The sequence below is a fragment of the Streptomyces graminofaciens genome (assembly GCF_030294945.1).
In the GTDB taxonomy this organism is placed as follows: Bacteria; Actinomycetota; Actinomycetes; order Streptomycetales; family Streptomycetaceae; genus Streptomyces; species Streptomyces graminofaciens.
In genome coordinates this window covers 3,440,300-3,497,970 of sequence record NZ_AP018448.1, presented here as the reverse complement: position 1 = coordinate 3,497,970, position 57,671 = coordinate 3,440,300, and the positions used below count along the sequence as shown (strand labels likewise).

Below are 57,671 nucleotides of genomic sequence, written 5' to 3'. Positions count from 1 at the left end.
ACGACGCCGCCCTCCCGGGAGGCGCCCGGTTGGAGGACTTCGGCGACGACGTCCTGCTGCCCGGCCTCGTCGACACTCATGTGCACGTCAACGACCCCGGCCGCACCCACTGGGAGGGCTTCTGGACCGCCACGCGCGCGGCGGCGGCCGGCGGCATCACCACCCTCGTCGACATGCCCCTGAACTCCCTCCCGCCGACCACGACGGTCGACCACCTCCGTACGAAGCGGGACGTGGCCGCCGACAAGGCCCACATAGACGTCGGCTTCTGGGGCGGCGCCCTGCCCGACAACGTCAAGGACCTGCGGCCGCTGCACGACGCCGGGGTCTTCGGCTTCAAGGCGTTCCTGTCGCCGTCGGGCGTGGACGAGTTCCCGCACCTCGACCAGGACGGGCTCGCCGGCTCCCTGGCCGAGATCGCGGACTTCGGCGGACTGCTCATCGTGCACGCCGAGGACCCGCACCACCTCGACGCGGCCCCGCAGCAGGGCGGCCCCAAGTACGCCGACTTCCTGGCCTCCCGCCCGCGCGACGCCGAGGACACGGCGATCGCCGGCCTGATCGCCCAGGCGAAGCGACTGAACGCGCGCGTGCACGTCCTGCACCTGTCGTCGAGCGACGCGCTGCCCCTGATCGCCGCGGCCAAGGCCGAGGGCGTACGGATCACGGTCGAGACCTGCCCGCACTACCTCACCCTCACCGCGGAGGAAGTGCCCGACGGGGCCAGCGAGTTCAAGTGCTGCCCGCCCATCCGTGAGTCCGCCAACCAGGACCTCCTCTGGCAGGCCCTGGCGGACGGCACGATCGACTGCGTGGTCACCGACCACTCCCCGTCCACGGCCGACCTGAAGACGGACGACTTCGCCACCGCCTGGGGCGGCATCTCGGGCCTCCAGCTGAGCCTCGCCGCGGTCTGGACGGAGGCCCGCAGGCGCGGCCACGGCCTGGAGGACGTCGTCCGCTGGATGTCGTCGCGCACGGCCGACCTCGTGGGTCTGGACCGGAAGGGCGCCATCGAGGCGGGCCGCGACGCCGACTTCGCCGTCCTCGCCCCCGACGAGACCTTCACCGTCGACCCGGCCGCCCTCCAGCACCGCAACCGGGTGACGGCGTACGCCGGCAAGACCCTGTACGGCGTCGTCCGCTCCACCTGGCTCCGCGGCCAACGCATCGTCGCCGACGGCGAGTTCACCGAACCGAAGGGACGACTCCTCACCCGTACCACCTAGGGCCCCAGCCCCCGCACCCGCAGCGGCCGAACAACCGAAAGGCAGACCTGATCATCGTGACGGCGATCGTGAACTTCACCGGCGACGCAAACCCGTACGGCGGCGGTGACCCGTACGTGGACTACCGCACCGCCGACTTCCCCTTCACCCGGTACGCCGACCTCGCCGACCGCCGGCTCGGCGCCGGTGTCATCGCCGCCAACGACGAGTTCTTCGCCCAGCGAGAGAACCTGCTGCTGCCCGAGCGTGCCGAGTTCGACCCCGAGCACTTCGGCCACAAGGGCAAGATCATGGACGGCTGGGAGACGCGCCGCCGCCGTGGCGCCTCGGCCGAGCACCCGTGGCCGACGGCCGAGGACCACGACTGGGCGCTGGTCCGCCTCGGCGCGCCCGGTGTGATCCGCGGCATCGTCGTCGACACGGCCCACTTCCGCGGCAACTACCCGCAGGCCGTGTCCGTCGAGGCCACGTCGGTGCCCGGCTCCCCCTCCCCGGAGGAACTGCTCGCCGACGACGTCAAGTGGACGACGCTCGTCCCGCGCACCCCGGTCGGCGGCCACGCGGCGAACGGCTTCGCGGTCTCCGTCGAACAGCGCTTCACCCACCTCCGCGTCAACCAGCACCCCGACGGCGGCATCGCCCGTCTCAGGGTCCACGGCGAGGTCGTCCCCGACCCCGAGTGGCTCGCGGCCCTCGGCACCTTCGACGTGGTGGCCCTGGAGAACGGCGGCCAGGCCGAGGACGCCTCCAACCTCTTCTACTCACCCGCCACGAACACCATCCAGCCCGGCCGGGCCCGGGTGATGCACGAGTGCTGGGAGACCCGCCGGCGCCGTGACCAGGGCAACGACTGGATCCGCTACCGCCTGGCCGCCCAGTCCGAGATCCGGGCCCTGGAGATCGACACGGCGTATCTGAAGGGCAACGCGGCGGGCTGGGCCACGGTCTCGGTGAAAGACGGCGAGGACGGCGACTGGACGGAGATCCTCCCGCGCACCCGCCTCCAGCCCGACACCAACCACCGCTTCGTCCTGCCGGCCCCCGTGGTCGCCACCCACGCCCGCATCGACATCTACCCCGACGGCGGCATCTCCCGCCTCCGCCTCCACGGCACGTTGACGGAGGAGGGCCGGACGCGCCTGTCGGCCCGCCACCAGGAACTGGGCGCCTGAGGGCACCGGCACTCCCCGCGCCCCGCCCTTTGTCCTTCAGGGGCGCGGGGAACCGCGCGACCAGCCCCCACTCACCCGCAGCCGCGTACGAGGGCGGAGCGCCCCGGAACCTTCTGCGCACGGACCGAACCTTCTGCGCACGGACCGATGAGTTGCAGGCTTCCGCAGGGTCTGACCTGATGACAACAGACCCCGCACCAGGAAGCAGGCGATTCCCATGGGCAAGCTCGTCTCGACCGTCTTCGTCACTCTCGACGGCGTCTACCAGGCCCCCGGCGGCCCCCAGGAGGACACCCGTGGCGGCTTCGAACACGGCGGCTGGAGCTTCTGGTACGCCGACGACGACTTCGGCCGGTTCGTCGACGAGTCCTTCAGCCGGGTCGGCGCGTTCCTCCTCGGCCGCCGGACCTACGACATCTTCGCCTCGTACTGGCCGAAGGTGACCGACCCCGCCAACCTGATCGCCGGCAAGCTGAACGCCCTGCCGAAGTACGTCGCCTCGTCGACGCTCACCGATCCCGCCTGGCCAGGCACCACCGTCATCGGCGGCGATCTCGCCAAGGAGGTCACCGCCCTCAAGGAGCGCACCGACGGCGAACTCCAGGTGCACGGCAGCGGCGCCCTCGTCGGCTCCCTGCTGGCACTCGACCTCGTCGACACCCTCCACCTGCTGACCTTCCCGGTGGTGCTCGGCTCCGGCCACCGCCTCTTCACGGAGGGCGCCGTACCGACGGCCTTCCGGCACGCGGGCGGCCGTATCACCGGCAAGGGCGTCTCCATCCAGACGTACGAGCTGGCCGGACGCCCCAAGTACGGCAGCTTCGAACTGCCCGAGTGAAGATCTCTGCCGGATGAGAAGTGGGTTGGCGGTGGCGAGAGATCCGCACACATGCCGCAGGTAGGCGGCAGTGGGCGTAGATGCCGAGCCTGCGCAGCCGAGGCATCATATTTGTGCGGCAGATGATCAACATAAAAAGAATCGATTTCCCAGATCGAGCGGGGCGCGCCAGATTAGTCGCACCGCAATCTGGAGGAAACGCCCGTGCAATCCGCTGCCCCTTCCGCACCCTTCGCCGGCCCCTTTGCCATCGGTACCCTCTCGGCCACTGACCAGGAACTTTTCCCCGGTCTTGTGGTCCCCGAGGGGCGCGTGCTGGACCTTCGCACAGCGCTCGGGGAGCCCGCACTGACGACCCGGGGGCTCTTCGAGCGCTGGGACGAGGAGCTGCCTCGCCTGCGGGCCCTGGCGGCGGACGTGACCGGTGACGCCTGGCAGCCGCTCGACGGTCTGCGGGTACATGCCCCCGTCGCGCCCCGCCAGGTCTTCCAGTCCGGCGCCAACTACCGGCAGCACGTGATCGATCTGGAGGTCGCCCACCGCTCGCCCGACGACCCCCGTACGGTCGAGGAGGCGCGGGCGGAGATCGCCGCGGTCATGGACCGCCGGGCGGCCGAGGACCTGCCGTACGTCTTCATCGGTCTGCCGAGCGCGATCACCGGTCCGTACGACGATGTGGTGCTCCCGGCCTGGGCCGAACAGCCGGACTGGGAACTGGAGTTGGCGGCCGTGATCTCCCGGCCCGCGTACCGGGTGTCCGTGGCGGAGGCGCTGGAGTACGTCGCCGGGTACACGATCGCCAACGACCTCACCGACCGGGCCACCGTCTTCCGCCGGGACATGAAGGCCATCGGCACGGACTGGCTGCGCAGCAAGAACGCGCCGGGGTTCACCCCGCTCGGCCCGTGGATCGTGCCCGCCGAGTCGATCGCCGACCCCGGCGACCTGCGGGTCACGCTGAAGCTGAACGGCCGGACCATGCAGGACGAGTCCACCGAGGACATGCTCTTCGGCATCGCCCGGCTCGTGTCGTACGCCTCGCAGACCGCCCGACTCCTGCCCGGTGACCTGGTGCTGACCGGTTCCCCGGCCGGCAATGGCATGCACTGGGGACGGCTGCTGCGCGACGGCGACGTCATGGACGGCTCGATCACCGGGCTGGGCGCCCAGCGCACCCGCTGTGTCGCGGAGGGGGCCTCGTGATCCCGGACCGGCACGACCCCGAGGGTGCCATTGCCGAAGCCGCCAAGGCGTACTCGAACTGGGGGCGCTGGGGGGAGGACGATGTGCTCGGCACCCTCAACTTCCTCGACGAGGCCAAGCGCCGCGAGGGAGCCGCACTCGTCCGGCGGGGTGTCAGCTTCTCGCTCTCGCAGTCCTTCGACATGGACGGCCCGCAGAAGGGCTGGCGGCGCCGGACCAACCCGGTGCACACCATGCTGGACACCGGAACGGACGCGGCCCTCGGCAACCAGGGATTCCCGCACGGCATCGGCGGCGCCGACGACGTGATCGCGATGCCGTTGCAGTGCTCGACCCAGTGGGACGGCCTCGGGCACATCTTCGACCACGGCAAGGCCTGGAACGGGCGGCGGGCCGAGAAGGTCGTCACCTCCGACGGCGACCTCGTCACCGGCATCGAGCACATGGCACCGCACGTCGCCGGACGCGGGGTGCTGCTGGACGTGGGCCGGGTGGTCGGCACGGACGGGGAGCTGCCCGACGGGTTCGCCGTCACCGAGGAGCACCTGACCGCCACCGCCGAGGCCCACGGGGTGAGCGTCGGCCGCGGCGACATCGTCGTCGTACGGACCGGACGGCTGGCGCGCGCCCGCCGCGACGGCTGGGGCGACTACGCGGGCGGAGACTCGCCCGGGCTGTCGTTCACCACGGCAGGCTGGCTGCACCGCACCGAGATCGCGGCGATCGCCACCGACACCTGGGGCTTCGAGGTACGGCCCAACGAGTTCGACGGAGCCTTCCAGCCGCTCCACCAGGTCGCCATCCCCAACATGGGTCTGCTCATCGGCGAGATGTGGGACCCCGACGCGCTCGCGGACGACTGCGCGCACGACGGCGTGTACGAGTACTGGCTCACCGCCGCGCCTCTTCCCATCACCGGAGCCGTGGGCTCACCGGTCAACCCGATCGCCGTCAAGTGAGCGGCGTAACAAGGGAGTTCCCCATGACCAAGACGACCGAGACCCGAAGGGTCCTCGTGATCGGGGGCGGCGCCTCCGGCAACGCCGTGACCATCCTGCTTCGTGGAGCCGGTCTCACCGTCGACTTGATCGAGGCGAGGCCCGACTGGAACGCCACCACCGGCTCCGGCATCACCCTCCAGGGCAACGCCCTGCGCGTGCTGCGCGAACTCGGCGTCTGGGAGAAGGTGGAGGCGTCCGGGTTCGCCTTCGGCGCGCTCGGCGTGACCGCCCCTGACGGGACCCTGCTGCACGAGGCCGAGGATCTGAAAACCGGCGGCGACGACCTGCCCGCCACCCTCGGCCTGCAACGCCCGCAGCTGCAGCAGATCCTCATCGACGCGGTCCGCGCGTCCGGCGCCACCGTGCGCCTCGGCATCACCGCGGACATCCAGGAACAGGACGCCGACGGCGTCACGGTGCGCTTCAGCGACGACACGACCGGTCGTTACGACCTGGTGATCGCCGCCGACGGCCTCAACTCCGCCACCCGGGCCGCGATCGGCATCACCGACAGACCCGAGCCCACCGGCATGGCGATCTGGCGCACCCCCGCCCCGCGCCCCGAGGGCGTCACACGCACGGACCTCGCCTTCGGCGGCCCGGCCTACATCGCCGGCTACACCCCCACCAGCGAGAAGACCCTCTACGCGTACGTCGTCGAGGCCAGCCGAGGTGACCGCTCCTCGATCCCGCCGGAGTCGTACGCGGACGAGATGCGGCGCCTCGCGCAGCGTTACGGCGGCGCCTGGCCCGAGATCGCGGCCCACATCACCGACCCGGCGCGGGTCAACTACACCTGGTTCAACCGGCTGTTGGTCGAGGGGTCCTGGCACCGCGGCCGGGTGGTCGTGATCGGCGACGCCGCCCACTGCTGCCCGCCCACCCTGGCCCAGGGCGCGGCCATGTCCCTGGAGGACGCCTCCGTGCTCGCCGAGATGCTCACCGGCGGACGGGCCTGGGGCGACGAGCTGTTCCAGGCGTTCTACGAGCGGCGCATCACGCGCGTGCGGACCGTTGTCGAGGCGTCCGTGCAGCTCGGGCAGTGGCAGTTGGACGGCGTGCGCGACGCCGACGTGCCCGGCCTCATCGGCCGCACGATGACCATGCTGAAGGAACTGCCGTGACGACACCCACCGTCGACGTGCACGCTCACATCCTGCTGCCCGAGGTCGAGGCCCTGGTGGCCGACCACCCCGGCCTGGCCGAGGCCAGGGCGCTGGACGCCCGCCGCAACGGTCCCGCCGCCCTGGCCGTCAACGGCCCCATGGTGCGCGAACGCATCCCGAAGCTGACCGACGTCACCGTACGGCTGGCCGCGATGGACGCGCAGGGCGTGGACGTTCAGTTGGTCAGCCCGTCCCCCTCGCACTACCACTACTGGGCGGACGAGGAGACGGCCGAGAAGGTGTACCGGCTGGCCGACGAGGCGACGGCCGCGCACTGCGCCCAGGCGCCGCAACGGCTGCACGGGCTCGGCCTCGTCCCCCTCCAGCACCCGGAGCTGGCCGTGCACGCCCTCGAACACGCCCTGGAACAGGGCCTGTTGGGCGTCGAGATCTCGTCGCACACGCCGGGCCGGGAGCTGTCCGACCCGGCCTACGAACCCTTCTGGTCCCGGGCCGCCGCGACCGGCGCGCTCCTCTTCCTGCACCCCTTCGGCTGCACCCTCGACGAGCGCCTCGACCGGTGGTACCTGTCCAACACCGTCGGCCAGCCCACCGAGAACGCCGTCGCCCTGTCCCACCTCATCTTCTCCGGCGTCCTGGACCGCCATCCGGGGCTGAAGCTGATCGCGGCGCACGGGGGTGGCTACCTGCCCACCCACATCGGCCGCTCCGACCACGCCTGGCAGGCCCGCTCCGACGCGGGCGCGGGCTGCGCCCATCTGCCGAGCAGCTACCTGAAGCGGCTGTACTTCGACTCCCTCGTCCACGACCCCCACGTCCTGCGCGCGCTCATCGCCGCCGCGGGCGCGGACCGGGTCCTGCTCGGCTCCGACTTCCCCTTCGACATGGGCACCGAGGACCCGGTCGGCGCCCTGCGCGCGGCCCGCCTGCCCGATGCCGACTTCCACGCCGTACGCGGCGGCAACGCGGCCGCCCTGCTGCGGCTCACCTGACCCCCCACAGGAGGAACCCACCATGAGCGCACGCCTGCTCACCCACCTCCGGCACGTCGACCTCGCCGTGCCCGACTACGACAAGCAGCTCGACTTCTACGCCGGCGTCTGGGGCCTGACCAAGGTCGCCGAGGACTCCGGCATCTCCTTCCTGGCCGCCGAGGGCTCCCCCGAGCAGTACGTCGTCCGGCTCCGCAAGGCCGAGGAGAAGCGGCTCGACCTCGTCTCCTACGGCGCCGCTTCGGCGGCCGACGTGGACACACTCGCCGAGCAACTCCTCGCGGCGGAGGTGCAGTTGATATCCCAGCCGGGCAAGGCCGACACCCCCGGCGGCGGTTACGGCTTCCGTTTCTTCGACGTCGACGGGCGGACCATCGAGGTCTCGGCGGACGTCGACGTACGGCAGCACCGGAAGATCGAGGAGAAGGAGTCGATCCCGGTCAAGCTGTCCCACGTCGTCCTCAACTCCCCGGACCTGAACCGCACCCGGGAGTGGTACGAGCGGCACCTCGGCTTCCGCCTCTCCGACACCCTCATGCATCCCAGGATGGGTGAGGCGATGCACTTCATGCGGATCAGCAACCAGCATCACTCCATGGCCATCGCCCAGGGCCCGCACACGGCCCTGCACCACATCTCCTTCGAGATGCGCGGCATCGACGAGTACATGCGCGGCTCCGGCCGCGTCATCCGGTCGGGCGCCAAGAAGGTCTGGGGCCCCGGCCGGCACCTGGCCGGCGACAACACCTTCACCTACTTCCTGGACCCGCACGGCAACACGGTGGAGTACACGACCGAGCTGGAGGTCCTCGACGAGGACACCTGGCACCCGCACGTCTACGACTTCTCCCAGCCCGAGGTCGCCGACCAGTGGGGCACGGCGAACCCGATGAACGAGCTGGTCGCCAAGGAGTCGTTCAACGACGTCGACCGCGGCGTGTTCGTCGCCCCGCCGGTGTAAGGGGCGCCGACCATTGCGTATCGCCACTTACCTGTACCAGGGGCGGCGTCACTGCGGAGTCGTGGACGACACCGTCGTCCACGCGCTGCCGGACGAAACCTCGCCGCTCGACGCGGCGGCCGGGGTCCCGCCGGTCGGCCCCGCTGTGCCGCTGACCGACGTACGCCTGCTGCCACCGCTGGAGCCGCCCACCATCCGGGACTTCGTCACCTTCGAGGAACACGTCGAGGGCGTACGGCGGTCCGTGGACGGTGTCGGCGGGGTGCCCGATGCCTGGTACGACGCGCCCACCTTCTACTTCACCAACCCGTACGCGGTCGTCGGGCCGTACGACGACGTCCCCGTGCCCCCGGGCGCGCAGGTCCTCGACTTCGAGCTGGAGGTCGCCGCCGTCATCGGCCGCGAGGGACGTGACCTCACCCCCGAGCAGGCCCGCGACCACATCGTCGGCTACACGATCCTCAACGACTGGTCCGCGCGCGATCTCCAGTCCCGTGAGATGCAGGTCCGACTCGGCCCCTGCAAGGGCAAGGACACGGCCGCCACCCTCGGCCCGTACCTCGTCACCGCCGACGAACTGGAGCCCTACCGCGACCCGGACGGCTTCCTGCGCCTCGCGCTGACCGCCGAGGTCAACGGCGAGGTCGTCGGCAGGGACCTGCTGTCCAACATGAGCTGGACCTTCGAGGAGATGGTCGCCTACGCCTCGCGCGGCACCGTCGTACGCCCCGGTGACGTGCTCGGCTCGGGCACCTGCGGCAACGGTGGCTGCCTGGCGGAGCTGTGGGGCGTACGGGGTGAGCAGTCCCCGCCGCCGCTGAAGCCCGGCGACACCGTCACCCTCACCGTCGAGGGCATCGGCACCGTCTCCAACACCGTGGTCACGGGCGCCGCTCCGGTGCCGCTGCCGACCGCCCGCCGACGCACCCGGGAGCGGCCGTGAGCACACCGGGGAGGCTCAGCGGCAAGGTCGTGGTCGTCACCGGGGCGGCCCGCGGCCAAGGCGCCGCCGAGGCCGAGGCCCTGGCCCGGCAGGGCGCCCGGGTCATCGCCACCGACGCGACACCGGAGGGCGACTGCCGCCGCCTCGACGTCACCAGTGAGCAGGACTGGGCCGAACTGGCGGCGGAACTACGGGACTCGTACGGCCAGGTCCACGGCCTGGTCAACAACGCGGGCGTCACCTGGCGCGCCCGCGTCGGAGACGTACGCCCCGAGGACTTCGCCCGCGTCCACGCCGTCAACGTCACCGGCCCCTTGCTGGGAATCCAGCACCTCGCACCCCTCATGCCGCCCGGTGCGTCCATCGTCAACGTCGGCTCGTCCGCCGCGCTCACCGGCCATTACCCGGTCGCGTACACGGCCAGCAAATGGGCACTGCGGGGTCTGTCGAAGAGCGCCGCGACGGAGCTGGGCCCACGGGGCATCCGTGTGAACACGATCCACCCCGGCTTCATCGAGACCGACATGACCGCATCCGCCGCGCCCGCCTTCCGTGAGGCGAACGTCCGCGAGACACCGCTCGGCCGCACCGGCACCGTGCGCGAAGTGGCCCCGCTCGTGGTCTTCCTCCTCTCCGACGAGGCGTCCTTCATCACCGGCGCGGAGATCCCCGTCGACGGCGGGTTCACCGCCCACGGCGGCGCCAAGTCCATCTCCGACGCGCTGCGCACGGAGGCGACGTGAGAAGGCTCGACGGCAACGTGGCTCTGATCTCGGTCACGGCCTTCCTCGCCTCCGACGAGGCCTCGCACATGACCGGCGCCAGTCTCGTCGTCGACGGCGGTTGGTCGTTCGTACCTCCCGGCGCCGCCGGCTGAAAGGCAGTTCCCTGATGGACAAGGTCAGTTCCTCCGCCACTGAGGCGGTCGCCGACATCCCCGACGGCGCGTCGCTCGCCGTCGGCGGCTTCGGTCTCAGCGGCGTACCCGAAGCCCTCATCCGGGCCCTGCACGAGCAGGGCGCCACGGCTTTGGAGGTCGTGTCGAACAACTGCGGCGTGGACGGCCGCGGCCTGGGCGTGCTGCTGGCCGCCGGGCGCATAGCCCGGGTGACGGGTTCCTACGTCGGCGAGAACAAGGAGTTCGCCCGCCAGTACCTGTCCGGCGAGCTGGAGGTCGAACTGGTCCCGCAGGGCACCCTCGCCGAACGCCTCCGCGCGGGCGGCGCGGGCATCCCCGCCTTCTACACCCCGGCAGGCGTCGGCACCCAGGTCGCACACGGCGGCCTGCCCTGGCGCTACGCGCCGGACGGCTCGGTCGCGGTCGCCTCCCCGCCCAAGGAGACCCGCGACTTCCACGGCCGCCCGCACGTCCTGGAACACGGCATCACCACCGACTTCGCCCTCGTACGGGCCTGGCGCGGCGACCGCCACGGCAACCTCGTCTTCCGCAGGGCGGCGGCCAACTTCAACCCGCTCGCCGCGATGGCCGGCCGCGTCACCGTCGCCGAGGTGGAAGAACTCGTGGAACCGGGAGAGCTGCGCCCCGACGAGATCCATCTGCCGGGTGTCTTCGTCCAGCGGGTGGTCGAGCTGACGAGTCACCAGGCCGCCGACAAGTACATCGAGAAGAGGACCGTACGAGCATGAGCACGACCACGGGCTGGACCCGCGAGCAGATGGCCGCCCGCGCCGCCGCCGAACTCACCGACGGCTCCTACGTCAACCTCGGCATCGGCCTGCCCACCCTCGTCCCCGGCCACCTCCCGCCCGGCGTCCACGTCGTCCTGCACTCCGAGAACGGCATCCTCGGCACCGGTCCCTACCCGACCGAGGCCGAGGTCGACCCCGACCTGATCAACGCGGGCAAGGAGACCGTCACCGTCCTGCCCGGCGCGAGTTTCTTCGACTCCGCCCTCTCCTTCGGCATGATCCGCGGCGGACACATCGACACGGCCGTGCTCGGCGCCATGCAGGTCTCCGAGTACGGAGACCTCGCCAACTGGATGATCCCCGGCAAGATGGTGAAGGGCATGGGCGGCGCGATGGACCTCGTTCACGGGGCTCGCCGGGTCATCGTGCTCATGGAGCACACCGCCAAGGACGGCACTGCGAAGATCGTCAAGGAGTGCGGTCTCCCGCTGACCGGCGAGCGCTGCGTCCACCGCGTCATCACCGACCTCGGTGTCCTGGACGTCACGCCGGACGGCCTCGCCCTGGTGGAGACCGCGCCCGGCGTCACCGTCGACGAGATCACCGCGAAGACGGCCGCACCCCTGCGCACCGACGCCTGCTGATCACCGCATGCTCGACGAGGGCGAGGGCGAGGGCGAGGGCGAGGGCGAGGGCGAGGACGAGGGCGAGGACGAGGCGGGGACGGGGACGATGGCGTCGGCCACCGGCCGAGGCGCGACGGTCACCCCGCTGCCCTCGAACGCCGGCTTGGCGAGATCTCCCGCGCCGCGCGGCGCGCAATCGCCCGCCGGTGGCCGAACGCGCCTCGCCCCGCGGCTGAGTGGGGGAGCCGCGGGGCGAGGAGTGACGATCGTGCAGGGCAAGAACTCGGACTCGGGTTCTCAGCAGTCGTAGTCGATGAGGGCGAAGGACGCGTAGTGGTTCGCGGTGTAGTAGTCCTCCTGGTACTCCTCACCGGTGACGATACGGCGGGCGCCGCGCGTCGAGGAGCCGGGCGTCTTGACCGTGTATTCGTGGTAGTAGCCGGTGGCCTGGCTGGGCAGGACACGCTCCCGGTTCTGGAAGACGCTCCCGTCCTGCGAGTACGGGAACGGGCCGCCCCTGGCGATCAGGTTGAGCGTGGTGTATGCCTGCGACGGCAGGTCGCCGTAACAGATGCTGCCGACCGCCGACGTGGCGGCACCCGCCGGGCCGGCGGTGACGGTGCCGCCCACGAGGAGGGCGGACAGGAGGGCGGCTGCTGCGCCGATGCGTGTTGCGCGTGGGGGGAATCTCATGACCTCATGATGACGCGCGTAGACAGTGACATGTCAATGACAAGTTCCATGATTTTCCCGGCACGTCCGATGAGTTTTCGGGAAGTTAACCTGGCGCGCGATGGCTCCACGAGGCCTCCACATGCGCGTGGCTGGGGGGCTTGGCGCCGACGGGCGATCACCCCGGCTTCCGGCTCTCGGCCGCCACGAACAGGGCGATCGCCAGGACGATCAGCGCGATGCTCACATAGATCTCGTAGCCGTCCAGCACCGCCCACCGCTGTGTGACGCCCCAGCGCAGCTTGCCGGTCAGCTCGTACACCAGGCCGCCCGTGCCCTGCAGCAGGGCGATGAACCCGAAGAACTCCAGTAACTGCTTCATGTTCCCGATCCTCGCCCCGTGGCCCCTCCACTCTCGTCGGCCGCGGGGCCAGGTCTGTTCGACCTCGGACTCGGATGGGCGCGGTCCCTGGCGACGAAAGTCGGCGGGGTCACGACTTCGGTCGCGTTCATGGGCGGAGACGAGGTGAGGGAAGCCGTCCCTGCGTAGATTTGTCGACCGTGAGTAGCGTGCGTCGTGACCAGTCGGGCCCGGCCTCCGTGCCCGAGTCGCCGGTCTTCCCCGGGCGGCGCTGGCTGCTGCCCTCAGCCGTGGTCGACGAACTCGACGCCGACTTCGGGGCGGACTCCGGCGCGGAACGGTCCGAGCGATCCGGACGATCCGAGCGGTCCGGGGGGTCCAAACCCTCCGGGGGGTCCAAACCCTCCGGGCGGTCCAAACCCTCCGGGCGGTCCGGACGACCTCGGCGGCGGCCCCGGCGCACCGCGCGCGACTGGGTCGTCGACTTCACGTGCTTCCTCGTCGCCGTCTTCATCGGCCTGCTCGGCGCCGACACCCTGAGACAGGAGCACAACCTCCCGCACGTCTTCGCCCTCGTCGACCAGTTGTTCGGCGCGCTCGCCTGCGCCGCGGTCTGGCTGCGCCGCCGCTGGCCGTTCGGGCTCGCGGTGGCCATGGTCCCGGTCTGCTTCGTGTCGAACACCGCGGGCGGCGCGGGCCTGGTCGCCCTGTTCACGCTCGCCGTGCACCGGCCGTTCCGGTACGTGGCATGGGTCGGCGGTGTCTCCTTCGCGACGACCCCGGTGTTCTTCTGGCTGCGCCCCGACCCCGATGTCGACTACCCCTGGGCGGTGCTCTTCGCCGCGCTGCTCACCGCCGCGATCGTCGGCTGGGGCATGTTCGTGCGGTCCAAGCGGCAGCTCATACTGAGCCTCAGGGACCGTGCCCGGCGGGCCGAGACGGAGGCCGCGCTGCGGGCCGAGCAGGCCCAGCGACTGGCCCGTGAGGACATCGCCCGCGAGATGCACGACGTGCTGGCCCACCGCCTGACCCTGCTGAGCGTGCACGCGGGCGCGCTGGAGTTCCGCCCCGACGCGCCCCGCGAGGAGGTCGTCCGCGCCGCCGGAGTCATCCGGGAGAGCGCCCACGAGGCCCTGCAGGACCTGCGGGAGATCATCGGCGTACTGCGGGCCGGCGAGTCCGACGAGACGGGACGGCCGCAGCCGACGCTCGCCGCGCTGGACACCCTGGTCGCCGAGTCCCGAGAGGCCGGTATGAAGGTCGTGCTCGACAACCACGTCCTCGACCCCACCGCCGTGCCCGCCTCCGTCGGCCGCACCGCGTACCGCATCGCGCAGGAAGCCCTCACCAACGCCCGCAAGCACGCGCCCGGCGCCGAGGTCACCGTCACGGTCTCGGGCACCACGGCCGACGGCCTCACCGTCTCCGTACGCAATCCGGCGCCACCGGGGGAGGTCCCGGCCGTCCCCGGCTCCGGCCAGGGCCTCATCGGTCTGACCGAGCGCGCGACGCTGGCCGGGGGCCGTCTGGAGCACGGGCCCGAGGGGGACGGCGGATTCGGGGTGCGGGCCTGGCTGCCCTGGGGGTGAGCAAGGGCTCGGCCGGGCCTCCGTAACAGCTTGTCACGGCGCGTGCGCGACGCCATCTGCTCCCGCATGATTGCCGGTTGACTCGTACGAGCCGATCGGCCCCATGCGCCTCGGGAGGACAACAGCGTGAGTTTCGGGGGAAACAGCGGTCACGGAGGGCACAATCCGTACCGGCCGCAACCGCCCATGCCGCCGAACGGAGGACCGTACGCCCCGCCCACGGGGCCTTACGTCCCACCACAGCCGGGCACGCCGTACCCGAATCCGTACCCGCACCCGTATCCGTACGTCCCTGTGCCGCCGCCGTCCGTCTGGCAGCGGCTGCGTGAGGACGAGTGGCCGCCGCTCAGGGAGTTCCTGAGCGGGCTGCGGATCAACGGCTGTCTGTGGGCGCTGGCGGTGATGTGCGCGTGGCCGCTCGTGGTGGGTGTGCTGGTGGGCTATCCCCTGGCCCGCTCGGCGCGCCGCCCGGCACGGCGGATCTTCCCCTCGCGCGGCCGCCGCCGGATCGAGGACCCGGGCGTGCAGGCGCTGCAGCGGACCCGGGCCTGGACCGCCACGGCCATGTCCGTGCTGATCCTGGCCGCGTACGGCAAGCCCGGGGACGTCGACCAGGCACGGGACCAGTTCATGCTGCGGCTGACGATCACCCCCTGGCTGCTGCTCCTGAGCGCGCCCGTGGTGGTGGCCCTGTTGTTCCGCTGCTCGTCGCCGCCCGCGCGCCGGGCGATGCGCCCTCATCTGCGCAACGCCTGGCAGTCGGCCCTGTGGTACTTCGGTGCCTTCGTGGGGGTGGGGGCCGTGATGGCGGTGATGTTCTACGCCAAGCAACTCTTCGGGGCGGAGGCGGACCACTGGGTGCGGGTCGGGCTCCTCGTACCGCTGGGGTGGCTGCTGCTGTTCATCGGCTTCGCCTCCGGGCCCGCCGTGCGCAGCGCCTTCAACACCGCCGATGTGCACGCGGCGCTCCCGGCGCTGCTCACGGGCATCCTGGTGTGGGAGTTCTCCGCCATCGGCCTCGCGACGGGCGGGCTGCCGCCGGGCCCGCCGGCCGTCCAGTTCGCAGCCCTTGTCGGCGGCCCCGCCTCCGTGACGGCCGTGGCCTGGTGGGAGATCCGCCGGCTGCGCACGCGCCACGGGGTGGCCCTGCGGGGCTGAACCTCTCCGTGCCCTTGCCGTCGAGTGCACTCCAAGTCCTAGAGTGACGCCCCCAACCGCCCCCCACCTGCGACGGAGCACCGGTATGCGTTATCGCGTCCTCGGCAAGACCGGCATCGAGGTCAGCACCCACTGCCTCGGCACGATGATGTTCGGTGCCATCGGCAACCCCGACCACGAGGACGGCGCACGCATCATCCACGCCGCGCTCGACGCCGGCATCAACTTCGTGGACACCGCCGACATGTACTCGGCGGGCGAAAGCGAGGAGATCGTCGGCAAGGCGCTCAAGGGCAGGCGCGACGACGTCGTGCTCGCTACGAAGGTGCACTTTCCGCTGGGTGAGGGACGCAACCGCAGCGGTAATTCGCGCCGCTGGATCGTCAAGGCCGTCGAGGACAGTCTGCGGCGCCTGGACACGGACTGGATCGACCTCTACCAGGTGCACCGTCCTGACCACACCACCGACATCGAGGAGACGCTGTCCGTCCTCGGCGACCTGGTGAGGGCGGGCAAGGTCCGGGCGTTCGGCTGCTCCACGTTCCCCGCCGAGGACCTGGTCGAGGCTCACCATGTGGCGGAGCGGCGCGGGCTGATGCGGCTGCGCACGGAGCAGCCGCCGTACTCGATTCTCGCGCGCGGCGTCGAGCGGGCCGTGCTGCCCACCGCGCAGCGCCTGGGCATGGGGGTGCTGACCTGGTCACCGCTCGCCTCGGGTTTTCTGTCCGGCGCCTACCGCGAGGGTCGGCCCGTCGACCTCGCCACCGGCCGCGCCAAGCTCACTCCGCACCGCTTCGACCCCGCCGTCCCGGGCAACCCCGCGAAGTTCGCGGCCGTCGAGCAACTGGCTTCTCTCGCCGAGGAGTTGGGCCGGACCCTGCCTGAACTGGCCGTCGCCTTTCCGCTGGCCCACCCGGCCGTCACGTCGGTGATCACCGGTCCGCGCACCATGGACCAGCTCACCTCGCTGCTCAAGGGCGCCGACCTGCTGCTCGACGACGCCGTGCTCGACCGTATCGACGAGATCGTGGCGCCCGGCACCGATCTCTATCGGGCCGACGGTGTCTGGCAGCCGCCGTCGCTCACCGACCGCGCGCGGCGCAGGCGCCCGGCCGGGGAGCGGGCGGCCGCGGACTGACCCCGCCGTTCGAGGGCCCGGTCGGCGTGGGGGCGACGGACCGCGGCGGAGCGACGAAGTCGCATGCAGGGACTCCTTGTTGAGACCATGAGGTCCCAGCGAGTCGGCCCTGCCGTCACCTCACGGGGCGGTACGCGGCACCACGCGCTGCCCGGCCGTCCCGTAGACCCACGCCGAGGTGTCGTCGATGAACTCGCCGGGGAAGCCGAGACGGAAGTCGGTGGACTGCTCCAGCCGGGCCAACACCTCGCCGGGCAGCGTGAGTCGGGCGGCACCCAGATTGTCGTCGAGCTGCTCGACGCGGCGGGCGCCCAGGATCGGGTGGACGGCGGGGGAGTGGGCCATGGTCCAGGCGATGGCCACCTGCGCCGGGGAGGCGCCCAGCTCGTCCGCCGCGGCCTGCACCGCCTCCGCCACGGCACGCTCCCGCACCCCGACCGCCTCGGCGGGCAGCCGGGCCACGGCACCGGGCCCCACCCCGCCCGGCCGGGTGTACTTGCCGGACAGGATGCCGTTGTGCAGCGGGCTCCAGGCCGCGACCGACATCCCGAACGCCTCGGCCATCGGCAGCAGTTCACGCTCGATGTCCCGGTTGAGCAGGCTGTACGGCACCTGGAGCGCCGAGAGTGGGGACCAACCCCGCCACTCCGCGAGGGTGTTGGCGCGCGACACCACCCACGCCGGGGCGTCCGAGATCCCGACGTACAGCACCTTCCCGGACCGTACGGCGTCGTCGAGGGCGCGCATGGTCTCCTCGACCGGGGTGTTCCGGTCCCAGATGTGCACCCAGTAGAGGTCGACGTAGTCGGTGCCCAGGCGCCGCAGGCTGGTCTCCAGCGACAGGGTGAGGTTCTTGCGGTGGTTGCCCGCGGCGTTGGGGTCGGTGCCGTCGCGCGAGACGGTGTACTTGGTGGACAGCACGAACCGGTCCCGTCGCCCCTTGAGCAGCTCGCCGACGATCCGCTCGCTCTCCCCGCCCCGGTAGTTGACCGCCGTGTCGATCACATTGCCACCGGCCTCCGCGTACACATCGAGGATCCGCGCGCACTCCTCCCGGGGTGCCCCCACACCGCCCTGCTCGCCGAAGGTCATGGCGCCTAGGAACAGCTCGGAGACGCGGAGCCCGGTCCGGCCCAGAAGTCGGTAACGCACAGAAACCCTCCGTGAGTTGACTGCTGACTGTCGAGTGCGGTGTCGATCGACCGACATTAGCCGGGGACACGGCGGACGGCATCAACGGGCCAGGTCGCGTACGGCGACGACCGGGAGGCGGGCGGCGGGAGTCGGGCGGCCGGGACCGTGGCGGGAAATACGCGAGCCGACGCGGGCAGGACAATACGGTGGGCCGATGACCGCGAAGATCCGACTGCTCCTCGTCGACGACGACCCTCTCGTACGTGCCGGACTGTCCTTCATGATGGGCGGTGCCGACGACATCGAGATCGTCGGTGAGGCCGCCGACGGCAGCGAGGTGGACGCGCTCGTCGACCGTACGCGCCCCGACGTCGTCCTCATGGACATCCGGATGCCCACGGTCGACGGCCTCGCGGCCACCGAGCGGCTCCGGAGCCGCAGGGACGCACCCCAGGTCGTCGTCCTGACCACCTTCCACGCGGACGAACAGGTGCTGCGGGCCCTGCGCGCGGGCGCGGCCGGGTTCGTCCTCAAGGACACCCCGCCCGCCGAGATCGTCGAGGCCGTGCGCCGCGTCGCGGCCGGTGATCCCGTGCTCTCGCCCACCGTCACCCGCCAGCTGATGGCACACGCCGCCGGCAGCGCTCCCGACACCCGCCGGGCGAAGGCCCGGTCCCGCGTCGCCGTCCTCAACGACAGGGAACGCGGGGTCGCCGTCGCGGTCGGCCGGGGCGCCTCCAACGCCGAGATCGCCGCCGAACTGTTCATGAGCGTCGCCACGGTGAAGACCCACGTCTCCCGCGTCCTCGCCAAGCTCGACCTCAACAACCGTGTGCAGATCGCCCTGTTGACGTACGACGCGGGGCTGCTGGAGGAGGAAGGGCGCTGAGGGCGGGTGGGTTTGGCGCTGCTGGGCGGGTGGGGGGCGGGTGGAGGCTTGTCGCGCAGCCCCTGCTTCTCCGGGGCGCGGGGAACCGCGCGAGCGACCCACTACGACCCGCACCCGCCCACGCACCCCGACCACCCGAGCCGGGCGCACAAGGCAGGGCGGAGCCTCAGTCGCGCCCGCCCGGAATCTCCCCCAGGTTCACCGGCCTCCGCTCCACCCGGGACAACTCGCACGCCTCGGCGATCCGCAACGCCTGCAACGCCTCACGCCCATCACATGGATTCGCCCGCTCCCCCCGGACCACCTCCACGAACGCCCCGATCTCCGCCTCGTACGCGGCGGCGAACCGCTCCAGAAACCCGGTCCACGGCTTGTCCGCGGCAGGCGGCCCCGCAGGCTCCGTCGACGCCACCGGCGTACGGTCGTCGAGCCCCACCACCACCGTGTCCAGCTCCCCGGCGAGCTCCATCCGCACGTCGTAGCCGGCCCCGTTCACCCGCGCCCCCGTCGCCGTGACCAACGCCCCGTCGTCGAGCGTCAGCACGGCCACCGCGGTGTCGACGTCGTGCGCCTCGCGGAACATCACCGGCCCGGCGTCCGACCCGGTGGCGTACACCTCCGCCACCTCACGTCCCGTCACCCACCGCACGATGTCGAAGTCATGGATCAGACAGTCCCGGTAGATGCCTCCGGACACCGGCAGATAGTCGGCGGGCGGCGGCGTCTGGTCGGCCGTCATCGCCCGCAATGTGTGCAACCGCCCGAGCCGCCCCGCCCGCACCGCCTCCCGCGCACCGACGTACCCCGCGTCGAAGCGTCGCTGGAACCCCATCTGCAACACGGTCCCGGCCGCGTCCACCTCGGCGAGCGCGCTTAAGGTCCCTGGCATGTCCACGGCAATGGGTTTCTCGCAGAACACGGGCAGCCCGGAGCGTGCTGCCCGACCGATCAGTTCACCGTGGGCCGAAGTCGCCGCCGTGATGACCACGGCGTCCACACCCCAGGTGAAGATCTCGTCCACGCCCGGGGCCGCCGTCTCACCGAGGCGATCGGCGAGATCATGGGCCCGAGCGGAATCGACGTCCGTGATGATCAGAGAGCCGACATCACGGTGGCGGCTGAGCGTGGTCGCGTGGAACGTGCCGATGCGACCTGCCCCGATGAGTCCGATGCGCATGGGAAACAAAGTGGGGTCGCACCCGCCACCGTGTCAATGGATTGTCCGGACAACCGAACTACGCAACTTCCCGTGACCAAAGCACCACGGTTACGCTCGCCCCGTGCCGAAACCAGAAGTGGATCCGACCGTGCCGCTCCAGCTCAGCGTCGACCGCAGCAGCCCGGTCCCGCTCTACTTCCAGCTGTCCCAGCAACTGGAGGCCGCGATCGAGCACGGCGAGCTGACCCCGGGCAGCCTGCTGGGCAACGAGATCGAGCTGGCCGCCCGCCTCGGCCTGTCCCGGCCGACCGTCCGCCAGGCCATCCAGTCCCTCGTCGACAAGGGCCTGCTCGTACGCCGCCGCGGCGTGGGCACGCAGGTCGTGCACAGCCAGGTCAAGCGCCCGCTGGAGCTGAGCAGCCTCTACGACGACCTGGAAGCCGCCGGGCAGCGCCCCGCGACCCGCGTCCTCCTCAACACCACCGTCGCCGCCTCCGCCGAGGTCGCGGCTGCCCTCGCCGTCACCGAGGGCAGTGAGGTCCACCGCATCGAGCGACTCCGACTGGCGCACGGCGAGCCGATGGCGTACCTCTGCAACTACCTCCCCACCGACCTCCTCGACCTCGACTCCCCCCAGCTGGAGTCCACCGGCCTCTACCGCCTCATGCGCACCGCGGGCATCACCCTCCACAGCGCCAGGCAGACAATCGGAGCCAGGGCGGCCACGCCCGAGGAGGCCGCCCGGCTGACAGAACCCGAGGGCGCCCCCTTGTTGACCATGCAGCGCACGACGTTCGACGACACGGGCCGTGCGGTGGAATACGGGACTCACGTGTACAGGGCCTCGCGCTACTCCTTCGAGTTCCAACTTCTCGTGCGGCCCTGAGGCGCCGTGAGCCCTTGTCGGCAGGGGGCCACCATGCTTTAAGGGGCGCGGGGCGGTGACATTTGCGGCTGCGCCGCGTGGGCGCGGCAAGCTCCCACCGGCCGGCAGCCAGAACACAACACCAGGCACCCGCCCCCACGGCGCACCGAGCGGAGCGTTAGGGCAGAATCGGCCCGATGAGCACCTACCGCGACTTCACCCACCGCGGCTCCGCGCGGGCCACCGTCCTGCGGACCGTGGGAACGCGCGAGCGCCGCTCCCACCTGACGGCGCCCCGCGTCCCCACCGTCGGCATCGACATCGGCGGCACGAAGGTGATGGCGGGCGTCGTGGACGCCGACGGCAACATCCTGGAGAAGCTCCGCACGGAGACGCCCGACAAGTCCAAGAGCCCCAAGGTCGTCGAGGACACCATCTGCGAGCTGGTCCTGGACCTCTCCGACCGGCACGACGTGCACGCCGTCGGCATCGGCGCGGCCGGCTGGGTCGACGCGGAGCGCAACCGCATCCTGTTCGCCCCGCACCTTTCCTGGCGCAACGAGCCGCTGCGCGACCGGCTCGCCGGACGGCTCGCCGTGCCCGTCCTCGTCGACAACGACGCCAACGCCGCCGCCTGGGCCGAGTGGCGCTTCGGCGCCGGCCGAGGCGAGGACCAGATGGTCATGATCACGCTGGGCACCGGCATCGGCGGCGCGATCCTGGAGGACGGCCAGGTCAAGCGGGGCAAGTTCGGTGTGGCGGGCGAGTTCGGCCATATGCAGGTCGTGCCCGGCGGCCACCGCTGCCCGTGCGGCAACCGCGGCTGCTGGGAGCAGTACAGCTCCGGGAACGCCCTGGTCAGAGAGGCCCGCGAACTCGCAGCGGCCGACTCCCCGGTGGCGTACGGGATCATCGAGCACGTCAAGGGCAACATCGCCGACATCACTGGCCCGATGATCACGGAGTTGGCCCGCGAGGGCGACGCGATGTGCATCGAGCTGCTTCAGGACATCGGTCAGTGGCTCGGCGTCGGCATCGCCAACCTCGCCGCCGCCCTCGACCCGTCCTGCTTCGTCATCGGCGGCGGTGTCTCGGCCGCCGACGACCTGCTGATCGCCCCGGCGCGGGACGCGTTCAGGCGCCAGCTCACCGGTCGTGGCTACCGCCCCGAGGCCCGCATCGCCCGCGCCCAGCTCGGCCCCGAGGCCGGCATGGTGGGCGCCGCCGACCTGGCCCGCCTCGTCGCCCGCCGCTTCCGCCGCGCCAACCGGCGCCGTGTCGAGCGGTACGAGCGTTACGCGAGGTACGTGGAGGGCCGCCGCACCACCCAGGACTCCGCGTGACCCCCTCGGTGCCGCGCCAGGGCTCGTCCCCGGACGAGCCGGAGCGGCCGGCCGAGGACCGCCGTCACCGCAACCGCCGCCGGGCGCTCACCCTGGCGATCATCGTGCTGCTCATCGGCGTACCCGCCGGTTACCTGGTGATCTCCGCCAACCAGAGCCGCGACAGCGGCAAGGACAAGGAGGAGAAGTACTCGGCGACCGGCCTCACCGCCGGCTGGCCCTCCCGCGTCCAGCGCCGCCTCTACCGGGTGCCGATCCCGCCGTACTCGGACCACGTCGCGTACTACGAGACGAACAACTGGAAGACCAGCCGCCTGTACGCCCAGTTCCGCACCAGCAACGAGGGCCTGGGCCGCTTCCTCGCCCAGATCGGCGCCGACCCGGCCGACCTGCAGGAGGGCGAGAAGGCCATAAGCGCCCGCGACCGGCGGATCATCGGCTGGGAGTTCACGGGCGCCGGCCCCTGGTACGGCCTCGTCCACGAGCAGAAGAACCCGGCGCCCACCCACGACATAGTCGTGAACCGCTCCGACCCGAACCATCCGATGGTGTACGTGGTGTCCCGGACCGTGCCCTGAGTAGGCCTCTGACGTGCCCGAACGTGATGCCGGGGCCGATTGTCGGACCCCGCCCGTAGAGTCGGAGACAGCTGATCCGAGAACTGGGACACAGCTGACACGACTCATGGGCGGGAGGTGACCGAACGAATGCGGGACATGGCTGTTCCCGAGGCCGACACGGCCGTTCCCGTGCGGCTGGCCGCCGTCTTCCAGCCCGCGCCGCTGCCGCGCGCGGGGCGGATGGTCTTCTGGGACCCGGAGGGCGACGCTCCGCCCTCCGTCCCCCGGCCCTCGGAGCCGACGGAGCTCACGGTGGTACGGCGGCACGGCTCCGGCGTCCGCAGAGGCACCGTCCCCGCCGTCTCACTGTCCCTCACCGAGGCCCTGCCCCTGCTCACCCGCGCCCGACGCGACCCGGCCGCGCACCCCGCCACCGCCTGCTGGGGTGCCGCCGCACTGCACGCGCTACGACTCGTCGCCCGAGGGCGACTGCTCCCCGGGCTGACCACCGAGGGGTACGACGCCTGGCGCGCGGGCCCGCTCGACCAGGACGACATCGCCCACCTCAGGGCCGTCGCCGCCGCCCTGCCGTACGAGGGCCACGCCGTGCCCCTGCCCGGCAAGGGCCCGCTCCGGCTGCCCGAGCCCGAGGCGCTGATGCGGTCCTTCCTGGACGCGGTCGCCGACACCCTGCCACGCGGCCCGGCGGCGCCGTACGTCTCCGGGCGGCCGTTCGCGGCGACCGCGGGACAGCGCCTGCCGCACGCGCGCGACTGGGCGGCCGAGGTCGCCGCGGGCATGGACGCGGGCGTACGGATCTCGCTGCGCCTGGACCTGTCGGCGTCCGACCTCTTCGACGACGGCGAGGGCGCGCGGCGGGCCGGCGCGGCCGTCGTCCAGGTGCACAGCCTCGCCGACCCCACGCTCGTCGTCGACGCGGCGGCCCTGTGGGCGGGCGACGCGGACGCGGCGTTCGGGCCACGCGCACGCGTGGACGCCGCCCTGGCCGTACGCCGCGCGGCCCGCGTCTGGCCACCCCTGGACCGGCTCGCCGAGCAGGACGTGCCCGATGTCCTCGCCCTCTCCGAGGACGAGCTGTCCGACCTGCTGGGCGTCGCCGCGACCCGGCTCGGTGCGGCCGGGGTCGCCGTGCACTGGCCGCGCGACCTGGCCCACGACCTGAGCGCCCGCGCCGAGGTCAGCCCGGCGCCCGGCTCCGCCACGGACGGCACGGGCTTCTTCGAGAGCGAGGAACTGCTCCGGTTCCGCTGGCAGTTGGCGCTCGGCGGCGACCCGCTCACCGAGACCGAGATGGACACCCTCACCGAGGCCCACCGCCCCATCGTCCGCCTCCGCGACCAGTGGGTCCTCGTCGACCCGGCCCTCGTCCGCAAGGCCCGCAAACGCGAACTTGGCCTGCTCGACCCCGTGGACGCCCTGTCCGTGGCCCTCACCGGCACGGCCGAGGTCGACGGGGAGACGGTCGAGGCGGTGCCGGTCGGGGCACTGGCGGCCCTGCGGGACCGTCTGACGGCCGGCATCGGCACGGTCGACCCGCCCCCGGGCCTCTCGGCGACCCTCCGCGACTACCAACTCCGGGGCCTGGCCTGGCTGGACCTCATGACCTCCCTCGGCCTCGGCGGCTGCCTCGCCGACGACATGGGCCTCGGCAAGACGGTCACGGTCATCGCCCTGCACCTGCGCCGCGCCCGCGCCGAACCCACGCTGGTCGTCTGCCCCGCGTCCCTGCTGGGCAACTGGCAGCGGGAGATCACCCGCTTCGCCCCCGGCGTCCCCGTACGCCGCTTCCACGGCCCCGACCGCACGCTCGACGACATCGACGGCGGCTTCGTCCTCACCACCTACGGCACGATGCGCTCGACGGCGCCGCAACTCGCCCAGCAGCAGTGGGGCATGGTCGTCGCCGACGAGGCCCAGCACGTCAAGAACCCCTACTCGGCGACGGCGAAGGCCCTGCGCACGATCCCGACACCCGCACGGGTCGCCCTGACCGGCACCCCGGTCGAGAACAACCTGTCCGAACTCTGGGCCCTGCTCGACTGGACGACCCCCGGCCTGCTCGGACCGCTGAAGTCCTTCCGCGCCCGTCACGCCCGCGCGGTGGAGAACGGCGAGGACGAGGAGGCCGTGACCCGCCTCGCCCGCCTGGTCCGCCCGTTCCTGCTCCGCCGCAAGAAGTCCGACCCGGGCATCGTCCCCGAACTCCCGCCCAAGACCGAGACGGACCACCCGGTCCCGCTCACCCGCGAACAGGCCGCGCTGTACGAGGCGGTGGTACGCGAGTCACTGCTCGTCATCGAGACGGCGGAGGGCATCGCCCGCAGGGGCCTGGTCCTGAAGCTGCTGGGAGCGCTGAAGCAGATCTGCGACCATCCGGCGCTGTATCTGAAGGAGGAGGCGGCGGGCACGGGCGACCGGCTGGCGGTCCGCTCCGGCAAACTGGCCCTGCTGGACGAGCTGTTGGACACGTTGCTGTCGGAGGACGGCTCGGCGCTGGTCTTCACGCAGTACGTGGGCATGGCCCGACTGATCACGGCGCACCTCGCCGCACGCGCGGTGCCGGTGGAGCTGCTGCACGGAGGTACGCCGGTCAAGGACCGCGAACACATGGTGGACCGCTTCCAGAGCGGGGCGACACCGGTACTTGTGCTCTCACTCAAGGCGGCGGGCACGGGCCTGAACCTCACCCGGGCGGGCCATGTCGTCCACTTCGACCGCTGGTGGAACCCGGCGGTCGAGGAACAGGCCACCGACCGCGCCTACCGCATCGGCCAGACCCAACCCGTCCAGGTCCACCGGCTCATCACCGAGGGCACGGTCGAGGACCGCATCGCCGAGATGCTGGAGTCCAAGCGGGCCCTGGCCGACGCCATCCTCGGCTCCGGCGAGGCCGCCCTCACGGAACTGACGGACCGAGAGCTGTCGGCCCTGGTGTCGCTGCGGAGGGCGACATGAGCGGGATCGAGGGGGAGGGCGAGGGTGTGAGGGCCGTGGAGGAGGCTGCGGGGAGGCCGCAGACCGAAGGATTCGAGGTGCCTGAAGCGTCTTTGGCGGATGTGGAAGTGGAGGGAACGGAAGCCGGCGGAGGGCCGCGCCCTGCCGACGCGGCCCGTCGGGCACTGCGCGCCGCACGGGAGCGGGGAGCTCGGGACGCGGAGGCGGTTGACGAGCAGAGCCCGTCTACGGCGCCTGGCGGTGGTCGTGGGGCCCCGGGTTCGTCGGCGGCCGGGGATCCGGCGCGCCCCGGCGCCGCGGTGCGCGAGGCGTTGCGCAGAGCTGTGGGCGGTAAGGCGGTCGGGGCCGAGGAGCCGGAGGGAGAGAGCACCCGTACCGCTGCGGAGGTCGCCGCACCCGCGGACGGCACGTCGTCGGGTACCAGGCCCGGGGACATCGCGCGGGAGGCGTTGCGCGCGGCCCGTGCCGAGCGAGCCCGAGCGGCGGCCGAGGCCGAAGCAGCCGCGATCGCGCGCCGAGCCGCCGGTCGGGCCTCGACCCGCTCCCGGGCGCGCGGGGACTCCGGGGGCGAAGGCGCCGGCCGCGCCGGGGAGGGCCGAGTCTGGAGCGCACGCGAACTGCCCACCGGTGGCTTCGAGGTGCCCGCCGAGGACGAACTGGCCGAGATGGGGGCCGGGGCCGCCGACGAGCCGGAGCCTGCCGTCTCTGCGGCAGCCGACGGTCCGCATCCCGCCGCCTCCACGGCAGCTGACAAGCCGCATCCCGCCTCCTCCACGGCAGCTGACAAGCCGGAGCCCGCGTCTCCTGCGGCAGCCGACGAGCCGGAGCCCGCGTCTCCTGCGGGAGCTGACCGTGCGGTCTCCCGGCCCGCAGTCATGGACCCGCATGACACGGTCCCGCCCCCGGACCAAGCCCTCTCCGGTCCGCAGACCGGCGGCGCCGCCCAGGACCCGGCGACCCCTGCCTCGCAGGGCAGCGTTCCCACCTCGGACTTGTCGGCGGCACGCGCGCAGGGCAGCGTTCCCACCTCGGACTTGTCGGCGGCACGCGCGCAGGGCAGCGTTCCCACCTCGGACTTGTCGGCGGCACGCGCGCACGGCAGCGTTCCCACCTCGGACCTGCCGGCGGCACGCGCGCACGGCAGCGTTCCCACCTCGGACCTGCCGGCGGCACGCGCGCACGGCAGCGTTCCCACCTCGGACCTGCCGGCGGCACACGCGCACGGCAGCGTTCCCACCTCGGACCTGCCGGCGGCACGCGCGCACGGCAGCGTTCCCTTCCCGCCCCCGGGCGCTCCCGCCCAGAACCAGGCGGCTCCCGCCTCGCACGGCAGCGCTCCCACCCCGGACCTGCCTGCCGCACGCCCCCACCACCCCGCCCCCATCCCGCCCCCCGGCGCTCCCACCCCGCCCCACGTCACCCTCGACGCCGAAGAGGCGCCCGCCCCCTCGCCCGCGACACCCCGCGTCCCCCGTTCCATGGCCGCCCCCTCCCGAGACGGCGAACTGCGCCGCACCTTCCGGGCCTTCCCGCCGCGCCCCCAGTCGGAGAAGGGCTTCGCGGAGACCTGGTGGGGCAGTGCCTGGGTGACCGCATTGGAGCAGGGCGCCCTCGACGCGGCTCGCCTGGCGCGCGGGCGGGCCTATGCAGACATGGGGCACGTCGACGCGATCACCGTCACACCGGGGCTCGTGCTCGCGTACGTCCACGGCAGCCGCCCCCGGCCGTACCGCGTACAGGTGCGGCTGCGGACGCTGGACGACGCCGCCTGGGACCGTTTCCTGGACACGGCGGCCGAGCGGCCGGGGCACATCGCCGCCCTGCTCGACAAGCAGATGCCCCACTCACTCGCCGAAACCCACCCTGACGCCGACACCGACACCGAGGCCGAAACCGCGTCCGCAGGCGCACCCGAGCCCGTACCGGCCGACCCCGATTTCCAATCCGTACCCGTACCCGAGCCCGTACCCGTACCCGAGCCCGTACCCGAGCCCGAGCCCGAATCCGAACCTGACGCCGAGAACCGAGGCGCCCCCCAGGCCAAAGACAGCCGCAGCCGCGAGCCCGCACGCGGCGTACGACTGCTCCCCGGCCCCGGCGAGCTGGAACCCCACTGCAGTTGCCCCGACTTCGGCCACCCCTGCAAGCACGCCGCCGCGCTCTGCTACCAGACCGCGCGCCTGCTCGACGAGGATCCCTTCGTCCTGCTGCTCCTGCGTGGCCGCGGCGAGCGGGAGTTGCTCGACGCGCTGTCCCGGCTGAGCGCCGCCCGCGCGGCCCGTGCCGCCCAGGAGAAGGAGCCCGCCACGCTCCCCGGCGTCCGCGCCCGCGACGCCCTCGCCCCGCGCGCACTCCCTCCGCTCCCCGCGCCGCCGCCCCCACCCCCGATCCCGGAGCAGCCACCGGTCTACCCGGGCGTGCCCGGCGGCCCGGACCCGTTCGCGCTGGACCAGTTGGCCACGGACGCGGCCGCCCGCGCGCACACGCTGCTCACCACCGGCCGCGACCCGGTGGCGGAGCTGACTCTCTGGCAGGACGCGGTACGGCTGGCCGCCGCCCGCCCCGGCTCCGGCCTCACCGCCGGCAGCCGCGCCCTGTACTCCTCCCTGGCGGCGGCCACCGACCGTACGTCCGGCGACCTGGCTCGCGCGGTCGCCGCCTGGCGTCAGGGCGGGCTCGACGGGCTGGCCGTCCTCGAAGAGCCCTGGGACCCGCCGGCGGGCCGCTTCGACCGCGCCCGCCCCCTGCTCCTCGCCGCCGACTTCCCGGCGTTCCGGCCCTGGCGCAACCACCTCACCCACCCCCGGGGCCACCTCCAACTCCGCCTGGGCCACGACGGCCTGTGGTACGCCTACGAGTCCGAACCGGGCCGCGACGACTGGTGGCCGAGAGGCATACCGGACCTCGACCCCGTGGGCGCGCTGACGGGACTGGGAGCCGCGCAGGACCTGTGAGCCGTACTCGCCACCGCGCCCACCCGCACGACACGCCCCAACGAGCTTCCCCTGGGGATGTTTGTTCGACACCGCGGTTCGTGCTCCGGCGGCGGCCGTATGACCTGGGCTCCGGTGAAGGCGGTGTGAGAGTTGCCCGGTGATGTTCGGGAGTCGTCAGGGCGGATTCGGGGGCCAGGGACCGAGCACCGAGGAAGTGACGTTAGCGTGGAATCGTGAGTGAGACGACGACCCCTGCCCTCCAGTACCGCTTCGACGGGCCGGACGACGCCCCGGTTCTCATCCTCGGGCCCTCGCTCGGCACGACGTGGCACATGTGGGATAGGCAGATTCCGGAACTGACCAAACAGTGGCGGATCTTCCGGTTCGACCTGCCCGGCCACGGCGGCGCCCCCGCGTACCCCGCCGGGTCGGTGACCGAGCTGGCCGCACGGCTGCTGGCCACGCTCGACGCCGTCGGCGTGCAACGCTTCGGCTACGCGGGTTGCGCGCTGGGCGGCGCCATCGGTGTCGAGTTGGCGCTGCGCCACCCGGAGCGCCTCGCCTCCCTGGCGCTGATCGCCGCCTCGCCGCGCTTCGGCACGGCCGACGAGTTCCGTCAGCGCGGCGTGATCGTACGGACGAACGGCCTGGACCCGATCGCCCGTACGTCCCCGGACCGCTGGTTCACGGGCGGGTTCGCGGCGGCGCAGCCCGCGATCACCGAGTGGGCCGTGCAGATGGTCCGCACCACCGACCCCGGCTGCTACATCACGTCCTGCGAGGCGCTCGCCTCGTTCGACGTGCGCTCCGAACTCGGCCGCATCGGCGTGCCCACCCTCGTCCTCGTCGGCTCCGACGACCAGGTCACCGGCCCCGCCGAGGCCCGCACGCTCGTCGCGGGCATCCCGGACGCCCGTCTCGCCGTCGTCCCCGGGGCCTCGCACCTCGTCCCGGTCGAGCAGCCCGCCGCCGTCACCGACCTCCTCGTCCGCCACTTCTCCACGGCCTGGCAGCCCGCCTACGACTCCACCACCGGCCAGATCGCCATCCCGGCGGCCCCGGCCAAGCAGGTCCTCGCCGCCGTCCCGCCGCAGACCGGCCCGATCGCCGAGATCGCCCCGGCCGCGGCCGTCCAGCCCGAACCGATGGGCAGACCGGACCCGTACGACGCCGGCCTCAAGGTCCGTCGCGAGGTCCTCGGCGACGCCCACGTGGACCGGGCGCTGGCCTCCGCCGACGAGTTCTCCGGCGACTTCCAGGAGTTCATCACCCGCTACGCCTGGGGCGAGATCTGGGACCGGCCGGGCCTCGACCGCCGTGCCCGCAGCTGCGTCACACTGACCGCGCTGGTCGCGGGCGGCCACATGGACGAGCTGGCCTTCCACACCCGCGCCGCGCTCCGCAACGGCCTCACCCCGAACGAGATCAAGGAAGTCCTCCTCCAGGCGGCCGTCTACTGCGGTGTACCGGCCGCGAACAGCGCGTTCAAGGTGGCCCAGCAGGTCATCCGCGAGGAGACCACCCCCGAGGAGTGACGTCGGCGGGTGCGCGCGCCGCCGGTGGCCGGAGGCAGGATGGACTCATGAAGCTCACGAAGAAGTCGCACGCCTGCGTCCGTCTGGAGAAGGACGGACGGACGCTCGTCATCGACCCGGGCACGTTCAGCGAGGAGGACGCGGCGGTCGGCGCGGACGCCGTCCTGGTCACGCACGAGCACCCCGACCACTTCAACGAGGCCCGGCTGCGCGCCGCCCTGGAGGCGAACCCGGCCGCCGAGATCTGGACGCTGCGCTCGGTCGCCGAGAAGATCTCGGCCGCCTTCCCGGGCCGGGTGCACACCGTCGGCCACGGCGACACGTTCACGGCGGCCGGCTTCGACGTCCAGGTCCACGGCGAACTGCACGCCGTGATCCACCCGGACATCCCGCGCATCACCAACGTCGGCTACCTCGTCGACGACGGCCGCGTCTTCCACCCCGGCGACGCCCTCACCGTCCCCGACCACGCCGTGGAGACGCTGATGCTCCCCGTCATGGCCCCCTGGAGCAAGATCTCCGAAGTCATCGACTACGTCCGCGAGGTCAGGCCACAGCGCGCGTACGACATCCACGACGCCCTCCTCACCGACCTCGCCCGCCCGATCTACGACAACCAGATCGGCGCCCTGGGCGGCACGGAACACCTCCGGCTCGCCCCCGGGGCCTCGGCGGACGTCTGAGCCCTGACCTGGGCCGACAGCCGAGAGGCCACCGGGCGGGACGGCGTTGTCGGACCCGCCCGGTAAGTTGTGAGGCATGCGCATCGCGACCTGGAACGTGAACTCGATCACCGCCCGCCTCCCGAGGCTCCTGGCCTGGCTGGAGAGCAGTGGCACGGACGTGCTCTGCCTCCAGGAGGCCAAGATCGCCGAGGACGGCTTCCCGTTCGACGCGCTGCGCGACGCGGGCTACGAGGCGGCGGTGCACGCCACGGGCCGGTGGAACGGCGTGGCGGTGATCTCCCGGGTCGGTCTGGAGGACGTCGTCAAGGGCCTGCCCGGCGACCCCGGCTACGAGGGCGTCGAGGAGCCCCGCGCCCTCTCCGCGACCTGCGGCCCGGTCCGCGTCTGGTCGGTGTATGTGCCGAACGGCCGCGAGGTCGACCACCCGCACTACGCGTACAAGCTCCAGTGGTTCGAGGCCCTGAAGGCCGCCGTCGCAGGTGACGCGGCGGGCAGCCGCCCCTTCGCCATCATGGGCGACTACAACGTGGCGCCGACGGACGACGACGTGTACGACGTGACCGTCTTCGAGGGCCTCACACACGTCACCCCCGCCGAGCGCGCAGCCCTCGCCTCCCTCCGCGAGGCCGGCCTCTCCGACGTCGTCCCACGCCCCCTGAAGTACGAGCACCCCTACACGTACTGGGACTACCGCCAGCTCTGCTTCCCCAAGAACCGAGGCATGCGCATCGACCTCGTCTACGGCAACGAGCCGTTCGCGAAGTCCGTGAAGGACGCGTACGTGGACCGGGAGGAGAGAAAGGGCAAGGGAGCCTCCGACCACGCGCCGGTGGTCGTGGACCTCGACGTGTAGCTCGTCGAAGTCACCTGAGCGGGCCCAGATCCACCGTCCTCATCGGAGCGGGCCCAGGTCCACCTACCTCACCGGAGTGGGCCCGGGCCCACCGACGTGTCATCGGAGCAGGCTCAGATCCACCGACTCGGCCAGCGCCGCGAGGCCCGCGTCGCCCGGATGCAGATGGTCCCCGCTGTCGTACGCGGGAAGCATCCGGGCCGGCCGCTCCGGGTCCCTGAGCACGGCGTCGAAGTCGAGCACCCCGTCGAAATCCTCGGCGCCGCGGATCCACTCGTTCACCGCGACCCGCTGGGCGTCAGCGGCGGCCGTGCACCGGCTCTCGCCCTCGCAGGGCGCGATCGTCGCCACGAGCATCCGCAGGCCCCGCTCGTGCCCCCGGGCGGCGATCTCGCGCAGCCCGGCGACGACCTGGTCGGCGGTCGCGCCCCAGCGGACGTCGTTGACGCCCTGGAAGACGACGGCGGTCCGGGCGGAGGTCTGCGCGAGGACGTCACGGTCGAGGCGGTGCAGGGCGCTCACGCCGCCCGTGTCGGTGGAGACACCGTCGCCCGGATAGCGGTCGGTGACCACACGGTTCGCCGAGATCCCCCTGGTTGAGGACCCCGTAGCGCGGGACCTCGTTCTGGTCCCGCAGCCGGTCGGCGAGGATGTCCGGCCACCGGCGGTTCGCGTCCACCGTCGACTTCTCGCCGTCGGTGATCGAGTCGCCGAGCAGCACGACGGACCCCGGACCGCCGCCCACGTCGACACCGGTCAGCAGCGGCCAGGCCGAGATCGTGGACGTGTACGCCGCCGCCGAGCCGTCGCCCGCGTGATCGCCCGGCTCACTGACGTACGACGTCTGCTGGGCGAGCCGGTGCGTCGGCGCCGCCGTCACCGTGCCCGGCAGATGGAAGCTCACCAGCAGATCGGCGTCCGAGGGCACCTCGAAGCCGAGCGGATCGCTGAACACCTGTGCCCCCGCCGGGATTTCGGTGCCCGCCGCACCCCCGAAGGACAGCGGCACCGGCGTGCTCCGCGCCGCCGCGCCCTCCCCGCGCAGGGCCACCGTCGCGCTTCCGACCCGTACCGGCGTGGACGCGAAGGTGTTGTCGAGCCGGATCCGTACCCGGGGCCCGCCCGCCGAGGTGTGGACGACGAGCCGCACCGTCCGGTCGGTCCAGGGACCCACGGCCGGGTAGCCGGAGGTGGAAGCCGCCCAACTCCCCGTCCAGCCACGCGAGTCGGGCCGCACCGACAGGGCGAACACATGCAGGTCCCGATTGCGCGGCAGGGTCACCGAGGCGACCTCGCGTCCTCGGACGACCGGCACGGTCACGACGTACAGCCGTGCCTTCTCGGCGAGTTGGCCGCCGGGCGTGTTGATGTGGGGGAGTGCCACGGCCTTGGTGGCGAGGGGGCCGGTGCGCCAGTCCGGGGCGCTCAGTCGGTACGAGGAGCGGCTGCCGCCCGTGTAGCGGACCGTGCCCGTGCCGGTCGCGTCGGCGCCGCCCGTGCCGGCGACGAGGAAGGCGAGGGCGTCACCTCGGCCCCGTACGCGGACGGACTGCCCGGCGGCGCGTACGTTGTCCGGCTCGCCCGCCGTGCCGCGCGGCCAGGTCAGGCGCGTGCCCTGGACGGTGAGCGCACGGCCGGGTGTCCAGCCCGCGGTCGTGAGGTCCTGGGCGGAGAGGGAGCCGCCGGAGCCGTCGAAGTCGGCGTCGGCTGGTCTCGCGTCGTCACTGACGGCGGTGTTGTCGAAGAGCCGCTCCAGCGGGGCCGGTTCGGCCGCCGTGCCGGTGGCCGCCCGTGCGGAGGCGACAGGTGCGCCCGTCGCCAACAGACCCAGTACGACGGCCGTACCCCAGACGCGTCGACGCACGCGTGACCCCTCCCGTTCGCTGATGACGCCCATGGCCGTGTCCGCGGAGTCCAGCCTGCCCCGCTGCCCCCCCACGACGGCGCAGGGCCCGCCCTCAGGGCGTACGACGGGACTTTGGGGACACGGCCATGAAACTAAAGAGGCGCCAGGGAACCGTCAATGAGGCGGGCCCCAACCACGGGCGAACTCCCTGCGAACAGGCGGTGCCCGCGCGCCTGTGGTGCGAAGGGCGGTGCGAATGACACGCTGATCGCATGAAGCTCTCTTTCCTGGGCAACTGGCGCAAGAGGCATCGCCCCGCCTTCGGGGTCGGCGTGCTCTCCGTGGGCGGTGACGGGGATGACGGCGACGGTCATGAGGGCCTCGCCGAACTCCTCTCCGAATGCGAGCTGCTGCGTGAGCAGGCCCGGCGCACGGGGGTCGAACTCGACGATTCCGCCGCCTCGTTGGAGGCGCTCGACCAGCTCGTCCCGCGCTGGCGCGACGACGAGGAGACCCTCGCCTGGCTGGGGAACGACGCCGGGCTCTACCTCGGCACCGTCGTCGTCCGCACCGTGCCGGGCGCGCGCTGGGAGATCTGGCCGAACGGCCAGCCCGTGGTGAGGCTGGCCTCCGGCCGGGAGATCGACGTGGTCGAGGCCGGCCACGAGTGGGCTTCCAGCGGCGTACCGGAACTGTCGCAGCTGTACGCCGAGGTCACGGAGGGATGACGGGCGGAGCTCAGGAACGGTCGTCGTAAATATGCAAAATGCCCTGTAAGTGCGTGTCGCGTAATTGGTCGACTCCCGTCTGGATAGTTTGCGGCACCTGCGACATGACACGGCCGAGAGCGAAGCGAGTAGGGCGGGCAGGGCATGGCTGTCGATCCGCTGATCGAACTGCGTGACGTGAACAAGTTCTTCGGTGATCTGCATGTCCTCCAGGACATCGACCTCACCGTCGGCAAGGGAGAGGTGGTCGTGGTCATCGGCCCCTCGGGGTCGGGGAAGTCGACGCTGTGCCGGGCCATCAACCGGCTGGAGACCATCCGTTCGGGCGAGATCCTGCTCGACGGGCAGCCGCTGCCGGACGAGGGCAAGGCCCTCGCGGCACTCCGCGCGGACGTCGGCATGGTCTTCCAGTCCTTCAACCTCTTCGCCCACATGACGGTCCTGCAGAATGTCTCGCTCGGTCAGATCAAGGTGCGCGGACGGAAGAAGGAGGAGGCCGACAAGCGCTCCCGTGAACTCCTCGAGCGGGTCGGCCTCTCCGACCAGGCGTCCAAGTACCCGGCACAGCTCTCCGGCGGCCAGCAACAGCGTGTGGCCATCGCCCGCGCCCTCGCCATGGACCCCAAGGTGATGCTTTTCGACGAGCCCACCTCGGCCCTCGACCCGGAGATGATCAACGAAGTCCTCGAAGTCATGCTGCAGTTGGCGCGCGAGGGCATGACCATGGTCGTCGTCACCCATGAGATGGGCTTCGCCCGCTCGGCCGCCAACCGTGTCGTCTTCATGGACGACGGCCGGATCGTCGAGGACCGCAATCCCGACGAGTTCTTCACCACACCGAACAGCGACCGCGCCAAGGACTTCCTCTCCAAGATCCTCAAGCACTGACCGGTACGGGTGCCCAGGGAGTACGGGCCCTTGCGCGCCCGCCTGTTCGGCCGCCGCGGGCGCTTCGGCCTGCCCTGGCGGGGACCGGCACAGGACCCCCACCGGAGTGGCGTCGGACCTCGACTACGATGAGCGGTTCATCCACCTGGGGGTGAGCGAGGCCGTGGGCGCCACCCCGGCCGAAGCAGAAACGCCGCTGCCGCCGTGCAGGGGCCAGGGGGTTCGTGGAAGTGCCGGGCGCCGCGGGTGCTGTGCGGCACCTCGACAACACCCCCTAGGGGCCAGGCCCGCCCGGCGGCAGCCGGAGATCACTGCTCGCGCAGCGGGACCGACGCGTACGACGGGTCGTTCGGCGGCGAGGGGAAGGTCAGCTGCGCGCCGGACGGGTTGTGCTCGATGTGGAGCGGGTCGACCGTGTCGACGACCAGGGCGAGACGGTGGCCCGCCGGAACGTCGTAGGCCGTGGAGAACAGCTCCAGGTCCACGCCGAACGGCTTCCCGGGTCTCCGCCCGTGGAAGGTGTGCGGGCATGCGTGACCAGCTTGCCGAGGCCGAGCGGCCCCACGTCGCAGACGTACGCGACGAGGGTGCCGCTCTCCTCGGTCGGCGTGGCCGCGGTGTGCAGCCTCGCGGTACCACGCACGTACCGCGCCTTCGGGTACTTCTCCGCATTTCACACGACCACAGTCGCGAAGCGTGACCGTGGCCCAGCGCGCTACGCGCGGTGCGACGTCTCTGCCGGTGCCGGCGTCGCCGGGGTCTGCGCCGCGCGGGTGACGTCCGCGACGAGTTCGACGACGTCGGGACCGTACGCCTGGGAGTTGATGACCTTGAGGAGGAGGACGAAGTTGCCCGTGCCGTGTTTGCGCAGCAGCTTCTCGTGGTGGCGGGCCAGATACCGGGTCGCCGCCTGGTTGGTGATCGCGCGCTGGCCGCAGAAGAGGAAGACGGGGCGGGCCTGGTCCCGCTGGCCCGTGGTCAGCCGGGCCAGGATCACATGCTCGGTGACGCCGGGCTCCAGCCGGTAGCGGTCGCCGCCGATCTGGAAGGCGCCCCGGTCGGGGCCGGGCTCGGGGTCGGTGTTGAACCGTATGCCGGGCAGCATCGCGGCGAGGTGCGCGGCCATGCGGCGATTCGAGCCGGGTCCGCCCACGCAGAACTCGGTGCGTTCGCCGAAGCCCTGCTGGGCGACGTCCTGGGTGACGATCTGCGCGTGCGCACCGCAGTCCTTGATGAGCGCGGAGAGCTCCAGCAGCGCGAACACGTCGAAGCGGTGTACCGCCAGATCCGCGCTGGACGGGTCGCGGTTGACCACGAGCAGGGACTCGGAGTTCTCGGGCAGCCCGAAGAAGTTCTGCTTGCGGCGGAGCTTACGTTTCCACAGGTACGTCCGGACGAACCAGCCCAGCGAGGCACTGATGCCCGCCGCGATCACGCCGAGGACGATATTGCGCACGTCGTCATTCATGGCCGCGCATGGTAGCGGGCGATGCCGCGCACTGGCCGAACCCATGTCCGATTGCCTGTTCGGTTCCCGGCTCTCCGCTCCCGATCCACGTGCTGTTGCAGGTGTGTTGCGGGAACGCGCCGTGGCCGATTCGCACCTCACGAGCCCATGGCAACCGCGTTACTCTGCGCGGACGGTCATTGACTGGAGGTACGGATGCGTCTGCGTCGCCCTGTCGCGCGGAAACTGGCGGTTCTGGCGGCCACGGCCGCCGTCGTGTCGGTGGGGGCGGCACCGCCGACCTCCGCCCCGGCGGGCACGGCCGAGAAGACGCCTCTCGCCGTCGGCTACGGCGGTGCCGTGGCCAGCGTCGACGCGGACGCCTCGGCCGCCGGTATCGAGGTGCTCAGAAAGGGCGGCAACGCCGTCGACGCGGCGATCGCCACGGCCGCCGCGCTCGGCGTCACCGAGCCGTACTCGTCGGGCATCGGCGGAGGCGGCTACTTCGTCTACTACGACGCCAAGTCCCGTACGGTGCACACCGTCGACGGCCGTGAGACGGCGCCCCTGAGCGCCGACGAGAACCTGTTCGTGGAGAACGGCCAGGCGATCCCGTTCGCCGACGCCGTCACCAGCGGACTCGGCGTCGGCACCCCCGGCACCCCCGCCACCTGGCAGACGGCGCTGCGCAGCTGGGGCAGCAAGCCGCTGGCCAAGCTGCTCAAGCCCGCCGAGAAGCTGGCCCGTGACGGGTTCACCGTCGACGCCACCTTCCGCGCGCAGACCGCGTCCAACGAGACCCGGTTCAGATACTTCCCGGACACCGCCGAGTTGTTTCTGCCCGGCGGGCAGCTGCCGGTGGTCGGCTCGACCATCAAGAACCCCGACCTCGCCCGTACGTACGAGAAGCTCGGCCGCGAGGGTGTCGGCGTCCTCTACCGGGGCGACATCGCGCGGGACATCGTCGACACGGTCAACAAACCGCCCGTGGACCCGGGGTCCGGCTACAACGCCCGCCCCGGCGACCTGACCGCGGGCGACCTCGCCGCCTACCGCACCAAGCGCCAGGCGCCCTCGAAGGCCTCGTACCGCGGACTTGGCGTCTACTCCATGGCCCCGTCCTCCTCCGGCGGTACGACGGTCGGCGAGGCCCTCAACATCCTGGAGAGGACCGACCTCTCCAAGGCGAGCGAGGTCCAGTACCTGCACCGCTACATCGAGGCCAGCCGGATCGCCTTCGCGGACCGGGGCCGCTGGGTCGGCGACCCCGCCTTCGAGGACGTACCGACGAAGGAACTGCTGTCGCAGCGGTTCGCCGACTCGCGCGAGTGCCTGATCAAGGACGACGCGGTGCTCACCAGCCCCGTGGCGCCCGCCGACCCGCGAGACCCCGCCGCCTGCCCGACCGGCGGTACGGCCGCCCCGACGACGTACGAGGGCGAGAACACCACGCACCTCACGGTCGCCGACAAGTGGGGCAACGTCGTCTCGTACACCCTCACCATCGAGCAGACCGGTGGCAGCGGCATCACCGTGCCGGGCCGTGGCTTCCTGCTCAACAACGAGCTGACGGACTTCTCGTTCGTGCCGGCGAGCCCGGCCGTCCACGACCCGAACCTGCCCGGTCCCGGCAAGCGCCCGCGCTCGTCGATGTCGCCGACGATCGTGCTCGACAAGCACGGCAAGCCCGTCGTCGCGCTCGGCTCCCCGGGCGGCTCGACCATCATCACCACCGTGCTGCAGACGCTGACCGGCTTCGTCGACCGGGGCCTGCCCCTCGTCGACGCGATCGCGGCACCCCGCGCCAGCCAGCGCAACCAGACCACCACGGAACTCGAACCGGGCCTGTGGACCAGCCCCCTGAAGAGCCAACTCGAAGCCATCGGCCACGGCTTCCGCCAGAACCCCGAGATCGGCGCCGCGACAGGCGTCCAGCGCCTGCCGAACGGCAAGTGGCTGGCGGCGGCGGAGACGGTACGACGGGGTGGCGGTTCGGCGATGGTGGTGCATCCGGTGGGGTGACTCGCCACTTCCCCGCGCCCCTGGTCACCAAAGGGGCGCGGGGTCACCAAAGGGGCGCGGGGCCGCATCCACGTGCGGCTCCATCGCGTCGGCGCGAGCAGCCACCGGCCTACCTGGCGGTCAGAACCCGAGGCCCCGTCTCGGTAATGGCTACGGTGTGCTCCACATGCGCCGCCCGAGACCCGTCATCGGTCCGCAGCGTCCACCCGTCCGGCGCCGCGTGGAACCCGTCACCACCACCACCGATCAGCATCGGCTCGATCGCCAGCACCAGCCCGTGCCGCAAGGGCAAGCCCCGCCCCGGCCGCCCCTCGTTCGGCACCGCGGGGTCCTCGTGCATCCGGCGCCCGATACCGTGCCCGCCGAAACCGTCCGGGATCCCGTACCCGGCGGCGCGGCACACCGAGCCGATGGCGTGGGCGATGTCGCCCATGCGGTTGCCGACGACCGCGGCCTCGATTCCGGCGGCGAGCGCGCGCTCGGCGGTCTCGATCAGCCGCAGGTCCGCCACGCGCGGCTCGCCCACGACGAAGCTGATCGCCGAGTCCCCGGCCCAGCCGCCCAGTTCGGCGCCGAAGTCGATGGACACGAGGTCGCCGTCGCGCAGCCGGTACGAGGTCGGGATGCCGTGCACGATCGCGTCGTTCACGGAGGCGCAGATCACGGCCGGGAACGGGGTGGGGGCGAAGGAGGGCCGGTAGCCGAGGAACGGCGAGCCCGCGCCTGCCGCGCGCAGTACCGAGTGCGCCACCTCGTCCAGCTCCAGCAGGGAAACGCCTACGTCGGCGGCCTTGCGCACCGCGCTGAGCGCCTGTCCCACGACCTGCCCGGTCTCGTACATCGCGTCGATCGACGCGTCCGTCTTCAGTTCCACCATGCCAATTACTATACCGATTCTCTCCAATTATTATACCGGTCGAGTGAGAGGCCGGCGGTATTAGAATGGGGTCATGGTGCGCACCCCTCTCACCCCCGAAGAGCGCGAACGCGGCGAGCGGCTCGGCCGGTTGCTGCGCGACGCCCGCGGTGGCCGCAGCATGGCGGACGTCGCGGCGGACGCCGGCATCTCTCCCGAGACCCTCCGCAAGATCGAGACCGGCCGCGCCCCCACCCCGGCCTTCTTCACGATCGCCGCGCTGGCCCGCACGCTGGGCCTGTCCATGGACGACCTCGCCGGACAGTGCGCGCTGGTCGTCCTGTAGACGACCCCCGGCTGCCGACGCCCGCCGGTCGAGGCGTCACGCGCGGCCGTCGAATGGTCTCTCACAGCACATCGGGTCCGCTCCGAAAACTTCACGTAGCCCAGGCGTAACACAAATGGTGTTTTCTAGCGGACCGGAGCACTCCAGTCTGCCGGGGAGTCGTGCGATGGCTGTAGATCAACTCCCGGGTCAGGTATGGGAGTTCGCGGGATACCTGAACAAGCTCATGACCAAGCTCGACCAGCGCGGCGGTTGGTGCGCCGTGTTCTGGCAACGCGACCCCGACGGCATGCGCGCCTGCCTCGACGGCACGGAGGTCCCGCCCTGGGACGTCGTGCAGGCCCTCCTCCAGGACGTCGCCACCGCGTACGGTCCCGCCGCGGCGGCCCAGGAGACCGACCGGGCGCACCCGCTGCACCAGGCCTCGATCGCCGCGTACGACTCCCGGCCCGGCGGCCGGGACGCCCTCGGCGACCGGCTCGACATCATGCTCCGCGAACAGCGGTACGCCGCCGAACGCACCGCCGAGCTGACCCGCCGCCTGAGCTCCGCCGCCACCCAGGAGGAGGCCGAGGCTCTCAACCTCGACCTGGCCTGGGCCCACGACGACCACGACCGCGCCACCGCCCGCTGCGCCGAACTGCGCACCCGCATCGAGAACCTCGACCGCCGCGCCCCGCACCTCCCCGTGCGGGGCGCGACGAGCTTCCCGGCCGACGCGGCCGGAGAGGTCTTCCGGGTACCGGACCGGCGGGACACGTCCGACACCTCGGACCCGGCCACCCCGGAGCCCCTCGCCGCCCCCGAGGCCGAGGCCCCCGACCCCGCCCCCGAGACACCCGCCCCCGCCAAGCAGCGCCCCAAGCGCCGCCCCCGAGGCGGTGCCCGGTTCGCCGGTGCGACGGACGAGGACGACACCCCGGCGGCCCCGGCCCCGGAGACGGAACCCGCCCCGGCCCCCGCCGCGCCCAAGCGCCGTACACTCCGAGGCGCCCGCTTCGCCGGGGTCGCCGAGAAGCCCGAGCCCGCGGCGGCGCCGCAAGAACGGCAGCCGCGGCGGGAGGCGCTGGACGAGGAGGCCCGCCGCGAGGTCACCGCAACCGTGGAGGACCTGCTCCGGCTGCGCCGCGAGGGCCGCAGCGGCGAGGCGCACGCGCTGCTGGTGGAGATCGCCCACTGGCCCGCCGCCCGCTACCCGCTGCTCGCCGCCGCCCTGCACCGCGCGGGCCTCGGCGCCGACTGGGCCACCCTCCTGTGGGAGGCCGCCTCACTGCCCGCCGACAAGCTGGTCGCCGCCGCCGACGCGCTGACCGTGGCGGGCCGCACCACGGACGGCGAGCAGATGCTGCGCCAGGGCGTCGCCCGGCCCGCCGACGAGATCGGCGCGGCCGTTCTCGAGCTCGCCGCCGAGGGCCGCGACCGGCAGGCGCGCGCGCTGCTCGACGCCTACGTGCGCGTGCGTACGCCCGAGGAGGCGGCCCGCAGCGTCGAGGCCCGGCCCGGCCGCCTGGTACCGCTCCTGCTGGCGGCGGCCCGCGGGGTGTCGGACGACCGGTACCGGGACATGGTGCACGCCCTGCGGGTCGCCGGGTTCACGACCTGAGTCCGCGCCACGGGCGTCGGCGGGTTCGTCGCCCGAAACGCCGGGGTAATCACCCACTGGAGTGCGAAACGTGATCGACTCGACCGGTTAACGACGATGGTCTTGCCCAGCCCGTCGACGGGGCTTACTTTCGAGCCTCTACTGCCTTCGTCTACGGGCGTAGAGGCTCTCTGACGTCCCCGCCGAAGGAGCAGCTCACATGGCCGACGTCGTACGCGCCGCCCTCGTCCAGGCCACCTGGACCGGCGACACCGAATCCATGGTCGCCAAGCACATCGAGCACGCCCGCGAGGCGGCCCGGCAGGGTGCCAAGGTGATCGGCTTCCAGGAAGTCTTCAACGCCCCCTACTTCTGCCAGGTCCAGGACCCCGAGCACTACGCCTGGGCGGAGCCGGTGCCCGACGGGCCGACCGTCACCCGTATGCGGGAGTTGGCCCGCGAGACCGGCATGGTGATCGTCGTCCCGGTCTTCGAGGTCGAGCAGTCAGGCTTCTACTACAACACCGCGGCCGTGATCGACGCCGACGGCACCTACCTCGGCAAGTACCGCAAGCACCACATTCCGCAGGTCAAGGGTTTCTGGGAGAAGTACTACTTCAAGCCCGGCAACCTCGGCTGGCCGGTCTTCGACACGGCCGTCGGCAAGGTCGGCGTCTACATCTGCTACGACCGGCACTTCCCGGAGGGCTGGCGCCAGCTCGGCCTGAACGGCGCCCAGCTCGTCTACAACCCGTCCGCGACCCACCGCGGACTCTCCTCGCACCTCTGGCGCCTGGAGCAGCCGGCCGCCGCCGTCGCCAACGAGTACTTCGTCGCCGCGATCAACCGGGTCGGCATCGAGGAGTACGGCGACAACGACTTCTACGGCACCTCGTACTTCGTCGACCCCCGCGGCCAGTTCGTCGGCGAGACCGCGAGCGACCAGACCGAGGAACTCGTCGTACGGGACCTCGACTTCGACCTCATCGAGGAAGTACGCAAGCAGTGGGCGTTCTACCGGGACCGCAGGCCCGACGCGTACGAAGGACTCGTACAGCCCTGACGTGGGCACGTACAGCCGTGACATACGCAGTACCCGTACAGCCGTGAAAGGAGTGGTGCAGCCGTGACCGACGAACTGCTGGGGCGGCACAAGGCCGTGATGCCCGAATGGCTCGCGCTCTACTATGCCGACCCGCTGGAGATCACCCACGGCGAGGGCCGCCATGTGTGGGACGCCGGGGGCAACAAGTACCTCGACTTCTTCGGCGGCATCCTCACCACGATGACCGCGCACGCGCTGCCCGAGATCACCAAGGCGGTGAGCGAGCAGGCCGGGCGGATCCTCCACTCCTCCACGCTCTACCTCAACCGGCCGATGGTCGAACTCGCCGAGCGCGTCGCCAAGCTGTCCGGCATCCCGGACGCCCGGGTCTTCTTCACCACGTCCGGCACGGAGGCCAACGACACCGCACTGCTGCTGGCGACGACGTACCGGCAGAGCAACCAGATCCTGGCGATGCGCAACAGCTACCACGGCCGCTCGTTCAGCGCGGTCGGCATCACCGGCAACAAGGGCTGGTCACCGACCTCGCTGTCCCCGCTCCAGACGCTGTACGTGCACGGCGGCGTCCGCACCCGCGGCCCGTACGCCGACCTGAGCGACGCCGACTTCATCGCGGCCTGCGTCGCCGACCTGGAGGACCTGCTCGGCCATGTCCGCCCCCCGGCCGCGCTGATCGCCGAGCCCATCCAGGGCGTCGGCGGCTTCACCTCACCGCCGGACGGCCTGTACGCGGCCTTCCGCGAGGTGCTGCAACGGCACGGCGTGCTCTGGATCGCCGACGAGGTGCAGACCGGCTGGGGTCGTACCGGCGACAACTTCTGGGGCTGGCAGGCGCACGGGCAGAACGGGCCGCCGGACATCATGACCTTCGCCAAGGGCATCGGCAACGGCGCCTCCATCGGCGGTGTCGTCGCCCGCGCCGAGATCATGAACTGCCTGGACAGCAACTCGATCTCCACCTTCGGCGGCACCCAGATCACCATGGCCGCCGGGCTCGCCAACCTGAACTACCTGCTGGAGCACGACCTCCAGGGCAACGCCCGGCGCGTCGGCGGACTGCTCATCGAGCGGCTGCGGGCGATCACCGCGGGGCACCCCGCCGTGAAGGAGGTACGCGGCCGGGGCCTCATGCTCGGCATAGAACTGGTCAGGCCCGGCACCGACGAGGCGAACCCGGAGGCCGCCTCGGCCGTGCTCGAAGCCGCCCGCCGGGAGGGCCTGCTGCTCGGCAAGGGCGGCGGGCACAACACCAGCGCGCTGCGGATCGCACCCCCGCTCTCGCTGACCGTCGCCGAGGCCGAGGAGGGCGCCGAAGCCCTCGAACGTGCTCTGAGGAGCATTCAGTAACGGAAGAGAAGCTGAGCAAAGGCGAGTGAGCCGAAGGAGCACGCCTGTGCCGAGACGCCATGGGGGCGCCTCCCGCTCGAGCGAAGCCGAGAGTGGGGGAGGGCCGAGCACGATCGGCGTCTCGACACAGGCTGGAGTGCCCCGGAGGCGAACCGAGCCGGAGAAAAAGGGGCACGCCGCCATGACCACCGCCTCGGAAACCTTGGAACCCGCCCTCTCGGTGCGCCAGGTCCTCACCCTGGACCGGGTGCTCGCCGGAGAGCCCGAGGTGGTGGCCGGCGCGAGCCAGCTCGACCGGCCCGTGCGCTGGGTGCACGTCGCCGAGGCCCCTGACGTGGGTGTGATGCTCACCGGCGGGGAGATGGTCCTCACCACCGGGGTCCTGCTCGCCGGCGACGAGGAGGCCCAGGCCGAGTACATCCGGTCCCTGCATCGGGCGGAGGCCTCGGCGGTCGTCCTCGGTCTCGGCCGCGCCTTCCCGACGCCGCCCGACGTGATGCGCCGGGCGGCGGAGCGGTGCGGTCTGCCCATGGTGGTGCTGCACCGGCCGTTCCCCTTCGCCGAACTGACCGAGGAGGTCCAGTCCCGGCTCGTGCGCCGGAAGTTCGCGGCCGTGAGCCTCTCGGAGGCCGTACGCACGGCCCTGACCGGCCTCATCACGGCCGGGGCCCCGCTGCAGCGGCTCCTCGACGAGATCGCCAAGCACGCGGGCTGTCCCCTCGTCGTCACCAACCTCGCGCACCGCGTCCTCGCCACAGCGGGGGAGCGGTCCGCGGTCGACGACGTGCTGCGCGACTGGGAGCGCATCTCCCGGCAGGCGGGCGGCAGCGAGGGCGACGGCTGGGTGCGGGCCGAGCTGGGCGGGCGCGGCGAGCGCTGGGGCCGGATCGTGCTGTGCGGCTACCGCGGCGACACCGCCACCGGGCGGCTGCTCGCCGACCGCGCCGCCGAAGCGCTCGTCCTGCACCGCATGCTCGGCGGCTCGGCGCACTCCTGGGAGGAACAGTCCGCGCAGAGCCTGCTGACGGACCTGGTCTCCGGGGTGGTCCCCGCCCGGCAACTGCTGCCGAGGGCCCGGGCGGCCGGGCTCCCCGTCAACCGCCGTACGTTCGTGCCGCTCGTCGTACGGGACGGCGACGCCGCCCAACTCGACCGAGTGCTGAGGATGTTGGGGCTCTCCGGACTCGTCGCCGAACTGGCGGAAGGAGCCGTCGCCGTACTGCTCAGCCTCGCCCGGGACCAGGACGCCGCCGCGCTCACCGCGCACTTCGCGACCCGGCTGCGGTCGGAGTCGGGGGTGCGGAAGACGGTCGTGGCGGCCGCGGAGCCACGCACGACGTGGGAGGAGGTGCCCGCCGCGCTGCGCGAGGCCCAGCATGTGGCCGACGCCGTCGCCCAGTCCGCGACCGGTCTCGATCTGCCGGTCGTCGTACGGCTGCGGGACGTCCATCTGCGCGGCCTGATCCGGCTGCTGCGGGACGACCCACAGGTGCAGGCCTTCGCGGAGCGCGAGCTGGACGGGCTGCTGTGCGGCGACCGGCACGCCGAGCAGGACCTGCTGCCCGTGCTGCGGACCTATCTCGCCACCGGCCGCAACAAGTCGCACACCGCTCAGCTGCACCACGTCAGCCGGCCCGCGCTGTACCGCCGCCTGGAGGCCATAGAGGCCCGCCTCGGCGTGGACCTCGACGACTTCGAGCAGGCCGCGTCCGTCCACATCGCCCTCCTCGCACATGACGCGCAACAGGGCTGAAACATGCCGGGACCTGGGAAAACGGCGGTGAAACATGCGCCCACGAAGAGGTGACACGGTGGAACGCGAAACGGCTCCAGACGTGACACCGTGCAACTCAAACCCGACTTCCGGACTTCCTAGGCTCCTGGGGCGGGCGTTGGAAGTCCCGTCTGCCCCACGACGCCCGGCACGCTCCCCCAGAGGGGGCACCCCCACTCGCCGCACCGGGCACAAGCCCAAGTACATCCAGTACGAGGTCTTGCACCCGGCACGCCGAGAGCACGCACCGGACGCCGCAGGGCCCGCCCTGCGGGCGGACGACGGTACTTCCGACGCCCGCCCCAGCACACCGAGTGACCGGAGGTCCCGATGAGCAGAGTCATCCGCGCAGCCATCTTCCAGACGGCCTGGACCGGCGACAAGGAGTCGATGATCCAGGTCCACGAGCAGGCGGCCCGCGACGCGGCCGCCCAGGGTGCTCAGGTCCTGTGTTTCCAGGAGCTGTTCTACGGTCCCTACTTCTGCCAGGTCCAGGACAAGGCGTTCTACGAGTACGCCGAGCAGATCCCGGACGGCCCGATCGTCAAGCGCTTCCAGGCGCTCGCCAAGGAACTGGGCCTCGTCCTCGTGCTGCCGATGTACGAGGAGGAGCAGCCGGGCGTCCTCTACAACACCGCAGCCGTGATCGACGCGGACGGCAAGTACCTCGGCAAGTACCGCAAGCACCACATCCCGCAGGTGCCCGGCTTCTGGGAGAAGTTCTACTTCCGCCCGGGCAACGCCGGCTGGCCGATCTTCGACACCGCCGTCGGGAGGATCGGTGTGTACATCTGCTACGACCGGCACTTCCCGGAGGGCTGGCGCGCGCTGGGTCTCGGCGGCGCCGAGATCGTCTTCAACCCGTCGGCCACCTCGCGCGGTCTGTCCCGCTACCTGTGGCAGCTGGAGCAGCCGGCGGCGGCCGTCGCCAACGAGTACTTCATCGGCGCGATAAACCGGGTCGGCGTCGAGGACCTCGGCGACAACGACTTCTACGGCACCTCGTACTTCGTGGACCCGGAGGCCCAGTTCGTCGGCGAGGTGGCGAGCGACAAGGAGACCGAACTCGTCGTCCGCGACCTGGACCTGGCCAAGCTCCGCGAGGTCCGCGACCGCTGGCAGTTCTTCCGGGACCGCCGCCCGGACGCGTACGAGCCGCTGACAGCGCCGTGACCAGGCAGTTCCCCGCGCCCTGCCAGGGGCGCGGGGAACTGCGCGACCAGCCACCGACGACCGGTACTTCCCCAACAACCCGAGGGAGCGTGAACCAATGAGCGGCCGTACAGTCATTCGCGGCGGTCTCGTCATCACCGCGTCCGACGAGATCCACGCCGACGTCCTGATCGAGGACGGCCGCATCGCCGCCCTCGCCGCGAGCGGCACCCCGGTCGCCGAGACCTGGACCGCCGAGCGCACGATCGACGCCACCGGGAAGTACGTGATCCCGGGCGGCGTCGACGCCCACACCCACATGGAGCTGCCGTTCGGCGGCACCTTCGCCTCGGACACCTTCGAGACCGGCACCCGGGCCGCCGCCTGGGGCGGTACGACGACGATCGTCGACTTCGCCGTGCAGAGCGTGGGCCATAGCCTGCGCGAGGGCCTCGACGCCTGGCACGCGAAGGCGGAGGGCAACTGCGCGATCGACTACGCCTTCCACATGATCGTCTCCGATGTGAACCAGTCGACGCTCAAGGAGATGGACCACCTCGTCGAGGAAGGCGTCACCTCCTTCAAGCAGTTCATGGCCTACCCGGGCGTCTTCTACAGCGACGACGGCCAGATCCTGCGCGCCATGCAGCGCTCCGCCGAGAACGGCGGCCTGATCATGATGCACGCCGAGAACGGCATCGCGATCGACGTACTGGTCGAGCAGGCGCTGGCGCGCGGCGAGACCGACCCCCGTTACCACGGTGAAGTGCGCAAGGCCCTGCTGGAGGCCGAGGCCACCCATCGCGCCATCAAGCTCGCCCAGGTCGCCGGCGCCCCCCTGTACGTCGTGCACGTCTCGGCGATGGAGGCGGTCGCCGAGCTGGCCAGGGCACGCGACGAGGGGCTCAACGTCTTCGGCGAGACCTGCCCGCAGTACCTGTTCCTGTCCACCGACAACCTCGCGGAGCCGGACTTCGAGGGCTCCAAGTACGTTTGCAGCACGCCGTTGAGGCCCCGTGAGCATCAGGCGAAGCTGTGGCAGGGGCTGCGGACGAACGACTTGCAGGTCGTCTCCACCGACCACTGCCCCTTCTGCTTCGTCGGCCAGAAGGAACTGGGCCGCGGCGACTTCTCCAAGATCCCCAACGGCCTGCCGGGCGTCGAGAACCGGATGGACCTGCTGCACCAGGCGGTCGTCGACGGGCACATCTCGCGCCGCCGCTGGATCGAGATCGCCTGCGCGACCCCGGCCCGGATGTTCGGCATGTACCCGAAGAAGGGCACCATCGCGCCGGGCGCGGACGCCGACGTCGTCATCTACGACCCGCACGCCGAGCAGGTCGTGTCCGCCGAGACCCACCACATGAACGTCGACTACTCGGCGTACGAGGGCAAGCGCATCACCGGCCGGGTCGAGACGGTCCTCTCGCGCGGCGAACCGGTCATCACCGAGCGGGAGTACACCGGGCACGCCGGGCACGGCACGTACACCCCCCGCTCCACCTGTCAGTACCTCAACTAGGAGTGGCGCCCATGGACTTCGGACTCGTCCTGCAGACCGACCCCCCGGCCTCGCGTGTCATCGAGCTGATGAAACGCGCCGAGGACAACGGCTTCACATACGGCTGGACCTTCGACTCCGCCGTGCTGTGGCAGGAGCCGTTCGTGATTTACAGTCAGATCCTGTCGCAGACCACGAACCTGACGGTCGGCCCGATGGTCACCAACCCGGGCACCCGCACCTGGGAGGTCACCGCCTCGACCTTCGCCACGCTCAACGACATGTTCGGCAACCGCACGGTCTGCGGCATCGGCCGCGGCGACTCCGCGATGCGTGTCGCGGGCCGCAAGCCCAACACCCTGGCCCGCATCAGCGAGGCGATGAAGGTGATCCGGTCGCTGGGCAGCGGGGGAGAGGCCGACCTCGGCGGCACGATCATCAAGTTCCCGTGGATCAAGGAGGGCGCCGAACTCCCGGTCTGGATGGCCGCGTACGGCCCCAAGGCCCTGAAGATGACCGGCGAGGAGGCCGACGGCTTCATCCTCCAGCTGTCCGACCTCTATCTGACCGAGTACATGGTCAAGGCGGTCAAGGACGCGGCCGTGGCCGCCGGGCGCGACCCGTCCGAGGTGAAGGTCTGCGTGGCCGCTCCCGCGTACGTCACCGAGGACGACTCACCGGAGGCCCTGGCCCACGCGCGCGAGCAGTGCCGCTGGTTCGGCGGGATGGTCGGCAACCACGTCGCCGACCTGGTGTCCAAGTACGGCGAGCACTCCGCGGCCGTACCGGAGGAGCTGACGGACTACATCAAGGCCCGCGAGGGGTACGACTACTCCCACCACGGGCGCGCCGACAACCCCGACACCCAGTTCGTGCCGGACGAGATCGTCGACCGGTTCTGCGTCATCGGCACCCCCGAGGCGCACATCGCGAAGCTGAACAGGTTGCGTGAGCTGGGCGTGGACCAGTTCGCGGTGTACGACATGCATGACGCGCAGGAGGCCGTGATCGAGGCGTACGGCTCGACGGTCATCCCGGCGGTCAACGGCTGACCTGGGGGTTCCCACCCAGGTCAGCGGCTGCGACAATGCCGCCGGCAACAATCCGGAATGAACCGCTCCACTCTTCGACCCCCCACACCTTGTCTCCCCTCCCCGCCGTCCCGGGGAGGGGCTGGGCGGGTCCGGCGAGGGCACGCGCCCTCGCCGGACCCGCCGGGGCCACCGCACGGCCTTTCTTTCCCGTCCCGCCTCCTTGATTGGCCTGCCCATGACCGAAACAGTTCCCACGGGGTCGCAGATATCCCAGTCCGCCGACTCCTCCGGCCGGATCGAGCTCGCCCCCGGGGCCTTCCCCGCCGACAGTCCCTTCGCCAACGAGGACCTTCGTCCCGTACCCGCCTCCGAGCGCAAGTGGACGACGTACAACTTCGCGGCGCTGTGGATCTCCATGGCTCACTGCATCCCCAGCTGGACCCTGGCCTCGGGCCTGGTCGCCCTCGGCATGGACTGGAAGCAGGCCGTCTTCACCATCGCCCTGGCCAACATCATCGTGCTGCTGCCGATGCTGGCCACCGGGCACGCCGGACCCAAGTACGGCATCCCGTTCCCGGTGCTCGCCCGTGCCTCCTTCGGTCTGCGCGGCGCCAACATCCCGGCGCTGATCCGCGCGGCCGTGGCCTGTGGCTGGTTCGGCATCCAGACCTGGATCGGCGGCTCCGGCATCTTCGCCCTCGGCTCCAAGCTCACCGGCGGTGAGTGGGAGAAGGCCGGGCAGATCGCGGGCAACCCGTGGCCGCTGTGGCTCTGCTTCATCCTCTTCTGGGCGCTGCAGATCGCGATCATCTACCGCGGCATGGACTTCCTTCGGCACTTCGAGAACTGGGCCGCGCCCTTCGTGATCGTCGGCGCGCTCGTGCTGCTGATCTGGATCGCGGTCAAGGCCGACGGCTTCGGCGCGCTGCTCGACCAGCCCTCCAAGCTCGGTTGGGGCCCGGACTTCTGGCCGGTCTTCTTCCCGTCCCTCATGGGCATGATCGGCTTCTGGGCCACCCTCTCCCTGAACATCCCCGACTTCACCCGCTTCGGCGCCAGCCAGAAGGCGCAGACCTGGGGCCAGTCCCTGGGCCTGCCCACCACGATGACCCTCTTCGCGGTCCTCGCCGTGCTGGTCACCTCCGGCTCCGAGGTCGTCTACGGCGAGGCCATCTGGGACCCGGTCGCCCTGGCGGCGAAGACGGACAACGCCTTCGGTCTGCTCTTCGCGCTGATCGTCGTGCTGGTCGCCACGATCTCCGTGAACATCGCCGCGAACGTGGTCTCACCGGCGTACGACCTGGCGAACCTCGCCCCGAAGCTCATCAACTTCCGGACGGGCGCGCTCATCACGGGTGTCGTCGGCATCCTGATCTTCCCGTGGAAGCTGATCTCCACGCCCGAGTTCTACATCTTCACCTGGCTCGGCGTGGTCGGCGGTCTGCTCGGCACGGTCGCGGGCATCCTCATCGCCGACTACTGGATCATCCGCCGTACGGTCCTGCACCTGGCGGACCTGTACACGCCGGGCGGCCGTTACTGGTACTCCAACGGCTGGAACTGGCGGGCCATCGCGGCCTTCGTCGTCGGTGGCCTCCTCGCGGTCGGCGGCTCGTACTCGACGGTGTCCGCGGACGGCGTGTCGTCGGGTCCGTTCCCGGCCGACGGCATCATCCCGTTCCTCAAGCCGCTCGCCGACTACGGCTGGGCGGTGGGTCTCGGCGCGTCGATGCTGCTGTACGTGGCGCTGATGAGCGGGGCGATGAAGAAGGAGAGGGAGCTGAAGGCCGTCTGACGGCGGTCGTCGAACAGCGCGGGCGGTGGCCGTGCCGGAGAGACATCCCTATCGGGACTTCTCCAGCGCGGCCACCGCCTCTTTCGCCGCCTTGATGGCGCCCTTGTTGATCTCGTCCGTGCTCGGCGCCTTCTTCGACTCGAAGTCGCTGCCGTTGTACGTGACGATCACCAGGGCGTTGGACACGCGGGCGAACACCACGCCTTCACGTGTCTGCTGCTTGTCCTCGGTGGTGAGGTTCACGACGGAGTAGGCCGAGTCACCGAGACCGGGTACGGCACCGCCGCCGCTCTTCTCCTTGAGTCGCGCGGCATAAGAGGTTTCGGCCTTCTTGTCCGATTCCTGGACCTCGTACGAGACGTCGAGCCAGCGGTAGTCGAAGCCCTCGAGCGCGTTCCAGGAACAGGTGCGGCGCACGGACTCGTTGGTCGACCTTATTTCCTTGCCGGCCGTCTTCGTGCCCGGAACAAGGGATTTGACCGTTTTCTCCGTGACGCTCTGGCAGGGTGTGGGCGCCGACGTGAACGTCTTGGACGCGGCGGAGGTCGGCGGGGCGGAGTCCGAGGCGGAGATCGGCGCGGAAGCGGTGTCCTTGGCGGAGTCCTCCCCGGCCGGGGTCGCGGCAAGCGGGCCGGACGACAACGCCCAGCCCGCCGTGGCGAGTACGGCGACCGGCAGAAGTCGTGCGGTCAGGGCGAGCGGCAGAGGGAGATCACGCACAGGCGCACTTCTCGGTGTCGGGGCGGGGGGTCCCGCCGGGCGGAAGGGTACGTCAGTCTCACACGACTGCCTGTGGGGCGGAAGTGCGGGCTCGTTCTGTGTATACGTGGCGGCCGGGACTCGCGTTCGAATGCGTGCGCGGGTCGCTCCGGGGCGTTTGTGTCCCCTCCGCGGACTCCCGGCTTCCGCCCCGGGGCGCGTGTCATGATCGGCTCATGATTCCGATACGCGGCCGCAGGGGCCCTCGTGTGCTGCTGACGGCGGCGGCGCTCACTCTCCTCGTGAGCGGCTGCGGACTCTCCGCCGAACTCGACCGCGAGCGCGACCCCGGCCGGGCCGAGCCCTCGCCGAGCGCCTCGCCGGCAGGCACGGAAGCGGCCGGGACGTGGCCTTCGGAAATGCCGGACCTCTCCGTCTCGGAGCTGGACGTACAGCCGACCGAGGTGCCCACGCCCGACCCGTCGTCCCCCTGTCCGGGTTCGGGTGTGAGGATCCGGCCGGAACTCGTGGCGACGGCGATGGGGCTGCGCGCGATGGGTGTGACCCTCACCAACTGCGGCAAGAAGACGTACACCCTCAACGGCTACCCCGAGCTCGAAGTCCTCGACGCGGAGAGCGAGCCCGCCGCCGTACGCGTCCTCAAGGGCTCAGGGCCGATCACGACGGCTGTGCCCGACCTCGGACCGCACGCCGTGACCCTGAAGCCGGGCGAGTCGGCGAGAACGGAACTGGTGTGGCGCAACACGGTCACCGAGGCGGACACGCCCGCCGTCAACGCCCCCTATCTGCGGGTGACTCCGGCGAAGGGCAGGCCCGCCGAGATCGTGGCCCCCGACGGCGGCATCGACCTCGGCAACACCGGACGCCTCGGCAGGACGGCGTGGGCGAAGGTCGCCGAGGGTTCGTGACCCGTCGGCCGCCGCAGGCCGCTCAACCGGTTGGGGGTTCCTCTTAACCGGTTGCGGGTTCCTCGCGGTGATCAGGACCCTGGACGCATGACTCGATCACCGTCTGCGACCGATCCTCAACCTCCCTCCCTGCGCGGCGACATCCTCGCCTACTACGAGCAGGGCAAGGAGGACGCCCGCCTCAGACAGGGCACCGGACGACTGGAGTTCTGGCGCACCCAGGAGATCCTGCGGCGCCTCCTGCCCGAGGCCCCCGCGCGCGTGCTCGACGTCGGCGGCGGCACCGGGATCCACGCGGAGTGGCTGGCCCGGGACGGGTACGAGGTCGAAGTCGTCGATCCCGTACCGCTGCACGTCGAACAGTCCGGCCGGCTCCCCGGCGTCACCGCCCGGCTCGGGGACGCCCGCGCCCTGCCCGCCGAGGACGCGGCCTACGACGCCGTGCTCTTCCTCGGCCCCCTCTACCACCTGCCCGAACGCCCGGACCGGATACGCGCCCTGGCCGAGGCGCACCGGGCCGTCCGCCCCGGTGGTGTGGTGATCGGGGCCACGATCAACCGGTTCGCGGGCCTCAACGACACCCTCCTGCAGGGGAACTACTTCCTGCCGGAGCGCCGTGTACGCGTCGACGCCGTCTCCGTCGACGGCAGGCATGCGGCCTCGTCGGACGACCCGCACTTCACAACCGCCTACTTCGCCGACCCGGCCGAGGTACCGCCCGAGTTCACCGAGGCGGGGCTCGTCCACGAGGGCCAGTACGGCGTCGAGGGTGTCGCCTGGCTGATGGGCGGGGTCGAGGAGTGGCTGGACGACCCGGAGCGCCGCGAGGCCGTCCTGGCGGCCACCCGGCGCATCGAGTCGGAGCCGTCGCTGCTGGGGGCGAGCGGGCATGTGCTGACGGTGGGCAGGCGCCGGGGCTGATCCGGGGTGATCGTGGTGCGTACGATCGTGCGACGCCCGCCCCGTTGTGAGGAGTCCGCCCGTGTTCACCACCCGACCGACGCTCCAGGGCACCTTCGGGATGGTGTCCTCCACGCACTGGCTCGCCTCCCAGTCGGCGATGGCCGTGCTGGAGGACGGCGGCAACGCGTTCGACGCGGCCGTCGCGGCGGGCTTCGTCCTGCACGTCGTCGAGCCGCATCTCAACGGCCCGGCGGGCGAGGTCCCGATACTCCTCGCCCCGGCGGACGGCGAGGTCCGCGTCCTGTGCGGGCAGGGCGTCGCGCCCGCCGGGGCGACGATCGAGCACTACAGGGGACTCGGTTTGAATCTCGTACCCGGTACGGGGCCTCTCGCGGCCGCCGTACCGGGCGCGTTCGACGCCTGGATGCTCCTCCTGCGCGACCACGGCACCAAGGAACCGGCCGACGTCCTGAAGTACGCCATCGGGTACGCGGAGGACGGGCACGCGCCCGTGGAGAACGTCGGGGCGACCGTCGAGTCGGTGCGTGAACTCCTCGAGAAGGAGTGGCTCTCGTCGGCGGAGGTGTATCTGCCGGACGGGCGGGCGCCGCGCCCCGGCGAGCTGTTCCGCAACCCCGCGCTCGCCGCGACCTGGCGGCGGCTGCTCGCCGAGGTCGAGGGAGCGGGCGGCCGGGAGGCCCGGATCGACGCGGCCCGCGAGGTGTGGCGCTCCGGCTTCATCGCCGAGGCCCTCGTACGGCAGGCCGCGCGGCCCACCATGGACACCAGCGGCGAACGGCACACCGGGACACTCGTCCGAGCCGACCTGGCCTCCTGGTCCGCCTCCTACGAGGCCCCGGTGACGTACGACTGGAACGGCTGGACCCTCTGCAAGGCGGGCCCCTGGAGTCAGGGCCCGGCGCTCCTCCAGCAGCTCGCCCTGCTCCCGCCCGAGCTGCCGGAGTACGGGTCCGCCGCCTACGTGCACCTGCTCGTCGAGGGCTGCAAGCTCGCCATGGCCGACCGGGAGGCCTGGTACGGGGACGCGGGAGCGGAGGTGCCCGTCGCCGAGCTGCTGTCCGACGCGTACAACGCCGAGCGGCGCGCACTCGTCGGCGACGAGGCGTCGTACGAGCTGCGCCCGGGCAGCCCAGGAGGGCGCACCCCGCGGATGAGCGTGCACGCGCGCGTGGTGGCCGCCGACGAACCCGGCTTCGACCCGATGGGGGCAGGCGAGCCGACGGTCGCCAAGGGGCTGCCGGGTGCCGGTGGGCCGACAGCGGCCGGGGGCCCGCGCTGCCCGGTGCCGGGCGAGCCCGAGGTCGCGGCCGACGGGGGCACCCGGGGCGACACCTGCCACCTCGACATCGTCGACCGCTGGGGCAACATGGTCGCGGCCACGCCCAGCGGGGGCTGGCTGCAGTCCAACCCGGTCGTGCCCGAGCTTGGCTTCCCCCTCGGCACCCGGCTCCAGATGGCCTGGCTGGACGAAGGCCTGCCGAACTCGCTCACCCCCGGGCGCCGCCCGCGCACCACCCTCACCCCGTCACTCGCGCTGCGCGACGGGGTGCCGGTGATGGCGTTCGGCACACCCGGCGGCGACCAGCAGGACCAGTGGCAACTGCACTTCTTCCTCGCGGTCGCCCTGCGCCCGCCGGTCCGCGGCGGCCTCGACCTCCAAGGCGCGATCGACGCCCCGAACTGGCACAACGACGGCTTCCCCAGCTCCTTCTTCCCACGCGGTATGCGACCCGGCAGTGTCACCGTCGAGTCCCGGATGCCCCCGGAGGTCGTCGCGGAGCTGCGCCGGCGCGGCCACGACGTCACCGTCGGCGAGCCCTGGTCCGAGGGCCGGCTGTGCGCGGTCGCCCGCGACCCGCGAACCGGGCTGCTGTCGGCGGCCGCGAACGCACGGGGCATGCAGGGGTACGCGGTCGGCCGCTGACCCCGGCCGACAGACCTCAGGAGGCCCACGCACTACGGACGTTCATGGCGATTCCACCCGTAGTACACCGTAGGGGTGGGGATTGTCAGTGGCGCGTGCTGTGATGGAGGCATGATCGAAGACACCGAAACCATCGACGAGTTTCTCGCCCGCCACAGCTCCGACGTCGAGGAAGCCGTCCGCAAGGCCGCCGCCGCGGAGATCATGCCGCGCTTCCGGCAGCTCGCCGCGCACGAGATCGACCAGAAGAGCGGCCCGCACGACCTGGTGACCGACGCCGACCGCAGGGCCGAGCTCTCTCTCACGGACGCGCTGTCCGCGCTGCTGCCCGGCTCGCTCGTGGTCGGCGAGGAGGCGGTGCACGCCAATCCGAAGACGCACGAGGCGATCCAGGGCGACGCCCCGGTCTGGATCGTCGACCCGGTGGACGGCACCCGGCAGTTCGTGCACGGCGAGCCCGGCTTCTGCACCCTGGTCGCTGTCGCCCAGGGTGGCGTGATCCGGGGTTCGTGGACGTACGCGCCCGCCCTCGACCGGTTCGCCGTGGCGATACGGGGCCGGGGCGCCACGCTCGACGGCGAGCCGCTGCGCGCGGGGTCGCCCGAGCCCGGCCGTGACCTCGAAGTGGCCACCTCCCACCCGGACTACACCACGCCGGAGCAGAAGGCGGCGCTGCTCGGCCTGTGGACGGCAGGGGTCGCCCCGCGCGCGTGCGGCTCGGCCGGGCTGGAGTATCTGGCCATCGCCCGGGGCCGGTTGGACGCCACGGCGTTCTCCTGGGAGGCGGCCTGGGATCACGCGGCGGGCCTGCTCCTGGTCGAGGAGGCGGGCGGCGCCCATCTGACACTGACCGGGGAGCCGTTCCGGATCACCGGAGGCAACGCGCTGCCGTTCACCGCGGCCCGGGACGAGGCCACGGCTCGCCGGGTGGTGGAGTTGCTGTCGGGCGGAGTCTGATCTGGGCGCCGGGGCGCTCGCCCGGCTTCCAGTCGTAGAAGCGGATCGTGGTGACCTCGAACTCGGTCACGGTGTCGACCGGCGGCCAGTCCTCCGCCTCGTGAGGCAGGTGGAGCACGTCCACGAATGCCCCCACGGTCTGCCCGATGTCCACGACCAGGCCGGTCCGGCCTGCCCCCCAGGGCAGCGCGCGGACCGTGCCGGTGACCCGGGCGCCCTGGGGCAGCGGGCCGGTGTCGTAGCGGCTGAAGTGCCGGTCCATCATCGCCGTTCTCCAGGCCCGCTCGAACACGGCTTCGGTGACGGGCACGGCTCCCGGCGGCTCCTCGACGGGACCTTCGCCGAGGACGCCGTACACGGCCTCGTAGAGCTGTACACCGAACAGGCCGAACTGCTCGCGTACCGCCGAGAGTTGGGCCTGCGAGGCGGCGACCGACGCGCCGCCGTCGGTGTGATCGGCGCGTTCGGGTCGCCACTCGGGCAGGTACGGGATCTCGCGCGCGCGGTCGAAGCCGGCCTGCCGCAGTGCCCAGCCGTCGTCCCCGACCTCGAACCAGTGCCAGGTGTCTTCCTCGGGATCACTGAATCGGAACCGGCGCGTCACCCTGCGGAGCCTACCCGTACCAGGGCCTGTCGTCTGGATCACGCCGGCTTCGGGCCGCGGCGCCGTGCGACTGCCGGTGAGCCGGGCGTGGGGGAGTGGGCAACCGACGACGACGCGGCAGAGGCGAGTGCCACGCCCCCTGGCCCAGGGGTGATCCAAAGGTAGGTCCTGGCCTTGTCGGTGTCCGGGCATATCCTGACGGCGAGTGGCCAGTGGCTGACGAAGGGGTCCGAAGGTGCCGTCGATGCTCGACGCGGTGGTGGTGGGGGCGGGGCCGAACGGGCTGACGGCTGCCGTGGAGCTGGCCCGGCGCGGATTCTCCGTGGCGGTGTTCGAGGCGAAGGGCACCATCGGCGGGGGCGCCCGCACCGAGGAGCTGACGCTGCCCGGCTTCCGGCACGACCCGTGTTCGGCGGCGCACCCGCTGGGCGTCAACTCACCCGCGTTCAAGGCGATGCCGCTCGACCGCTACGGCCTTCAGTGGCTGCACGCCGAGCTGCCCATGGCGCACCCGTTCCTCGACGGCTCGGCGGCCGTGCTGTCCCGCTCGGTGGCGGAGACGGCCGCCTCGTTCGGGCCGCGTGACGCGGGCGCGTACCGACGGCTGGTCGAGCCCTTCCTGCCCAAGTGGGACACCCTGGCCCGGGACTTCAT

51 protein-coding genes and 2 pseudogenes (2 of these 53 running past the window's edge) are annotated in these 57,671 nt (G+C 71.7%); 43 read left to right on the top strand and 10 right to left on the bottom strand.

Features of this window, described 5'->3' with window-relative positions; all coding sequences use genetic code 11:
• From allB to SGFS_RS14965, 14 genes are all read left to right on the top strand, one after another.
• On the top strand, positions 1 to 1,229 hold the 3' portion of the coding sequence (gene allB, locus SGFS_RS15030; protein ID WP_434028197.1) for an allantoinase AllB. Its footprint begins 55 nt before the window's first position; 1,229 of the gene's 1,284 nt are visible here — the last part of the coding sequence; its start codon lies off the left edge, out of view; its stop codon occupies positions 1,227 to 1,229.
• A 56-nt stretch (positions 1,230 to 1,285) separates the two neighbouring features.
• Complete coding sequence (gene alc / locus SGFS_RS15025) at positions 1,286 to 2,401, top strand: allantoicase (protein WP_286250629.1); 1,116 nt, start codon at positions 1,286 to 1,288, stop codon at positions 2,399 to 2,401.
• Between the two features lie 217 nt (positions 2,402 to 2,618).
• Positions 2,619 to 3,239: a dihydrofolate reductase family protein gene (locus tag SGFS_RS15020; protein ID WP_286250628.1), complete on the top strand. Its 621-nt coding sequence runs from the start codon at positions 2,619 to 2,621 to the stop codon at positions 3,237 to 3,239.
• Between the two features lie 204 nt (positions 3,240 to 3,443).
• Positions 3,444 to 4,442, top strand: coding sequence for a fumarylacetoacetate hydrolase family protein (locus SGFS_RS15015; protein WP_286250626.1), 999 nt, complete (start codon positions 3,444 to 3,446; stop codon positions 4,440 to 4,442).
• Positions 4,439 to 5,401 (top strand): cyclase family protein, encoded by a 963-nt coding sequence (locus SGFS_RS15010; protein WP_286250624.1) that lies wholly within the window; start codon positions 4,439 to 4,441, stop codon positions 5,399 to 5,401. Before SGFS_RS15015 ends, SGFS_RS15010 begins: the two co-directional genes overlap by 4 nt.
• A gap of 23 nt (positions 5,402 to 5,424) precedes the next feature.
• Positions 5,425 to 6,567: an FAD-dependent oxidoreductase gene (locus SGFS_RS15005; protein WP_286250622.1), complete on the top strand. Its 1,143-nt coding sequence runs from the start codon at positions 5,425 to 5,427 to the stop codon at positions 6,565 to 6,567.
• Positions 6,564 to 7,562 (top strand): amidohydrolase family protein, encoded by a 999-nt coding sequence (locus SGFS_RS15000; protein WP_286250620.1) that lies wholly within the window; start codon positions 6,564 to 6,566, stop codon positions 7,560 to 7,562. Before SGFS_RS15005 ends, SGFS_RS15000 begins: the two co-directional genes overlap by 4 nt.
• 22 nt (positions 7,563 to 7,584) lie before the next feature.
• On the top strand, positions 7,585 to 8,523 hold the full coding sequence (locus tag SGFS_RS14995; RefSeq protein WP_286250618.1) for a VOC family protein: 939 nt from the start codon (positions 7,585 to 7,587) through the stop codon (positions 8,521 to 8,523).
• Positions 8,524 to 8,536: 13 nt separating this feature from the next.
• The gene (locus tag SGFS_RS14990) at positions 8,537 to 9,466 is read left to right on the top strand and encodes a fumarylacetoacetate hydrolase family protein (RefSeq protein WP_286250615.1); all 930 of its coding nucleotides are present in this window, start codon (positions 8,537 to 8,539) and stop codon (positions 9,464 to 9,466) included.
• On the top strand, positions 9,463 to 10,209 hold the full coding sequence (locus SGFS_RS14985) for an SDR family NAD(P)-dependent oxidoreductase (protein ID WP_286250613.1): 747 nt from the start codon (positions 9,463 to 9,465) through the stop codon (positions 10,207 to 10,209). The genes SGFS_RS14990 and SGFS_RS14985 overlap by 4 nt, the downstream gene beginning before the upstream one ends.
• Positions 10,206 to 10,343, top strand: a complete 138-nt coding sequence (locus tag SGFS_RS14980; RefSeq protein ID WP_434027101.1) for an SDR family oxidoreductase — start codon at positions 10,206 to 10,208, stop codon at positions 10,341 to 10,343. The genes SGFS_RS14985 and SGFS_RS14980 overlap by 4 nt, the downstream gene beginning before the upstream one ends.
• Before the next feature lie 14 nt (positions 10,344 to 10,357).
• Positions 10,358 to 11,113, top strand: a complete 756-nt coding sequence (locus tag SGFS_RS14975) for a CoA transferase subunit A (protein ID WP_286250611.1) — start codon at positions 10,358 to 10,360, stop codon at positions 11,111 to 11,113.
• Positions 11,110 to 11,760 carry a CoA transferase subunit B gene (locus SGFS_RS14970; RefSeq protein ID WP_286250608.1) on the top strand — a complete coding sequence of 217 codons (651 nt, stop codon included), beginning with the start codon at positions 11,110 to 11,112 and terminating at the stop codon, positions 11,758 to 11,760. The genes SGFS_RS14975 and SGFS_RS14970 overlap by 4 nt, the downstream gene beginning before the upstream one ends.
• Positions 11,761 to 11,767: 7 nt before the next feature.
• Positions 11,768 to 12,052, top strand: coding sequence for a hypothetical protein (locus SGFS_RS14965; protein WP_286250606.1), 285 nt, complete (start codon positions 11,768 to 11,770; stop codon positions 12,050 to 12,052).
• On the opposite strand, the gene SGFS_RS14960 is transcribed toward SGFS_RS14965, so the two are convergent.
• Positions 12,040 to 12,435 carry a guanyl-specific ribonuclease gene (locus SGFS_RS14960; protein ID WP_286250604.1) on the bottom strand — a complete coding sequence of 132 codons (396 nt, stop codon included), beginning with the start codon at positions 12,433 to 12,435 and terminating at the stop codon, positions 12,040 to 12,042. The genes SGFS_RS14965 and SGFS_RS14960 overlap by 13 nt on opposite strands.
• A 157-nt stretch (positions 12,436 to 12,592) precedes the next feature.
• The gene (locus tag SGFS_RS14955; protein WP_286250601.1) at positions 12,593 to 12,796 is read right to left on the bottom strand and encodes a hypothetical protein; all 204 of its coding nucleotides are present in this window, start codon (positions 12,794 to 12,796) and stop codon (positions 12,593 to 12,595) included.
• Between the two features lie 179 nt (positions 12,797 to 12,975).
• On the opposite strand from SGFS_RS14955, the gene SGFS_RS14950 reads away from it, so the two are divergent.
• The 3 genes from SGFS_RS14950 to SGFS_RS14940 all read left to right on the top strand — a co-directional run bounded on the left by SGFS_RS14950 (position 12,976) and on the right by SGFS_RS14940 (position 16,660).
• Entirely contained in the window at positions 12,976 to 14,364 is a 1,389-nt protein-coding gene (locus SGFS_RS14950) for a histidine kinase (RefSeq protein ID WP_434027097.1), read from the top strand.
• Positions 14,365 to 14,550: 186 nt separating this feature from the next.
• Positions 14,551 to 15,522, top strand: coding sequence for a hypothetical protein (locus SGFS_RS14945; RefSeq protein WP_286250599.1), 972 nt, complete (start codon positions 14,551 to 14,553; stop codon positions 15,520 to 15,522).
• 85 nt (positions 15,523 to 15,607) lie between these two features.
• Complete coding sequence (locus SGFS_RS14940) at positions 15,608 to 16,660, top strand: aldo/keto reductase (protein ID WP_286250597.1); 1,053 nt, start codon at positions 15,608 to 15,610, stop codon at positions 16,658 to 16,660.
• Positions 16,661 to 16,780: 120 nt separating this feature from the next.
• Here the strand turns inward: SGFS_RS14940 and SGFS_RS14935 are convergent, their stop codons facing one another.
• Positions 16,781 to 17,812, bottom strand: a complete 1,032-nt coding sequence (locus SGFS_RS14935) for an aldo/keto reductase (RefSeq protein ID WP_286250595.1) — start codon at positions 17,810 to 17,812, stop codon at positions 16,781 to 16,783.
• 196 nt (positions 17,813 to 18,008) lie between these two features.
• Between SGFS_RS14935 and SGFS_RS14930 the strand changes: the two genes are divergently transcribed.
• On the top strand, positions 18,009 to 18,683 hold the full coding sequence (locus SGFS_RS14930) for a response regulator transcription factor (RefSeq protein WP_286250593.1): 675 nt from the start codon (positions 18,009 to 18,011) through the stop codon (positions 18,681 to 18,683).
• Positions 18,684 to 18,849: 166 nt separating this feature from the next.
• On the opposite strand, the gene SGFS_RS14925 is transcribed toward SGFS_RS14930, so the two are convergent.
• On the bottom strand, positions 18,850 to 19,860 hold the full coding sequence (locus SGFS_RS14925) for a Gfo/Idh/MocA family protein (protein ID WP_286250592.1): 1,011 nt from the start codon (positions 19,858 to 19,860) through the stop codon (positions 18,850 to 18,852).
• A gap of 130 nt (positions 19,861 to 19,990) precedes the next feature.
• Between SGFS_RS14925 and SGFS_RS14920 the strand changes: the two genes are divergently transcribed.
• The 8 genes from SGFS_RS14920 to SGFS_RS14885 all read left to right on the top strand — a co-directional run bounded on the left by SGFS_RS14920 (position 19,991) and on the right by SGFS_RS14885 (position 31,596).
• Complete coding sequence (locus SGFS_RS14920; protein ID WP_286259934.1) at positions 19,991 to 20,728, top strand: GntR family transcriptional regulator; 738 nt, start codon at positions 19,991 to 19,993, stop codon at positions 20,726 to 20,728.
• Between the two features lie 176 nt (positions 20,729 to 20,904).
• A complete protein-coding gene (locus SGFS_RS14915; protein ID WP_286250591.1) occupies positions 20,905 to 22,050 on the top strand; it encodes an ROK family glucokinase in 1,146 nt (381 codons plus the stop codon).
• Entirely contained in the window at positions 22,047 to 22,628 is a 582-nt protein-coding gene (locus SGFS_RS14910) for a sugar kinase (protein WP_286250590.1), read from the top strand. The genes SGFS_RS14915 and SGFS_RS14910 overlap by 4 nt, the downstream gene beginning before the upstream one ends.
• A gap of 129 nt (positions 22,629 to 22,757) precedes the next feature.
• Positions 22,758 to 25,586 carry a DEAD/DEAH box helicase gene (locus SGFS_RS14905; protein ID WP_286250589.1) on the top strand — a complete coding sequence of 943 codons (2,829 nt, stop codon included), beginning with the start codon at positions 22,758 to 22,760 and terminating at the stop codon, positions 25,584 to 25,586.
• 311 nt (positions 25,587 to 25,897) lie between these two features.
• Positions 25,898 to 28,540 (top strand): SWIM zinc finger family protein, encoded by a 2,643-nt coding sequence (locus SGFS_RS14900; protein WP_286250588.1) that lies wholly within the window; start codon positions 25,898 to 25,900, stop codon positions 28,538 to 28,540.
• A gap of 215 nt (positions 28,541 to 28,755) precedes the next feature.
• The gene (pcaDC, locus tag SGFS_RS14895; RefSeq protein WP_286250586.1) at positions 28,756 to 30,057 is read left to right on the top strand and encodes a bifunctional 3-oxoadipate enol-lactonase/4-carboxymuconolactone decarboxylase PcaDC; all 1,302 of its coding nucleotides are present in this window, start codon (positions 28,756 to 28,758) and stop codon (positions 30,055 to 30,057) included.
• 47 nt (positions 30,058 to 30,104) lie between these two features.
• Positions 30,105 to 30,740: an MBL fold metallo-hydrolase gene (locus tag SGFS_RS14890; protein WP_286250584.1), complete on the top strand. Its 636-nt coding sequence runs from the start codon at positions 30,105 to 30,107 to the stop codon at positions 30,738 to 30,740.
• A 76-nt stretch (positions 30,741 to 30,816) separates the two neighbouring features.
• Entirely contained in the window at positions 30,817 to 31,596 is a 780-nt protein-coding gene (locus SGFS_RS14885) for an exodeoxyribonuclease III (RefSeq protein WP_286250582.1), read from the top strand.
• Between the two features lie 99 nt (positions 31,597 to 31,695).
• Here SGFS_RS14885 and SGFS_RS14880 read toward each other — a convergent pair.
• A pseudogene (locus SGFS_RS14880) lies at positions 31,696 to 33,493 on the bottom strand (SGNH/GDSL hydrolase family protein).
• Between the two features lie 221 nt (positions 33,494 to 33,714).
• Here SGFS_RS14880 and SGFS_RS14875 point away from each other — a divergent pair.
• Both SGFS_RS14875 and SGFS_RS14870 read left to right on the top strand, forming a co-directional pair.
• A complete protein-coding gene (locus SGFS_RS14875) occupies positions 33,715 to 34,170 on the top strand; it encodes a DUF6278 family protein (RefSeq protein WP_286250581.1) in 456 nt (151 codons plus the stop codon).
• Positions 34,171 to 34,314: 144 nt separating this feature from the next.
• Entirely contained in the window at positions 34,315 to 35,058 is a 744-nt protein-coding gene (locus SGFS_RS14870) for an amino acid ABC transporter ATP-binding protein (protein WP_286250580.1), read from the top strand.
• 308 nt (positions 35,059 to 35,366) lie between these two features.
• Here the strand turns inward: SGFS_RS14870 and SGFS_RS14865 are convergent.
• Positions 35,367 to 35,722 (bottom strand): annotated as a pseudogene (locus tag SGFS_RS14865) (CocE/NonD family hydrolase C-terminal non-catalytic domain-containing protein); the annotation flags it as partial.
• Positions 35,723 to 35,773: 51 nt separating this feature from the next.
• Positions 35,774 to 36,526, bottom strand: coding sequence for a hypothetical protein (locus SGFS_RS14860; protein ID WP_286250578.1), 753 nt, complete (start codon positions 36,524 to 36,526; stop codon positions 35,774 to 35,776).
• A gap of 195 nt (positions 36,527 to 36,721) precedes the next feature.
• Between SGFS_RS14860 and ggt the strand changes: the two genes are divergently transcribed.
• A complete protein-coding gene (ggt, locus tag SGFS_RS14855; RefSeq protein ID WP_286250577.1) occupies positions 36,722 to 38,527 on the top strand; it encodes a gamma-glutamyltransferase in 1,806 nt (601 codons plus the stop codon).
• 109 nt (positions 38,528 to 38,636) lie between these two features.
• Here ggt and map read toward each other — a convergent pair whose 3' ends face one another.
• A complete protein-coding gene (gene map / locus SGFS_RS14850) occupies positions 38,637 to 39,404 on the bottom strand; it encodes a type I methionyl aminopeptidase (RefSeq protein ID WP_286250576.1) in 768 nt (255 codons plus the stop codon).
• A 73-nt stretch (positions 39,405 to 39,477) separates the two neighbouring features.
• Between map and SGFS_RS14845 the strand changes: the two genes are divergently transcribed.
• From SGFS_RS14845 to SGFS_RS14805, 9 genes are all read left to right on the top strand, one after another.
• Entirely contained in the window at positions 39,478 to 39,729 is a 252-nt protein-coding gene (locus SGFS_RS14845; protein WP_286250575.1) for a helix-turn-helix domain-containing protein, read from the top strand.
• Positions 39,730 to 39,895: 166 nt separating this feature from the next.
• Complete coding sequence (locus SGFS_RS14840; protein WP_286250573.1) at positions 39,896 to 41,332, top strand: hypothetical protein; 1,437 nt, start codon at positions 39,896 to 39,898, stop codon at positions 41,330 to 41,332.
• Between the two features lie 199 nt (positions 41,333 to 41,531).
• Entirely contained in the window at positions 41,532 to 42,374 is an 843-nt protein-coding gene (locus SGFS_RS14835) for a nitrilase-related carbon-nitrogen hydrolase (RefSeq protein ID WP_286250572.1), read from the top strand.
• 63 nt (positions 42,375 to 42,437) lie between these two features.
• Positions 42,438 to 43,724 carry an aspartate aminotransferase family protein gene (locus tag SGFS_RS14830; RefSeq protein ID WP_286250570.1) on the top strand — a complete coding sequence of 429 codons (1,287 nt, stop codon included), beginning with the start codon at positions 42,438 to 42,440 and terminating at the stop codon, positions 43,722 to 43,724.
• Positions 43,725 to 43,905: 181 nt separating this feature from the next.
• Positions 43,906 to 45,477, top strand: a complete 1,572-nt coding sequence (locus SGFS_RS14825; protein WP_286250569.1) for a PucR family transcriptional regulator — start codon at positions 43,906 to 43,908, stop codon at positions 45,475 to 45,477.
• Between the two features lie 351 nt (positions 45,478 to 45,828).
• Complete coding sequence (locus SGFS_RS14820; protein ID WP_286250568.1) at positions 45,829 to 46,671, top strand: nitrilase-related carbon-nitrogen hydrolase; 843 nt, start codon at positions 45,829 to 45,831, stop codon at positions 46,669 to 46,671.
• A gap of 97 nt (positions 46,672 to 46,768) precedes the next feature.
• Entirely contained in the window at positions 46,769 to 48,172 is a 1,404-nt protein-coding gene (gene hydA, locus SGFS_RS14815; protein ID WP_286250566.1) for a dihydropyrimidinase, read from the top strand.
• 11 nt (positions 48,173 to 48,183) lie between these two features.
• Positions 48,184 to 49,203, top strand: coding sequence for a TIGR03842 family LLM class F420-dependent oxidoreductase (locus tag SGFS_RS14810; RefSeq protein ID WP_286250565.1), 1,020 nt, complete (start codon positions 48,184 to 48,186; stop codon positions 49,201 to 49,203).
• A 217-nt stretch (positions 49,204 to 49,420) separates the two neighbouring features.
• Positions 49,421 to 50,980, top strand: coding sequence for an NCS1 family nucleobase:cation symporter-1 (locus tag SGFS_RS14805; protein WP_286250564.1), 1,560 nt, complete (start codon positions 49,421 to 49,423; stop codon positions 50,978 to 50,980).
• Positions 50,981 to 51,028: 48 nt separating this feature from the next.
• Here the strand turns inward: SGFS_RS14805 and SGFS_RS14800 are convergent, their stop codons facing one another.
• Positions 51,029 to 51,700, bottom strand: coding sequence for a hypothetical protein (locus tag SGFS_RS14800; RefSeq protein ID WP_286250562.1), 672 nt, complete (start codon positions 51,698 to 51,700; stop codon positions 51,029 to 51,031).
• A gap of 215 nt (positions 51,701 to 51,915) precedes the next feature.
• On the opposite strand from SGFS_RS14800, the gene SGFS_RS14795 reads away from it, so the two are divergent.
• The 4 genes from SGFS_RS14795 (at position 51,916) to SGFS_RS14780 (ending at position 56,413) form a co-directional block, all read left to right on the top strand.
• On the top strand, positions 51,916 to 52,608 hold the full coding sequence (locus SGFS_RS14795) for a DUF4232 domain-containing protein (protein WP_286250559.1): 693 nt from the start codon (positions 51,916 to 51,918) through the stop codon (positions 52,606 to 52,608).
• Positions 52,609 to 52,695: 87 nt separating this feature from the next.
• On the top strand, positions 52,696 to 53,529 hold the full coding sequence (locus SGFS_RS14790) for a class I SAM-dependent methyltransferase (RefSeq protein ID WP_286250558.1): 834 nt from the start codon (positions 52,696 to 52,698) through the stop codon (positions 53,527 to 53,529).
• Between the two features lie 61 nt (positions 53,530 to 53,590).
• Positions 53,591 to 55,456 carry a gamma-glutamyltransferase family protein gene (locus tag SGFS_RS14785; protein WP_286250557.1) on the top strand — a complete coding sequence of 622 codons (1,866 nt, stop codon included), beginning with the start codon at positions 53,591 to 53,593 and terminating at the stop codon, positions 55,454 to 55,456.
• A gap of 111 nt (positions 55,457 to 55,567) precedes the next feature.
• On the top strand, positions 55,568 to 56,413 hold the full coding sequence (locus SGFS_RS14780; protein WP_286250555.1) for an inositol monophosphatase family protein: 846 nt from the start codon (positions 55,568 to 55,570) through the stop codon (positions 56,411 to 56,413).
• Here SGFS_RS14780 and SGFS_RS14775 read toward each other — a convergent pair.
• A complete protein-coding gene (locus SGFS_RS14775; RefSeq protein WP_286250553.1) occupies positions 56,349 to 57,017 on the bottom strand; it encodes a hypothetical protein in 669 nt (222 codons plus the stop codon). The two genes, SGFS_RS14780 and SGFS_RS14775, sit on opposite strands and share 65 nt — an antisense overlap.
• 244 nt (positions 57,018 to 57,261) lie before the next feature.
• On the opposite strand from SGFS_RS14775, the gene SGFS_RS14770 reads away from it, so the two are divergent.
• Positions 57,262 to 57,671, top strand: partial view of a phytoene desaturase family protein gene (locus tag SGFS_RS14770; RefSeq protein ID WP_286250552.1) — the 5' end (the start) only. It continues 1,003 nt past the right edge of the window; the window shows 410 of its 1,413 coding nt (coding positions 1-410); its start codon is at positions 57,262 to 57,264; its stop codon lies beyond the right edge, outside the window.

Excerpts from the sequence above, each read along its gene's own strand:
- SGFS_RS15020 (WP_286250628.1), top strand. The coding sequence starts at position 2,619 with ATGGGCAAGCTCGTCTCGACCGTCTTCGTCACTCTCGACGGCGTCTAC.
- SGFS_RS15005 (WP_286250622.1), top strand. The coding sequence starts at position 5,425 with ATGACCAAGACGACCGAGACCCGAAGGGTCCTCGTGATCGGGGGCGGC.
- SGFS_RS14995 (WP_286250618.1), top strand. The coding sequence starts at position 7,585 with ATGAGCGCACGCCTGCTCACCCACCTCCGGCACGTCGACCTCGCCGTG.
- SGFS_RS14975 (WP_286250611.1), top strand. The coding sequence starts at position 10,358 with ATGGACAAGGTCAGTTCCTCCGCCACTGAGGCGGTCGCCGACATCCCC.
- SGFS_RS14970 (WP_286250608.1), top strand. The coding sequence starts at position 11,110 with ATGAGCACGACCACGGGCTGGACCCGCGAGCAGATGGCCGCCCGCGCC.
- SGFS_RS14965 (WP_286250606.1), top strand. The coding sequence starts at position 11,768 with ATGCTCGACGAGGGCGAGGGCGAGGGCGAGGGCGAGGGCGAGGGCGAG.
- SGFS_RS14960 (WP_286250604.1), bottom strand. The coding sequence starts at position 12,435 with ATGAGATTCCCCCCACGCGCAACACGCATCGGCGCAGCAGCCGCCCTC.
- SGFS_RS14955 (WP_286250601.1), bottom strand. The coding sequence starts at position 12,796 with ATGAAGCAGTTACTGGAGTTCTTCGGGTTCATCGCCCTGCTGCAGGGC.
- SGFS_RS14945 (WP_286250599.1), top strand. The coding sequence starts at position 14,551 with ATGCCGCCGAACGGAGGACCGTACGCCCCGCCCACGGGGCCTTACGTC.
- SGFS_RS14940 (WP_286250597.1), top strand. The coding sequence starts at position 15,608 with ATGCGTTATCGCGTCCTCGGCAAGACCGGCATCGAGGTCAGCACCCAC.
- SGFS_RS14930 (WP_286250593.1), top strand. The coding sequence starts at position 18,009 with ATGACCGCGAAGATCCGACTGCTCCTCGTCGACGACGACCCTCTCGTA.
- SGFS_RS14925 (WP_286250592.1), bottom strand. The coding sequence starts at position 19,860 with ATGCGCATCGGACTCATCGGGGCAGGTCGCATCGGCACGTTCCACGCG.
- SGFS_RS14915 (WP_286250591.1), top strand. The coding sequence starts at position 20,905 with ATGAGCACCTACCGCGACTTCACCCACCGCGGCTCCGCGCGGGCCACC.
- SGFS_RS14905 (WP_286250589.1), top strand. The coding sequence starts at position 22,758 with ATGCGGGACATGGCTGTTCCCGAGGCCGACACGGCCGTTCCCGTGCGG.
- SGFS_RS14890 (WP_286250584.1), top strand. The coding sequence starts at position 30,105 with ATGAAGCTCACGAAGAAGTCGCACGCCTGCGTCCGTCTGGAGAAGGAC.
- SGFS_RS14885 (WP_286250582.1), top strand. The coding sequence starts at position 30,817 with ATGCGCATCGCGACCTGGAACGTGAACTCGATCACCGCCCGCCTCCCG.
- SGFS_RS14875 (WP_286250581.1), top strand. The coding sequence starts at position 33,715 with ATGAAGCTCTCTTTCCTGGGCAACTGGCGCAAGAGGCATCGCCCCGCC.
- SGFS_RS14870 (WP_286250580.1), top strand. The coding sequence starts at position 34,315 with ATGGCTGTCGATCCGCTGATCGAACTGCGTGACGTGAACAAGTTCTTC.
- SGFS_RS14860 (WP_286250578.1), bottom strand. The coding sequence starts at position 36,526 with ATGAATGACGACGTGCGCAATATCGTCCTCGGCGTGATCGCGGCGGGC.
- ggt (WP_286250577.1), top strand. The coding sequence starts at position 36,722 with ATGCGTCTGCGTCGCCCTGTCGCGCGGAAACTGGCGGTTCTGGCGGCC.
- map (WP_286250576.1), bottom strand. The coding sequence starts at position 39,404 with ATGGTGGAACTGAAGACGGACGCGTCGATCGACGCGATGTACGAGACC.
- SGFS_RS14845 (WP_286250575.1), top strand. The coding sequence starts at position 39,478 with ATGGTGCGCACCCCTCTCACCCCCGAAGAGCGCGAACGCGGCGAGCGG.
- SGFS_RS14840 (WP_286250573.1), top strand. The coding sequence starts at position 39,896 with ATGGCTGTAGATCAACTCCCGGGTCAGGTATGGGAGTTCGCGGGATAC.
- SGFS_RS14835 (WP_286250572.1), top strand. The coding sequence starts at position 41,532 with ATGGCCGACGTCGTACGCGCCGCCCTCGTCCAGGCCACCTGGACCGGC.
- SGFS_RS14825 (WP_286250569.1), top strand. The coding sequence starts at position 43,906 with ATGACCACCGCCTCGGAAACCTTGGAACCCGCCCTCTCGGTGCGCCAG.
- SGFS_RS14820 (WP_286250568.1), top strand. The coding sequence starts at position 45,829 with ATGAGCAGAGTCATCCGCGCAGCCATCTTCCAGACGGCCTGGACCGGC.
- hydA (WP_286250566.1), top strand. The coding sequence starts at position 46,769 with ATGAGCGGCCGTACAGTCATTCGCGGCGGTCTCGTCATCACCGCGTCC.
- SGFS_RS14810 (WP_286250565.1), top strand. The coding sequence starts at position 48,184 with ATGGACTTCGGACTCGTCCTGCAGACCGACCCCCCGGCCTCGCGTGTC.
- SGFS_RS14805 (WP_286250564.1), top strand. The coding sequence starts at position 49,421 with ATGACCGAAACAGTTCCCACGGGGTCGCAGATATCCCAGTCCGCCGAC.
- SGFS_RS14795 (WP_286250559.1), top strand. The coding sequence starts at position 51,916 with ATGATTCCGATACGCGGCCGCAGGGGCCCTCGTGTGCTGCTGACGGCG.
- SGFS_RS14790 (WP_286250558.1), top strand. The coding sequence starts at position 52,696 with ATGACTCGATCACCGTCTGCGACCGATCCTCAACCTCCCTCCCTGCGC.
- SGFS_RS14780 (WP_286250555.1), top strand. The coding sequence starts at position 55,568 with ATGATCGAAGACACCGAAACCATCGACGAGTTTCTCGCCCGCCACAGC.